We start from the raw sequence: 57,671 nt of genomic DNA, 5'->3' as shown, positions 1-57,671 counted from the left end.
ATAAGCAGGCATCTAAGCTGTTTCGGGAAGCGGGACTGCCGATTCCGAGCGATTTTGACGATACGCGCAAATTGATTATCGAGCTCCCCGAGGCGGGAATGGAATTTATTATGGCTAAGCCGGTTGATGTTCCGACTTATGTGGAGTACGGCGTAGCAGATATCGGAATCGTCGGCAAAGACGTTCTTATGGAAGAAAATAAAGATGTCTATGAGCTGCTCGATCTCGGTATTGCCAAATGCCGCATGTCGGTTATCGGACTGCCGGATTGGGAGCCGGTTATTAACCCGCGCGTCGCGACGAAATATCCGAGCGTAGCGTCGGCTTATTTCCGCGAGCTGGGCCAGCAAGTTGAAGTGATCAAGCTGAACGGCTCTATTGAGCTTGCACCGCTGATCGGCCTGGCTGACCGCATCGTCGATATGGTGGAGACGGGGCAAACGCTGCGCGAGAACGGTCTTGTGGAGATGGAAGAAATTTTCGGCATTACGAGCCGCTTGATCGCGAACCGGGTCAGCTACCGAATGAAAAACGATGCGATTCAAAGCTTGTGCGACAGACTGCAGGAAACGATAGCGTCGAAGGTATAGATAGCGTTAGCGTAAAGAAAGGGGAGAAACGGTATGCGTATAATGAGGCCGGAACAGTTTGGCTTGAAGCGCGAGGTGGAGTACGGCACGCCGGAGCAAAATGAAGCGGTCCGGAAAATCGTCGAAGGCGTCCGGACGGAAGGCGATGCGGCTTTGCTGCGTTATACAGAGCAGTTTGACCGCGTTGCTCTTGATGCGGCGTCGCTGCTTGTGACGCAAGAGGAAATTCAAGCGGCGTACGATAAGGTTGACGACGCTTTTCTAGCGGCGATTCGTGAAGCCGCGGTGAACATTCGGGTATTCCACGAGAAGCAGCTGCGCAACTCGTGGATGGATTTGCAGCCGGACGGGACGATGCTTGGGCAAATTTTGCGCCCGCTGAAGCGTGTCGGCGTCTATGTGCCCGGCGGCAAAGCGGCGTATCCATCGTCCGTGCTCATGAACGTCATTCCGGCTCAAGTAGCCGGCGTGCCGGAGATCGTTATGGTAACGCCGCCGGCTACTGGCGGCAAGGCGGGCATTGACCCGTATATTCTCGTTGCCGCCGCAGAAGCGGGCGTCAAGGAGATGTACCGGGTCGGAGGCGCTCAAGCGATAGCCGCATTGGCATACGGCACGGACACGATTGCGCCGGTCGATAAAATTTGCGGACCGGGCAACATTTATGTGGCGCTGGCGAAGCGCGCCGTATTCGGCGCCGTCGATATCGACAGCATCGCCGGCCCAAGCGAGATCGTAGTGCTTGCCGACGAAGCGGCAAACCCTTCCTATATTGCTGCCGACCTGCTGTCGCAGGCGGAGCACGATGAAATGTCGTCGGCGATTCTGGTAACGCCGTCGGAAGCGTTGGCGCAAGCTGTTGCCGCCGAAGTGGATCGCCAGCTGGCGACGCTGCCGCGCGAGCCTATCGCCCGCGCTTCCATCGACAACTACGGCGCGGTATTGCTCGTCGACTCTCTGGAAGAGGGCATTGACGTCATTAACCGGCTTGCACCGGAGCACTTGGAAGTGCTGACAGCCGATCCGATGAGCCTGCTCGGCCTGATTGAGAATGCTGGCGCGATTTTCCTCGGACCGTACAGCTCCGAGCCGGTGGGCGATTATTTTGCCGGCCCGAACCACATCATTCCGACGAACGGCACGGCTCGTTTCTCTTCGCCGGTTAATGTGGACGATTTCTTGAAAAAATCGAGTTTGATCTATTACAGCAAACAAGCGCTGCTCGCGAACGGTTCGAAAATTATGACGCTTGCGCGCCATGAAGGGCTCGAGGGGCATGCACGGGCGATTGAAGTCCGTCTGGAACAAGAAGGCAAGTAGAGGATCTGCGAATAATTGCGATAGAAAGAGGGATTGAAATGACAGAGCTTAACGGCGGGGCTTCGCGGAAAGCCGAGATCGCCCGTAAAACGAATGAGACTGACATTAAGCTGGCGTTTAACGTTGATGGAACCGGCGATGCAAAAATCGAGACGGATGTGCCATTTTTGAACCATATGCTCGATTTGTTCACCAAGCACGGCCAATTTGACCTGCATGTAGATGCGCGCGGCGACATTGAAATCGACGACCATCATACGGTTGAGGATATCGGCATTTGCCTCGGTCAAACGCTTCGCGAGGCGCTTGGCGACAAACGCGGCATCAAACGCTATGCGAGCGTATTCGTACCGATGGACGAGGCGCTTGCTCAAGTCGTGATCGACATTAGCAACCGGCCGCATTTCGAATACCGCGCGGAATATCCGTCGGCTCAAGTCGGCAGCTTCTCGACAGAGCTTGTGCATGAGTTTCTGTGGAAGCTTGCGCTGGAAGCGCGCATTACGCTTCATGTCATCGTTCACTATGGCAAAAACACGCACCATATGATCGAAGCGGTGTTTAAAGCGCTCGGCCGGGCGATTGACGAAGCGACAAGCATCGACCCACGCGTACAAGGAGTGCCTTCGACGAAGGGAGTTCTCTAATATGATCGCTATCATTGACTACGGGATGGGCAATCTGCACAGTGTAAGCAAGGCGGTAGAGCGCCTTGGTTATGAAGCGGTTATTACAGCCGATCCGGCTGTTATTGCAGCTGCGGAAGGCGCTATTTTGCCAGGCGTAGGCGCTTTTGGCGATGCGATGGACAATTTGCGGGAAACGGGACTGGATGCGGTGACGAAAGCTTACGCCGCTTCCGGCAAGCCGCTGCTCGGCATTTGCCTTGGCATGCAGCTGCTGTTCAGCCAGAGCGAGGAGCATGGCATTAATGAAGGGCTTGGGCTTCTTCCCGGCCAGGTTGTCCGTTTCCAAGGCGACTACAAGATTCCGCATATGGGCTGGAACAAGCTTTCGTTCAAACAAAGCGAAAGTCCGCTGTTCAAAGGGCTTGAAGAAGGCCATGTGTACTTCGTTCACTCTTTCCATGCGAAGCCGGAGCAAGCTTCCGATCTGCTGGCAACGACGGATTACTATCAACAGGTGACGGCGATTGTCGGTCGCGGCAACGTGTACGGCATGCAGTTTCATCCGGAAAAGAGCAGCGAGCTCGGCATGCAGCTGCTCGGCAACTTCCTGGCGCTGGCGGAGAAAGCGACACAGTAATGGCTGGTATCGCAACAGCGGCCGTACCCTGTATCGCTATGAACGCTTGAACGCTGTCGCTGCAACGCTAACGTAACGATTAACGAACCAGCTTCGCTAATTAGAGAAGGTAACTTCGCTCTTTGTTCGTCATTTGGCGGCGGGCAGCGAGATAGCGAAAGCTGCTTCGCAAATAGCGAAGCTGGTTTCCCTAATTGCGAAACTAATTTCGCTAATGCTCCTAAGTGGTGCGGAAACCGCTACATTAGCGAAAATTGATTCGTTAAACAGCGAACCTGGTTCGCTAAAGCGATAAAACGATGGTTTATGGTGAATTGCATAATGCAAACGGCGATCATAACGATTAACGTTCAACCATTAGCAACTCCGGCCGCTATGGCCGTTAATAGACTTTAATCAATCAAGAGAGGAGAGTGCAGCATGCTGGCAAAACGTATTATTCCGTGCTTGGACGTCAAAGACGGCCGCGTAGTGAAAGGCGTAAACTTCGTTAACCTGCGCGATGCCGGCGATCCGGTTGAGCTCGCAGCCACTTATGACCGAGAAGGCGCCGACGAGCTGGTATTTCTCGATATTTCGGCTTCGGTTGAAGGCCGCGCGACGATGATCGAGGTCGTCAAACGGACGGCTGGCGAAATTACGATACCGTTCACGGTCGGAGGCGGCATCTCTCATGTCGACGATATGAAAAGATTGCTGCGAGCAGGCGCCGATAAAATCGGCATCAATACCGCAGCAGTCCTCAACAAAGAGCTTGTGCGCGACGGCGCGCGCAAATTCGGCTCGCAGTGCATCGTGGTCGCGATCGACGCGAAATTCAATGAGGCATGGGGCGAATGGGAAGTATTCACGCACGGCGGCCGCAAGCCGACCGGCATTAAAGCGCTGGAGTGGGCCAGAACGGTCGAGCAGCTGGGGGCCGGCGAAATTTTGCTTACGAGCATGGACGCTGACGGCACGAAGGACGGTTTTGACCTGAAGCTGACGCAAGCGGTCTCGGACTCGCTGAGCATTCCGGTTATTGCTTCCGGCGGAGCGGGCCGCGTGGAGCATTTCGGCGACGTGTTCCAGCAGGCGCATGCGGATGCGGCGCTGGCGGCTACGATTTTCCACTACAAGGAAATGACGATTCGCGAGGTAAAAGACGACTTGCGGAAGAAAGGCGTGGAAATCCGATGACGGAGCAACAACAACTGGATGCGCAAAGCTTGTCCAAACAAATCAAATGGTCTGAGGACGGCCTTGTGCCGGCAATCGTCCAGGATGCGCAGAGCAAGGAAGTTCTGATGCTCGCCTATATGAACGAAGAATCGCTCAAGCTGTCTGTCGAGTCGGGCACGACGTGGTTCTGGAGCCGTTCGCGCAACGAGCTGTGGAATAAGGGCGCAACGAGCGGCCATACGCAGCAAATCCGTTCGATGTCCTATGACTGCGACGGGGACACGCTGCTGGTAAAGGTAAACCAAGCGGGACCGGCATGCCATACCGGCAGCTACAGCTGCTTTTTCAACCCGATTGACGTGCAAGGCGCTGTCGCATCGACAGCTTCCGAGGAAGCGGACCGCTTCTCCATTCTTGGCGATATCGAGGGTGTAATCGCACAGCGGTATGCGGAGCGTCCTGAGGGCGCATATACGACATACTTGTTCGAGAAAGGCCTCGACAAAATATTGAAAAAGGTTGGCGAGGAAGCGACCGAGGCGATCATTGCGGCGAAAAACGGCGACAATGACGAGCTCCGCTCCGAATCGAGCGACCTGATCTTCCATCTGCTTGTGCTGCTGCGCGAGCGGGGGCTTCCGCTGGACGATGTGATGAGCGAGCTGAAAGACAGACACGGCAAGCCGGCATCGAACAACGCAATGAGACGCGAGCAAGCGGGCGGCAAGTAAGCCGTCCTTGCGCTGGCCGGCCGACATGAGCTGCTTCACCTCTAATTCGGGTAACAGCAGTTCATTTTCGGTCGGCTTTCTGTTGTGCGCCGAGCGCTTCAAAATCAGCATCAATGGGACAATGCGGCATCAAGCAAGCGTCATAGGATGAAAGATGTCGTTTTTTATGAACAGGCGGGCAGAGAGAGTCGAAAATTGCCAAAGGCCGATTTTTGAATTATCGTAAAATCAATGTATAATGGTATTATAGAAAAGTCGAAACGGCTGACGCCTTATCGATTGGTGGCAGTTATTGGCGAGAGCTCGTACCCTGCACAGGTTGTCGGACTCATCGCATGGAATTTAATTTTATTGGTTTTAAAACGCTCAGGAGGGTATCATGTTAAGCGACAAGTTGCGTATTTTTTCGGGTTCGTCAAATCCGGTTTTGGCTCAAAAGATCGCGGAGGATTTGGGATTGACGCTCGGCGCTATCAAAATGTCCCGTTTCAAGAGCGGGGAAGTGTACGTTCACTACGAAGAAACGATTCGGAACTGCGACGTCTTTCTCGTTCAATCGTTCTCTCATCCGATCAACGAGCATTTTATCGAATTGCTCGTCATGATCGATGCTGCGAAACGGGCTTCTGCCAAGACGATCAATATTATTATGCCGTACTACGGGTACGCCCGTCAGGAACGGAAGGCTGCCCCGCGTGAGCCGATCTCGGCGAAAATGGTTGCCGACGTGCTGACGACGGTCGGCGCGAACCGGGTGCTTACGATCGATCTGCATGCACCGGCTATTCAAGGCTTCTTCAACATTCCGGTAGATCATATGACGGCGCTCGACCTGATCAGCGACTATTTGAAATCGAAGAACATTAAGAACCCGGTTGTCGTTTCTCCGGATGCGGGACGCGCTTCCACAGCGGAAAAGCTTGCGAACTACCTGGACACATCTTTTGCCATCATGATCAAAAAGCGTCCTGCGCACAATGAATCGTCCATTACGCATGTAATCGGCGATGTAGCGGGCCAAACGCCGATCATTATCGAAGACTTGATCGATACCGGCAACACGATCGTGAACGTAGTTGAAAGCTTGAAGGAACGCGGCGCGGAAGACGTTTACGTATGCGCAACTCATCCGTTGTTTTCCGGCAATGCCATTGAGCGTTTAGATCATCCAAATATTAAAGAAGTTGTCGTGACCGACTCCATTCTGATGCCGGACAATCATCCGGAACGCTTTACGGTTCTGTCGGTAGCGCCGCTGCTTGCGGAAGCGACAAGAATCATTATTGAAGGCGGTTCGATCAGTACGCTCTTCAAAAGCAATGGCGTATAACGTCTAATTTCATAGCAATCAGCGGAAAATCGCGGGCGGTTTGTATAACGTTCGCGATTTTCCCACATATTCTTTCGTGTTAGGAAAGTCGCTGCTATGGTATAATCGTAGAAACGACTGAGTGCGGTTTAAAACAGAAGATCGGGAGGTGCCTTGCGGGTGAAAGAGAAGAAACGAGCAGCCATAGATAAACGAACAAAAGTCATACCGGTACAATGGGACGCAACGTTCTTTTTCGAGAGGGCGGTCCGGTCACTGGATCGTTACCACTATGACAAGGCACTCAAGTATTTCCGCAGAGCTGTTGAATACGAGCCGGATAATCCGGTTAATCATTGCAACATGGCCGGTATTTTGTCTGAAATGGGCAATTATGACGAATCCAATCGCATATTGAATTGGATTCTCGAAGAACTTGATCCAACGATGACGGAATGCCATTTTTATATGGCTAACAATTTCGCCAACATGGAGCTGTACGAAGCTGCCGAAGACGCGCTCGTCCATTATTTGGAGGAGGATGCGGAGGGCCAGTTTCTTGATGAAGCGGAAGAAATGATGGAGTTGCTTCATTACGAGCTGGAGCGTCCGACGCGTCTGACGAACATTAAGTCCCGTGAAGGCATGCTGGAGCATGATCAAGCTCGCTTGCTGCTGGAGGAAGGGAAATTTGCCGAAGCGGTTCGCATTTTGGAGCAAATTATCGAAGCGCAGCCGGAGTTCTTGGCCGCCCGCAACAACTTGGCGCTTGCCTATTACTATATGGGCCTGTTCGACAAAGCGATGGACACGATTATCGAAGCGCTCGAGATCGAACCGGGAAATTTGCATGCGTTGTGCAACCTTGCGATTTTCTATCAGCATGCGAATGATAAGGACAGCTTGGCGCCTATCGTCGAGCTTCTTCGCAAAACGGTGCCGTTCCACCAGGAGCATGTGTTTAAACTGGCTACCACAATGGGTATCTTAGGAGAGCATGAGGCGGCTCACCGGCATTTTATCCGATTGCTGAAGGATACATCGCTGCCCCAGGATCCTTGCTTGTACCATTACGCAGCGGTTGCGGCGTGCAATATTGGTCGCTACAGCGAAGCGGAGCGGCTATGGAAGCAAGCGGCGAAGCTTGATCCGGATTCGGGTATTCCGCGCTATTACATGGAGCAGCTGGAGCTCGTCAAAGGCGGCGAGCATAACGCTTCGATCAGCTATCATTATCATTTGCCGTTTGAAGAGCAATTCAAGCTGTGGGAGAATTCCTCCGACGGCCTTCCTGACCATATGAAGCGGGACCCGCTTGTCCGTTCTTCGTTCTTCTGGGCGCTGCGGCACGGCGATCAGCATACGAAGCTGCAGGTTATCCAGGCGCTTGGCATGATTGCCGACAATGAGGTTAAAGATGTGCTTCGCTCGTTCCTCTTGGAAGAGCAAGAGGACGACTATTTGAAGCGCATCGCGATTTTTGTCCTTCGGACGATTGGCGTACAGGAGCCGCTTCGCGCAGTGCTGGAAGGCAAAGATACGGTTATTGAACCGAATCGCGTGCCGTCGAGACTGCCGGTCTGGGAAGACCGCTGGCAAGAAGTCGTCGAGACCGCTTTGATGCGCATGAATAAACATTACGATCTCGTACAGCAGCATGATTTGATGACGTTGTGGGTTGAGTTTCTATCCAGAGTGTACCCGGAAGTGCCGAAGCTTACGAAAGTAGAGAGCTGGGCGGCAGCGCTAGAATATTTGACAGCCAAAATGCATCGCCGTACGATTTCGTACCATGAAGTGTCGGTGCGTTACGGCACGTCGATTGCGACGATCAGCAAGAACGCCAAAAGGATCGACGAAGTGTGCGGCATCAAAGAAAAAATGAAGTCGCTCAGCTCCGTTTTCTCCCTTGCCGATTTAAATCCGGAATCGGAGTAGGAGCTGTTGGAATAACATAAGCGAGGTTTTCTCAAATAACCGAGCTAACCCTCTCCTCAACCATTACATGGTTGAGCGAGACAAACATAGAGGTGCCCGAGGTCGCGGAGCGGCCCTATCGTTCTGGAGAAGCGTTAGCGTTCGCTTTTGTCCTCGAATGGTCCCCTTAGGGGACATGTTCATGGCATTCGAGGACAATGGCGATCGGAAGAATGATAGGGATGCGCAGCGGCAATCGGAAGGCACCGTCACATTTTTCGAGGAGGCAAACCATGTACAAATCCATTATTATCGGAACCGGCCCTGCAGGCCTTACAGCCGCGATTTATTTGGCCCGTGCGAATATGAATCCGCTCGTTATCGAAGGTCCCGAGCCAGGCGGCCAGCTGACAACGACGACGGAAGTCGAGAACTTCCCAGGCTTTCCGGAAGGCATTATGGGACCTGATCTGATGGCGAACATGCGTAAGCAAGCGGAGCGTTTCGGCGCGGAGTTCGTTACCGGCTGGGTAAACAGCGTTGACATGTCCGAGCGTCCGTTCAAGCTTCAAGTTGAAGGCAAAGGCGAATATGTGGCCGAAACGCTCATTATCTCGACTGGCGCATCGGCGAAATATCTCGGCATTCCAGGCGAGAAGGACAATGTAGGCAAAGGCGTAAGCACATGCGCGACTTGTGACGGGTTCTTTTTCAGAGGGAAGAAGATCATCGTTGTCGGCGGCGGCGACTCCGCAATGGAAGAAGCAAGCTTCCTGACGAAGTTTGCTACGAACGTTGAGCTTGTTAACCGCCGCGAGGAGCTTCGCGCCTCCAAAATCATGCAAGACCGCGCTCGCGATAACGAGAAAATTAGCTGGAGCCTGAACCGTACGCCTGTTGAAGTTGTAGCGACAGGCATGGGCGTTACCGGCCTGAAGGTGCGCAACAATGAATCCGGCGACGAAGAGGTAATTCCAACGGACGGCATCTTTATCGCTATCGGCCATACGCCGAACACGAAGTTTTTGAACGGGCAAATCGATACCGACGAACACGGCTACATTAAAGTAAAGCCGGGCTCCTCGGAGACGAATGTACCGGGCGTCTTCGCTTGCGGCGACGTGCAGGACAGCAAGTATCGCCAAGCGATTACGGCTGCCGGCAGCGGCTGTATGGCAGCGCTCGACTGCGAGCGTTTCCTGGAGGGACACATTACTCAGGATTGGAGCCAGTCCAAGTAATTCCAAGGCGTAGTTTGAAACCCAATGATCGAAGCCCCTTTCCGCATCAGGACGGGGCTTTTTACTTGAAATGAGCGAGAGTGCCGTTATCTTGACCGAATTAGGGCGTTCGCTTATAGTTGGATACAGAGAAGATAACCTATTGACGAGGTGGCTAGCAATGTCTGAGAAGATTTACGTTGGCGTCGATATCGGCGGAACAGCAATTAAAGTCGGAATTTGTAATGAAGAAGGGGAGCTTCTTCATACGTATGAAGGTCCGACCGATACCGCTAAAGGAACCGATGCTATTCTGCAAAATATTGCGAACTACGCAAAGCATATTGTAGAGGAATCCCCATATAAGTGGGAACAAGTAGGCGGCGTAGGCGTGGGCATTGCCGGTTTCTTGGATATTCCGAATGGCATTGTGAAGTTTTCCGCTAACTTGAATATTGAAAACGTTAATCTTAAAGCGTACTTGGAAGAAGCGCTTAACGTGAAAGTGCTTGTCAACAATGACGCGAACGTTGCCGCTCTTGGCGAGGCATGGGCCGGCGCAGGCAAAGGCATTGATAACTGCGTGTGCTATACGCTTGGAACAGGCGTAGGCGGCGGTATCATTATCGGCGGCAAAATTGTCGAAGGCTTTGCCGGCATGGCTGGCGAGCTCGGACATATTTCGATCGTTCCGGATCTCGAAGCGATTCAATGCGGCTGCGGCAAAATGGGCTGCTTGGAAACTGTTTCCTCGGCTACGGGCATTATCCGTATGGCGAAAGACGCTGTTGAGCGCGGCGACCGGACAACATTGTCGCTCGTGGAGAATATTATGGCGAAAGACGTTGTTGACGCAGCGAAAGCAGGCGACGAAGTGGCGGCTCGTATTGTAAGCCGCGCTGCTTACTACCTCGGCAAATCAATGGCGGTTATGGCAGTTGTACTGAATCCAGAATGCTTTATTATTGGCGGCGGCGTGTCGAAAGCAGGCGAATTCCTGTTCGAGCAAATCCGCGAAGTATTCGAGAAATATACGCAAAATCAAGCGAAAGAAGGCGTGAAAATCGTAGCGGCAACACTGGGCAACAACGCTGGCGTAGTTGGCGCTGCCGGCTTAATTTTGCGCTCGTAGTTTTGCTGCCGGCTTATGCTTACGAAGCAAGTTTTGCTGCCAAATATAAGAATTTATAAGGTATACATTTATAAATAAGCTTATATTTCAACGCGAAACGAGACTCGCCGCATGACGGCGGCAGCCGTTTACGCTACGGCAAAACTTTTAAGGAGGACCCCTATGGAAACGGGAGCGATGTCGAAGCTTGTTATTATTACCGGGATGTCGGGCGCAGGGAAGACGATTGCCGTGCAAAGCCTGGAGGATCTCGGATTCTTCTGCGTCGATAATTTGCCTCCGGTGCTCATTCCGAAGTTTGCGGAGTTGATCGAGCAATCCAACGGTAAGATCGGGAAGGTTGCGCTCGTCATCGATTTGCGCGGACGGGAATTTTTCACGGCTTTATCGGAATCATTAACTTTTATTAGAGAGCACTCTACGATCAGTTGCGAAATTTTGTTTCTGGATGCGAAAGACGAAGTGCTTGTGCAGCGTTATAAGGAAAGCCGCCGCCGTCATCCGCTTAACCCGGAGGGCATGCCACTGGAAGGCATTCAGATGGAGCGCCGTATGCTGGAGGATCTGAAAGGCTCCGCTTCCCTCGTTATAGACACGAGCAGCATAAAGCCAGCCCAGCTGAAAGAGAGGATTGTTTCAAGGTTCAATCATATTGAGCAGAACAGCCTCACGGTCAATGTAACCTCCTTCGGCTTCAAATATGGCATACCGATCGATGCCGACTTGATTTATGACGTTCGCTTTTTGCCTAATCCGCATTATATCGAGCATTTGCGTCCGAATACCGGGCAAACTCCAGAAGTCTATGAGTATGTGATGAAATGGCCGGAGACGCAAACTTTTCTAACCAAGCTGATCGACATGCTGCAATTTCTTATTCCTCAGTATCATAAGGAAGGAAAAAGCCAGGTCGTAATCGGAATCGGCTGCACGGGCGGGAAGCACCGTTCGGTAGCGATTGCCGAATATTTGGGGCGTGTGCTCGGCAGCAGCGATACGGAGCGTGTCCGTGTCAGCCATCGTGATGCCGACAGAGATAAGCATTGACGAGGTGATTGGATGCAGAGCAGGCATAAAATAATGAGGCGCCCCAAAATCGTCGTAATCGGCGGCGGCACAGGCTTGTCGGTTATGCTTCGCGGGCTAAAGGAGAAGCCGCTGGATATTACGGCGATCGTAACGGTCGCCGACGACGGCGGCAGCTCCGGCATTCTCCGCAATGAGCTGCAAATGCCGCCGCCGGGCGATATTCGCAACGTTCTGATGGCGCTTGCAGACGCAGAGCCGCTGTTGACGGAAGTGCTGCAGTATCGTTTTAACAACGGTACCGGTTTGGCGGGCCATAGTTTGGGCAACTTAATGCTGGCGGCAATGAGCGATATTTCCGGCGATTTTGTAACAGGCGTACGCGAATTGAGCAAAGTGCTCGCCGTTCGCGGACAGGTGCTGCCCGCAGCGGGCCAAGCGATTGTGCTTAAGGCGGAAATGACCGACGGCTCTATTGTAGTAGGAGAGTCGCTTATTCCGAAATCAGGAAAGGTCATCAAGCGCGTGTTCATTGAACCGAGCGAGGTCGAGCCGCTGCCGGAAGCGGTAGAAGCAATCCAGCAGGCTGACGCGATTTTAATCGGTCCAGGCAGCTTGTATACGAGCATTATTCCAAACCTGCTTGTGCCGAAGCTGGCAGAGGCGATTTGCAAATCCGATGCGGTAAAACTGTTTGTCTGCAATGTCATGACGCAGCCCGGCGAGACGGACAATTATTCCGTGAGCGATCATTTGGAAGCGATTCATACCCATATTGGCCATCATTTATTTGATTACGTCATCGTAAACGACGGTGAAATTCCGCCGCAGGTTGAAGACAGATATGCGGAAATGGGCGCAAAAGCGGTCCATCTCGATTTGGATGAGGTGACGCGCAGAGGCTATCAGGTTATTGCTGACCGGCTTGTTCTTTTCCGAACTTTTCTAAGACATGATGCGGAACGACTAAGCCATCATATATATAAGCTAGTTGAAAATTGGATGCTCAGAAAGAGGTGAATAGTGATGTCATTTGCGGCGCAAACAAAAAAAGAACTTACATTGGTTGAGGCAGACGCTTGCTGCGAGCTTGCGGAGCTGTCTGCGCTTATCCGGATGAACGGTTCTGTCAGCTTATCCAGCCGCAAAGTCGTACTGGACATCTCCACGGAGAATGCGGCTATCGCGAGACGGATATACTCGCTCGTGAAGAAGCATTTCGATGTGCACACTGAGCTTCTAGTCCGGAAAAAAATGCGTCTCAAGAAAAATAATGTGTATATTGTCCGGATTCCGGCCAAAGTACAAGAAATTTTGAGCGAGCTGCGCATCGTTTCCGAAGGATTCGTTTTTAATCTGGGCATTAATAAAGACATTATACGCAAGCCTTGCTGCAAGAGGTCGTATTTGCGCGGTGCATTTCTGGCCGGCGGATCGGTTAATAACCCGGAGGGCTCCTCATATCATTTGGAAATTTCCTCGATGTACGAGGAGCATTGCGGCGCATTGGTGGAGCTGGCGAATAAGTTCGATTTGAACGCGCGTTGCATTGAGCGTAAGAAAGGCTTTATTTTTTACATCAAAGAGGGCGAGAAAATTATCGAACTGCTCAACATTGTCGGCGCGCATCAAGCGTTGTTTAAGTTTGAGGACGTCCGGATTATGCGCGACATGCGCAATTCGGTCAACCGGATTGTGAACTGCGAAACGGCGAACTTGAACAAGACGATCGGAGCTGCGGTACGGCAGATCGACAACATCAAGCTGCTGCAAAAGGAAGTCGGTTTGCACAACTTGCCGGATAAGCTGAAGGAAGTGGCGGAAATCCGGCTGCAGCATCCCGATATGAACCTGAAAGAGGTAGGCGAGCTGCTTAAAGGCAATGTCAGCAAATCGGGCGTTAACCACCGGCTGCGCAAAATTGATGAAATGGCTGAAAAAATACGTAATGCCTAGCCTTTTATCCTAGTGCAACCTTTGGTATAATGCTATAATAATGTACAAAAAGATTCAGTTCGCACTATTTATAATGACTTTGATATAGGGGGTATGGTTTCCATGACAAGGCTTCCGGTTGTCGTTCGTCTGAAAACGGGTCTTCATGCTAGACCAGCAGCACTTTTCGTTCAAGAAGCGAATAAATTTTCCTCTGAAGTATTTGTTGAAAAAGACGACAAAAAAGTGAATGCCAAATCGATTATGGGAATTATGAGCTTGGCGATTAGTTCCGGTACCGAAGTATTCATTAGCGCAGAAGGTTCGGACGCCGAGCAGGCTGTAAACGCTTTAGTTGCGCTCGTCAGCAAAGAAGAGCTGGAGAACCAGTAATTTTATCGATATTACGGTTATCGCCAGATTGAACCTAAAGGAACTGTTGAATGAAATCCGCTTGGGATTTGTTCGGCAGTTTTTTTTGTTTTGGTTGGTTTTGGGAGGGTCTTATTGTTAAGCAGGGATGTTAGTCGAAATGAAAAAACCGGCTGCACCGCCTCATTAGAGGACGGACGCAGCCGGTTTTATTGTTCTTTATTGAATTTTCTCGATGACTTTATCGACGAGGCCGTACTCTCTCGCTTCTTCCGCGCTCATGAAATAATCGCGGTCCGTATCGCGTTCGATGCGCTCAAGCGGTTGGCCGGAGCGATCGGCGAGAATGCCGTTCAGCTTATCGCGCATTTTGAGAATGCGGCGAGCGCGAATTTCAATGTCGCTTGCTTGGCCTTCAGCGCCGCCAAGCGGCTGGTGAATCATAACCTCGCTGTTCGGCAACGCGTAACGTTTGCCTTTTGCGCCGGCTGTGAGCAAGAAAGCGCCCATGGAAGCCGCCATACCTACGCAGATCGTAGATACGTCCGGTTTAATATATTGCATCGTATCGTAGATAGCCATACCTGCAGTAATCGAACCGCCAGGGCTGTTAATGTAGAGTGAAATGTCTTTCTCGGGATCGTCAGCCGCCAGAAACAGCATTTGCGCGATAATCGAGTTGGCCACGACATCATTGACGCCAGTGCCGAGGAAAATGATGCGATCCTTCAGAAGCCGCGAATAAATGTCATAAGCGCGCTCTCCGCGATTGTTCTGCTCAATAACCATAGGAACGAAATTCATGTCCAACGTAAGTCCCTCCTCGAAAATTACATGTATGATGGTGCCGTAATCCAATAATAGCCGAATGGCAAACAAAAGTCAAAGATAGTCAAAGTGATTGTTGAGGTCTTCTGAAAGTGGTGAAGTGGCAGTCGTTGTGCGTGCAAAGAACTCCGGGTGCGTTAGGGAGAGTAGAAGAAGGTTAATTAGTCGTTGTAAGGGCTTCTCGTTCCGTTAGGAGGTTGCCAGTGGACGGAAAGTGGCGGGCAGAGGGTGTGTAACGGATTCTGAGCCCGTTATAAGGCGGACAAGTTATGTTAGGTTATCGTAAAACACAAAAAAACCGCCCAACAGGGCGGCTTGTCATTTATAAAGTGGCGCGCCCGCTAGGAATCGAACCTAGATCTCAGGCTCCGGAGGCCTACGTCATATCCATTGGACCACGGGCGCAAATAAATAAATGGAACAGCAAAAATTAGTATATGCTATCCGAATGTAGAAATCAAGCAGTGGGAGAAAATTAAATTTGTGAAAATCGTGTCAGAAACCGTTTTCACGGGCAAATGTTCGCTTGCTAACTGTCACAATATTGTCTACAATAGGGGTGTGGGACTTAAATTGATTATATGGGACGTTTTGAGTCCAACAAGCAATAAGTTCCAATAAGCAGTAAGCCGATGGAGTGAAGAATAGAGGATGCGCCAGATTATTGAACTGCAGCAGCAGCTTCTCCCGGATTTGCTCGATGTGATGCGAACGAGGTACTCCATTCTGAATCAGGTCATGCTTTCCGATCTGATCGGCCGGCGAACGTTAGCTTCATCCTTATCTATGACGGAGAGAGTGCTGCGCGCCGAAACCGATTTTTTGAAATCGCAAGGCTTGCTGGAAATTCATTCGACGGGCATGCGGATAAGCGAAGCGGGGAAAAGGCTGTTAGAGCAGCTGGAGCCGTTCTACACGACGCTGTTTGGCTTATCTGAGCTGGAAGAGAAAATTCGCACCGCATTCGGATTAACGCAGGTCGTTATCGTGGCCGGGGATTCGGAGCAATCGGCTCAAACGAAAAAAGAGCTTGGCCGGGCAGCATGTCAGGTGCTTCGCAAAGCGATGGAGCCCAATGATGTGGTAGCTGTAACCGGCGGAACGACAATTGCGCAGGTAGCCAACCATCTAACGAGCGCAACGCCGCTGAAGAACAACTGGTTCGTGCCGGCGAGGGGCGGTCTCGGAGAGAGTCTTGATTACCAGGCGAACACGATCGCATCCAATATGGCTAAACGGACAGGAGCCAATTACAGGCTGTTGCACGTACCGGATCATTTGGGCGACGAGGCGTACGCATCGATGATGCAGGAGCCGAACATTCGCGAGATCGTCGAAGTCATTCGAAAAGCGCGAATTGTGGTGCACGGCATCGGAGACGCTAAAGTGATGGCCCGCAGAAGAAAGCTCAAACCGGAGCTGCTTGAGGCAATGACGGCTGACGGAGCGCTTGCCGAAGCATTTGGATATTATTTCGACCGGGACGGACGGGTCGTTCATCAAATGCAGACGGTAGGATTACGACTCGATGATATTGTGAAGACTGAAGTTGTTATCGGCGTCGCCGGCGGGAAGAGCAAGGGCGAAGCGATCGCGGCGGTCATGCGATTTGGGCATGATGACGTGCTGGTCGTTGATGAAGCGGCGGCAATGGAAATCGTCAGCATTATCGATCAAAAACAATAAAAGCAAATTTGTGTCTTAACGGTTTGCGGCGGTCGAATGGGATAGCTGCAAGACGTTTTGAAAATAGATTTTTATGTAATCAAAACTTAGGAGGAATTAACAATGGTTAAAGTTGGTATTAACGGATTTGGCCGTATCGGTCGTAACGTATTTCGCGCGTCCCTGAGCAACCCAGAAGTAGAAGTAGTAGCAGTAAACGATTTGACTGACACGAATACTCTGGCTCACCTGCTTAAATACGACACTACGCACGGTACGCTTGACGCAACTGTAGAAGCTAAAGAAGGCGCGATCATCGTTAACGGCCGCGAAATCAAAGTATTTGCAGAGCGCAACCCTGAGAACCTTCCTTGGGCTTCCGTAGGCGCTGAAATCGTTGTTGAATCCACTGGTATTTTCACAGCTAAAGAAAAAGCTGAGCTTCACTTGAAAGGCGGCGCTAAAAAAGTTATCATCTCCGCGCCTGCAACTAACGAAGACATCACAATCGTAATCGGCGTTAACGAAGACAAATACGACGCTGCTTCCCACACTGTAATCTCCAACGCTTCGTGTACGACTAACTGCTTGGCTCCATTCGCAAAAGTATTGAACGACAAATTCGGCATTGTTAAAGGCATGATGACGACTGTTCACTCCTACACGAATGACCAATCCGTACTGGACGTTCCACATAAAGACCTGCGCCGCGCTCGCGCTGCTGCAGAAAACATCATTCCTTCGTCGACTGGCGCTGCAAAAGCAGTATCCCTTGTTCTGCCAGAACTGAAAGGCAAACTGAACGGCATGGCTATGCGCGTTCCTACGCCTAACGTTTCCGTAACTGACCTGGTTGCTGAACTGAAAGTTAACGTTACAGTTGAAGAAGTTAACGCTGCATTCAAAGCGGCTTCCGAAGGCCCTCTGAAAGGCATCTTGAACTACAACGAGCTTCCGCTTGTATCGAGCGACTACAACGGCGACCCAGCTTCCTCCACAATCGACGCTTTGTCGACTATGGTTGTTGAAGGCAACATGGTTAAAGTTGTTTCCTGGTACGACAACGAGTGGGGCTACTCGAACCGCGTAGTTGACCTCGCTGCTTACATCGCTAGCAAAGGTCTGTAAGACTTAGTTCCCCTAATTAATTGCATGGAACGCTCGCATCCCGGATCGCTTTGATCCGGGATGCGCTTAGTCTGCAGCGCTCCCGGTAACGCGAGGGGCGAAGCGTATGGCGTTCCTTCTCCATGAAGGAACGCCGTTTTTATGTAATCAGTACTTAACATAGGCTAGTGCCGAATAAGCAACCAATCAGGAGGGTTACGATATGAATAAGAAAAGTGTTCGTGACGTAGAAGTATCCGGCAAACGCGTATTTGTGCGCGTCGATTTCAACGTGCCGCTGGAAGATGGTAAAATTACCGATGACAAACGGATTCGCGAAACGCTTCCGACAATCAATTTCCTGATTGAAAAAGGCGCTAAAGTTATTTTGGCGAGCCACCTGGGCCGTCCAAAAGGCGAAGTGGTTGAAGAGCTTCGTTTGACTCCTGCTGCTGTTCGTCTTTCCGAGCTGCTGGGCAAACCGGTTGTAAAAGCAAACGAATCGACTGGCGAAGCGGTAAAAGCGCAAATCGCCGCTCTGAACAACGGCGACGTGCTGTTGCTTGAAAACGTTCGTTTCCATGCTGGCGAAGAGAGCAACGATCCGGCATTGGCGCAAGCTTTTGCTGAACTGGCTGACCTGTACGTAAACGACGCATTCGGCGCTGCTCACCGTGCGCATGCTTCGACTGAAGGCATCGCTCATCATTTGCCAGCCGTATCCGGCCTTCTGATGGAGAGAGAGCTGGATGTACTGGGCAAAGCACTGAACAACCCTGAGCGCCCGTTCACGGCGATCGTAGGCGGTTCTAAAGTGAAGGACAAAATCGACGTTATCAACAAAATGATCGAAATCGCTGACAACATCATCATCGGCGGCGGTCTTTCCTATACGTTCTTCAAAGCGCAAGGCCATGAAATCGGCCAATCGCTCGTTGACAACTCGAAGCTGGATCTGGCTCTTGAGTTCATCGAGAAAGCAAAAGCGCAAGGCAAAAACTTCTTGATTCCTGTCGACATCGTTGTTGCTGACGACTTCAGCAAAAACGCGAACACGAAAATCGTAGACGTTGACGGCATTCCTGCTGATTGGGAAGGCATCGACATCGGTCCTAAAACGCGTGAAATTTACGCTGACGTCATCAAAAACTCCAAATTGGTTGTTTGGAACGGACCAATGGGCGTATTCGAAATCGAGCCGTTCTCGCACGGTACTCAAGCGGTAGCGAAAGCTTGCGCTGAAACTTCCGGTTACACGGTAATCGGCGGCGGCGACTCCGCTGCAGCTGCTGAGAAATTCGGCCTGGCCGACAAAATGAACTTCATCTCCACTGGCGGCGGCGCATCGCTCGAATTCATGGAAGGCAAAGCGCTCCCAGGCGTCGTTGCCCTGAACGATAAATAAGTAACCCCAACCAAGCGAATGCAGTTTGGTTGAAAAATATTTTTAGAGCATCGGTGAGTAACGGAGGGAAAGGTTGAGCTGGAGGAGCGTTAGCGTTCGCCTTTGTTTGAGGATTTCAACCGCGATGCGGGTGTGTAATGTAGAAATCCGAAAACAACAGCGACCGGAAGTCCAACCTTTTTCGAAGTTACGAACCACGCGCTCTATCATCATTTTTTCAAGGAGGCAAACAAATGAGCAGAACACCAATCATCGCAGGCAACTGGAAAATGTTCAAAACCGTATCTGAAGCGGTCTCTTTCTTCTCCGAAGTGAAAGGCGCAGCAGAGGTTAACGGCGTAGAGAGCGTTATCTGCGCTCCATACACAACGCTTCCGGCACTGGTTGAAGCGGCAAAAGGCACGTCGATCGCAATCGGCGCACAAAACCTTCACTTCGAAGATAACGGCGCATTCACAGGCGAAATCAGCGGCGTAATGCTGAAAGATCTCGGCGTGAAATACGTAATCATCGGCCATTCCGAGCGTCGCGCTTACTTCGCAGAGACGGACGAAATCGTAAACAAAAAGACGCATGCTGCATTCAAACACGGCTTGACGCCAATCGTTTGCGTAGGCGAGCACCTCGAAGAGCGCGAAGCGAACCAAACGAAAGATGTTGTTAAAGTGCAAACGGAAGCAGCTTTCCAAGGCCTTTCCGCAGCTCAAGCAGCTGAAGTCGTTATCGCTTACGAGCCAATCTGGGCGATCGGCACTGGCAAATCTTCGACTTCCGAAGATGCGCAAGACGTTATCGGCTACATCCGCGGCGTTGTTGCAGGCCTTTACGACCAAGCAACTGCTGATGCAGTACGCATCCAATACGGCGGCAGCGTGAAGCCAAACAACGTGGCTGAGTACATGGGTCAAGCAGACATCGACGGCGCTCTTGTCGGCGGCGCGAGCCTTGAGCCAGCATCGTACATCGCTCTCGCCCGGGGGGCCAAGTAAGATGGCAGCTCCGAAACCTGTAGCTCTTATTATTCTGGACGGCTTCGGCCTTCGCGATGATGTGACAGGCAATGCGGTTGCGCAAGCGAAAAAGCCGAACTACGACCGCTACTGGTCGACTTACCCGCATACGACATTGACGGCATCCGGCGAAGCCGTTGGCTTGCCTGAAGGTCAAATGGGCAACTCCGAGGTTGGCCACTTGAACATCGGCGCTGGACGCATCGTATACCAAGACCTGACTCGGATCAGCAAATCGATCCGTGACGGTGAGTTTTTCGATAACGAAACGCTGATTGGCGCAGTCCGCCATGCGAAAGCGAACAATAAAAAGCTTCACCTGTACGGCCTGCTGTCCGACGGCGGCGTACACAGCCACATTGCACACTTGTTTGCGCTGCTTGAACTCGCTAAGAAAGAAGAGCTGAATGAAGTATTCATCCACGCTTTCCTTGACGGCCGCGACGTAGCGCCAGACAGCGCGAAAGGCTACCTGGAGCAGCTGCAAGCGAAAATCGAAGAAGTAGGCGTAGGCCAAATCGCAACCGTTCAAGGACGTTACTATGCGATGGACCGCGACAAGCGCTGGGAGCGTACGGAGAAATCCTACCGCGCCATGGTATACGGCGATGGCCCGACTTACACCGATCCGATTAAAGCGGTAGTTGAATCCTATGAAAAATCGGTTTATGATGAATTCGTTATGCCAACCGTTATCGTCGGCGAAGACGGCAAACCGGTTGGTCTTGTCGAGTCCGAGGACGCAGTCGTATTTTTCAACTTCCGTCCGGACCGCGCGATTCAGCTTGGACAAGTATTTACGAACGAAGATTTCCGCGGCTTCGATCGCGGCGAACACGTTCCGAAAAACTTGCATTTTGTCTGCTTGACGCTGTTCAGTGAAACGGTTGGCGGCTTTGTCGCCTATTCACCAAAGAACCTCGACAACACGCTGGGCGAAGTGCTCGTGCAGAACGGGAAGAAGCAGCTGCGCATCGCGGAAACGGAAAAGTATCCGCATGTTACGTTCTTCTTTAGCGGCGGCCGCGATGTTGAGCTTGAGGGCGAGACGCGGATTCTCATTCCTTCGCCGAAAGTCGCGACTTACGACTTGCAGCCGGAAATGAGCGCCTACGAAGTAGCGGAAGCTGCTGTGAAGGAAATTGAAGCGGAGCGCCAAGACGCGATTATCCTGAACTTTGCCAACCCGGATATGGTTGGTCACTCCGGCATGCTGGAGCCGACAATCAAAGCGGTTGAAGCGACGGACGAGTGTCTCGGCAAAGTTGTAGAAGCGGTGCTTGCTAAAGGCGGCGTAGCGATTATTACGGCCGACCACGGCAACGCGGATATGGTATTCGACGAGAATGGCCGCCCGCATACTGCCCATACGACGAATCCGGTTCCTTGCATCGTTACCAGCGCAGGCGTAGAGCTTCGCGAGGACGGTATTTTGGCCGATTTGGCGCCTACAGTACTTGATCTGCTGCAGCTTGCCAAACCGAAAGAAATGACCGGCTCGTCGCTCATTCAAAAGTAATTCAAGCTTAACCATTTCAAATTAAAAAAGGAGTGTTTCATTCATGTCTATCATCGTTGACGTATACGCACGCGAAGTGCTCGATTCCCGCGGGAATCCGACTGTTGAAGTAGAAGTATCCCTGGAGTCCGGCGGCCAAGGCCGCGCAATCGTTCCATCCGGCGCATCCACTGGCGCTTACGAGGCTGTTGAGCTTCGTGACGGCGACAAAAGCCGTTACCTGGGCAAAGGCGTTGTAAAAGCAGTTGAGAACGTAAACTCCATCATCGCTCCTGAAATCATCGGTCTGGACGCTCTTGATCAAGTGGCTATCGACCGCAAAATGATCGAGCTTGACGGTACGCCTAACAAAGCAAAACTGGGCGCTAACGCAATTCTGGCTGTTTCGATGGCAGTAGCGCGCGCAGCAGCTGACGCGCTGAACGTTTCCCTGTACACATACCTGGGCGGATTCAACGCTAAAACATTGCCGGTTCCAATGATGAACATTATCAACGGCGGCGAGCATGCCGACAACAACATTGACGTGCAAGAGTTCATGGTTCTGCCTGTTGGCGCTCCTACATTCAAAGAAGCACTTCGCATCGGCGCTGAAATCTTCCACAACCTGAAATCGGTTCTGAAAGACAAAGGCCTGAACACGGCAGTAGGCGACGAAGGCGGCTTCGCGCCAAACCTGGGTTCCAACGAAGAAGCAATCACAACAATCATCTCCGCTATCGAGCTTGCTGGCTACAAACCAGGCGTTGACGTATTCCTCGGTATGGACGTAGCTTCCACTGAGTTCTACAAAGACGGCAAATACCACCTCGAAGGCGAAGGCAAATCGTTTACTTCCGCTGAATTCGTTGACCTGCTCGCTTCGTGGGTTGAGAAATATCCAATCATCACAATCGAAGACGGCTGCTCCGAAGACGACTGGGAAGGTTGGAAATTGCTCACTGACAAACTGGGCGGCAAAGTACAGCTCGTTGGCGACGACTTGTTCGTAACGAACACTGAGCGCCTCTCCGACGGTATCGAAAAAGGCGTAGGCAACTCGATCCTGGTTAAAGTTAACCAAATCGGTTCCCTGACTGAAACATTCGACGCTATCGAAATGGCTAAACGCGCTGGTTACACAGCTGTTATCTCTCACCGTTCCGGCGAGAGCGAAGACAGCACAATTGCTGACATCGCAGTTGCTACAAACGCTGGCCAAATCAAAACAGGCGCGCCTTCCCGTACGGACCGCGTAGCGAAATACAACCAATTGCTCCGCATCGAGGACCAACTTGGTTCGACAGCTCAATACGCTGGCAAATCCGCATTCTACAACCTGAAAAACTTCAAATAAGTTTTGAAGGCTATAACGAAAGAGCATCCCGGTCAGGGATGCTCTTTTTTTTGATATAGGTTGTTGTGCCGCTTCTCCAGAGAGCGACAAATTTGCGCTCCCGCATTGCAGGAATGCTCACATTGTGCGCCTATAGCGGGCAGAATAGATGCACAATTGCAGCAATTTATCTGCCACAACACGTTATCTATATCGAACTCGGAATCGAGCGAACGGTAAAATGTGGCGGAACAGGGCGGCAAAGCAAAACTATTGTATTCATGGATAGGCTATGATACAATCGGTTTATGTGTTTTTAACGGAGCTCCTGTGCTGGAGGTGGATGAAATGGAAATCTTTTTGAAAATATTGCTTGTACTTTTTGCAGTAGGCTTGATTTCGGTCGTATTGCTTCAAAAGGGCAAAAGCGCTGGCTTATCCGGTGCAATCTCCGGCGGTGCTGAGCATCTGTTCGGTAAAACGAAAGCGCGCGGCCTGGACTTGTTCCTGCAGCGTTTGACAGTTGGACTTGCGGTTGGATTTTTCGTGTTGTCCCTGATCGTTGCTTACGTTGTTAAAGTGTAATAGGGTGGATCGAGAAAGCGGAGGGTGAATGCCTTCCGCTTTTTTTTGTTCGTTTTTTCCGGAATGCGCGGATGCTGGATAAACATTTCGTGTATACTAAATGGTATATGATAATCTATCAACCGGCTGCATGGATGCAAGTTGCGATCATGCGCGTTCAATTAGACATTAACTAAATGAAACAGCCGGCAATTTATGAGGTGACAGAGACAATTATGATGCAAGAGCAGGAACTGCTTGATTTTATGCGGGAGACGGCTTATAAGCCGATGACTTATCAAGAGTTGGAGCAGCATTTCGGCATTGAGGATGCCAACGATTTCAAACAGTTTTTGAAGCTGCTGAACCAGCTTGAAGAGGACGGCAAAGTCATCCGTACGCGCAATGAGCGGTACGGCGTTCCCGAGCGGATGAACCTGCTGAGAGGGAAAGTGCAGGCGCATGCCAAAGGCTTTGCGTTTCTGCTGCCCGACGATAAGGATCACCCGGACGTGTACATACATGCCAACGACCAGAAAAGCGCGATGAACGGCGATATCGTGCTGGTGCGCATTACTTCGCAGAGCGAAGGCGGCGGCCGTCTGGAGGGCGAGGTCGTACGCATTGTGCAGCGGGCGGTTACGCAAGTGGTCGGAACGTTCGAGAATCACGAAGCGTTTGGATTTGTCATTCCGGATGACAAACGAATTAATCGCGATCTTTTTATCGCGCGCGAGGATTTCCAAGGGGCGGTTACGGGACAAAAGGTCGTTGCGCGAATTGTGACGTATCCTGAAGGACGAGCGGCGGCGACCGGAGAAATTATCGAAATTTTGGGGCATAAAAACGACCCCGGCATCGATATTTTGTCGATTATACGCAAGCATCAGCTTCCCGAGGGCTTTTCGGACGAAGTGATGGCGGAAGCGGAAGCGGCTCCGGATTCGATCACGGAAGAAGAAATTATTCAGCAGGGACGCCGCGATTTGCGGGGCGAGGTTATCGTCACGATCGACGGCGAGGACGCGAAGGACTTGGACGATGCGGTCCATGTGAAGCGATTGGAAAACGGAAACTACCTGCTGGGCGTTCACATTGCCGATGTCGGCTATTATGTGACGGAGAAATCGGAACTCGACCAAGAGGCGTTCCGCCGCGGCTGCAGTGTTTATCTGGTAGACCGTGTAATCCCGATGCTGCCGCATCGGCTGTCGAACGGCATTTGCTCGCTTAATCCGCAGGTGGATCGACTCACCTTATCTTGCGAGATGGAGTTTGATGCAAAGACGCTCAAACGGGTTCGCCATGATGTTTTTACAAGTGTGATTAAAACAAAAGAGCGGATGACGTATACGAATGTTCGCAAGCTGCTGACGGCAACGGAGGAAGAGCCGGAAACCGAGCTCAAGGAGCGCTATGCCGACCTGCTTGATATGTTCAAGCTGATGGAAGAGCTTGCGATGAAGCTGCGTAAGAAACGGATGAAGCGCGGCGCGATCGACTTTGATTTTCAAGAGTCGAAAGTCATTGTGGACGATCAGGGCAAACCGGTCGACATCATTAAGCGAGAACGTTCGGTAGCTGAACAGATTATCGAGGAGTTCATGTTATCGGCGAACGAAACGGTAGCGGAGCATTTTCACTGGCTGCGGGTGCCGTTCCTGTACCGGATTCATGAGGACCCGGATCAGGAGAAGCTGCTTCATTTTATGCAGTTTGCGTCGAATTTTGGCTACGTTGTGAAGGGCGGCAAGGGCAATTCCGTTCATCCGCGCGCGTTGCAGACGCTGCTCGAGGAAATTCGCGGGACGAAAGAAGAGACGGTTATTTCGACCGTGATGCTTCGCTCGATGAAGCAGGCGAAATACGATGCCGAGTGCCTCGGGCATTTCGGGCTTGCGGCCGAGTTTTACTCGCATTTCACGTCGCCGATTCGCCGCTATCCCGATCTGGTCATTCACCGCGTTATTCGCGAGGTGCTGGAGAACGGCGGAGCGCTTACCGAGAAGCGCCAAGAGGCGCTGGCTGCTCGCATGCCGGATTACGCGCAGCATTCTTCGGAGCGCGAGCGCGTAGCCGTAGATGCGGAGCGGGATACCGACAAGCTGAAAAAATGCGAATTCATGCTCGATAAAGTCGGCGAGGAATTCGACGGCATTATTAGCAGTGTTACAAGTTTCGGCATGTTTGTCGAATTGGACAATACGGTGGAAGGCCTTATTCGGCTGAGCGATCTGACCGATGACTACTACCACTTCCATGAGCTTCATATGGTGCTCATCGGCGAGCGCACCTCGAAGGTGTACCGTATCGGCGACGAGGTGAAAATCCGCCTCGCGCGCGTCAATATGGATGAGTATACGATGGACTTCGAGATGGTCGACATGAAGCCGCGCAGCGGTTTTAAAGGCGTCGCCGATGCCGGTTTTGGCGTCGGGCGCAACGCGAAGAAGAAGCGCAGCGGCTTTGGCCGCGAAGGCGATGATCGCGGCGGCAAAGGCGGTAAAGGCGGCGGCAGAGGCGCCGGCGCAGCGGGCGATGGCCGCAAGAAGGAAGGCCGCAACGAGGCGCGCGGCGGCGGCAAAGGCGGCCGCGGCGGCGAGCGCGGCCATGCTGTTGGAAGCGGCGCCGCGCAAGGCGGGCGCGGCGATGGGTTGTTCCGCCCTGGCGAAGGCAAGGGCGGCAGAGGCAAGCGCAACGCAGGCGGCGGCGGTGAAGCCGGCGCTGCTGCGTCGCCGTGGCAAGAGCAGGCAGCGCCGCTCGAGCCGGGCCGTCAGGTGCGCGGCGGCAAAAGCGTGCCGCGCAAGGATATGTGGGGGCTGCCCATCCGCGAGGGCAGCCGCAGCTGGGGCGGCGACACGGGCGAGGATCCGCGCCCGGAGAGACGCGAAGGCCGCGGCGGCAGAGGCGGCGGTAACGGCGGCCGCTCTGGAGGAGCAAGAGCTGGAGCAGTTGGAGCTGGCGGCGAGAAATCGTCCGGCTCGGAACATTTTAACAAAAAAAATAATAAATCTTCTGCCGGCGGCGTGAATAATTCCGGCGAAGAGGGAAAAAATAAAAAGAGAAAGAAGAACGGAGGCGGCGGCGGTAACGCCACAGCGGCTTTCGTACGCAAAAAACGCAAATAAATACCGAGTGCACACACTCCTATTCAAGAACGCGGCGCTGATCAGACGGGACAGATCGATGCGCCGCGTCAGGGATAAGCTGGAAAATAATATTTGAGCTTGTCACTTGCTTTTTGAATTTGGGTATAGTACACTCAAAGCAATTGATGATATGAACCTGAATTCACATATTGAAAAGGGTGTCATTTAAGTCATGAAACCTTTTCCAATGTGTGAATTTTTTGTTTGTAATATAACGAAACAGGCGCATATTAATTTATTTTTGGAGGTAATTCCACATGCAACAAGGTACAGTTAAATGGTTTAACGCTGAGAAAGGTTTTGGCTTTATCGAAGTTGAAGGCGGCAACGATGTATTCGTACACTTCTCCGCAATCACTGGCGAAGGCTTCAAAACTCTTGAAGAAGGCCAACGCGTTGAGTTCAACGTTGTTCAAGGCAACCGCGGACCACAAGCAGAAAACGTAGTTAAGCTGTAATAGCTTAATACTTTTCGAGAATCCGCTCAGGCCTCTGGTCTGGGCGGTTTTTTTATATCCATATGATAGGATAGGTAGACAAACAAGAAGACATTGCGAACACTAGTTGTAATTTGTTACAATGAGTTTCTAACCATGAAAGATATTCGGATTGAACATGCGAGCGGGCAAGTCTCGTACGACGCAGCTTTGGAGAGGTGAGATCAATGGCAGGCAAGAAAAATGACGGCAAGCAATTAGCCCAAAATAAGAAGGCTTCCCATGATTACTTCATCGAAGATACGTACGAAGCTGGAATCGTGCTGATGGGCACGGAAATCAAATCGCTGCGCATGGGCAAAGCCAATATTAGCGACGCGTTTGCGACGATCCGGAACGGCGAGATGTTCATTCATAACATGCACATCAGTCCTTTTGAGCAAGGCAATCGCCACAACCCGACCGATCCGACGCGTGCAAGGAAGCTGCTGCTTCATAAGCAGCAAATTCACAAGCTGCTAGGGCAATCCAAGCAGGAAGGCTACTCCATCGTGCCATTGAAGATTTATGTACGCAATGGATACGCCAAGCTGCTCATCGGCCTTGGCAAAGGCAAGAAGCAGTACGACAAGCGTGATACGGCGGCTAAACGCGACGCACAACGCGACATACAGCGTGCGCTGCGAGAGAAGCAGAAGGTGGCTCGCTAGCTCGCAGATCGTGTTACAGGCTGTCTGGCTGCAGTTCCAGCTTTCGCCCTCGTTGCCAGTAAGATGTTTGGCACAGACGGCGGCAGTCGTGGTATACTAATGTTGTACCGCAAAGGAAGTTATTTTTTACGAACGAATGATTAATGTCGAGCTTCTCGTCATAGCATTACGATTCGTGCTCGATTGATCTTGGATCATCTCTTTGATCCTTAATCCGAGCGTACCTGATTGAAGCTAATCGGCTTTGTTATAAGGCCGTTTATGCCCTATTGGGGGCGTTTATGGATTCGACGGGGATAGTACGAGCGCGGGTTGCGGGTAGCAGGGAGTCGTCTGCTTCATCAACGCTAAAGCCTATTAAATGGCAACCAAAAACAAACTTACGCTTTCGCAGCTTAATAACCTGTGAGCGTGCTCCTACCTAGCATCGCCCATGTGACTAGACTAGGGGCTAACAAATAGTGGGATACGCCGCTTCGGTCTCCGCCTGGGGTCGACGGAAGAAGATAATCAGGCTGACCCAACGCAAAGCCGGTTACGGGGCGTTGCTCGGGTGACATCAAAACTGTGACTACACCCGTAGAAGCCTGTGTGGCGTTGTCTTCGGACAGGGGTTCAAATCCCCTCGCCTCCACCATGTGAAACCACAACCGCACGAGGTTGTGGTTTTTGCTTTTCCTCAAGAGCCGAAACAGGCACCTTCAGAATTAGCTCCACATACTCTTTGTAAACAATCACCTTTTCTACATAGCTACTGATGAATTTCTTGATCTCGGGAATATTACGATCAGCGACACGATCTTTGAAAGATGCGAGCAATTGGCGAAGCGCATCCTCTGTGACGATCGTTTGTTGCTTCTTCGATGACTGTTCGAGGATGTGCTGCTCTAACTTCATCTTCTGCGCTTCAAGATCCTCCAGCTTGCTAAGTAGGGCGGCGTTAGACACTCCGCTGGCGACTGCGTTCACGATGTTGTTGATCTGTTTCTTCGTCTCGCGCAAGTTCTTATCGAGTCTCACTGTCTCCGCCTGAAAAGCCGTATTCTTTTTTGCTTGGTATTCGGATAACTGCCTTGCAAGTGTCGGAATGGCGCTGTCGTTGAAAATCTTCTCCTGAAGCTGCGTGATCACGTAATTCTCAACGTACTCTCGACGAAGCTCAGGATTGCAGCAATCCTTGTTTTGGTCGCGATTTCCACAGCGGTAGGTGACGTATTTTAACTTATTTCGCCCACTGTATTTGGTGTTTCCTATCATGGAATATTCAAACCCTACGTTCTTTAGACATTCACCGCAAACGATAAGGCCGCTCAACAAGTACGATTCCTTGGCTTTTTGCCGTCCGGCCTTTTGTTTATTTGCATCCATTTTGGCCTGGACTTGCTGAAACAGCTCTTTGCTCACTATCGCAGGCATGCCGCCCTCTACACGGATGACGTCTTCTAACTCTTTCTTTCTATGGCTGTTTCGTTTTCCTTCCGCATCCTTGCTGCTTGTTAAGTTGAAAATATATGTACCAGTATACTTCTCATTGCGGAGGATGTCGTGTAAGTTGTTCTTGCCGATCGGACGACCATAACGGGAACGGTAACCCTTTTCTTGAAGTGTGGTAACGATCTGATTGTAGCCGCACCCTGCTAGGAACATAGAAAAGATCGTTTCCACTATTCCACGTTCCTTCTCATTAATGATGTACTTTTTCGTGACAGGATCGACAGAGTAGCCAATGGGAGGTAGCCCACCAGTGTGCTTGCACTGATGTGCAGTTTCTTTCATTCCCTTCATCACTTCACGTGCGAGGTTTTTGGAGTAATATTCGGCCATGCCTTCAAGCAAAGATTCCAGAATGACGCTTTCAGGCGATCCATCGAGGTTTTCTGTCACGCTGAGAAGCTTAATGCCGTTGACTTTCAGCTTCCGCTTGTATTTGGTGCTATCATACTTATCCCGGCTGAAGCGGTCCAGTTTGTGAACCACAACAATTTCGAACAAATTTTTGCCACTATCTTCAATCATCTGCTGAAATTCAGGACGCTTATCAGAGGTTGCTGTTTTGGCGCGATCCGCGTAAACTTTGACAAGTTCGTAACCATTTTGCTTGCAGTAAATCTCAATTGCACGAATTTGTGCGTCCAGCGATTCATCCCGCTGGTTGTCTGATGAGTAGCGAACATAGGCAGCAACTCGTACTAGGGTTAGGAGTTGTGTAGCTGTCATCTGAAGTTTCCCCTTTCAATTTACGGAAGTCGTTAATGTTGGAAAAGGTATGGCTCCTCATGAGAGAGGAGCCGTTGAAATAAAATTGGATCATTGGTTGTTTTGTTTCTTTGAAATTGCATCTAAAAGTTCAACGGCAGGTTGATAGTACGATTCGTGAGTTTCTTGGATCTGATTGGTTTTTCCCCATTTGTATGTATCTGGGGTAATGACTGATTGTTTGAGCTTATCGCGCGAAATGCTGGTGTGAAAGCGTGCGATCTGCACGTTCTTTCCCCCTATTCGTGTACGTTCGCTCTAAGTTGTAGATCCAAGGTGGGAACATTAGTAGTGTTGTTACATAAGACCGCGTTCCTTCATGCTGACGAAATTGCCGTCGCCGAGAACGAGATGATCGAGCAGCTCGATGCCGAGTAAGGTGCCGCTGTCGCGCAGCCTTTCGGTTAGCTCGACATCTTCAGGGCTCGGATCGGGCTGTCCCGAAGGATGGTTATGACAGGCGATGATGGAAGCGGCATTGGCCAGAATCGCCAGCTTGAATGTCTCCCTTGGATGGACAAGAGAGGCGTTTAGAGTGCCGATGCTTACAGTGTGCAAAGCGGTCGGTTCGTTCTTCGTGTTGAGGCACAGAATGCAGAACTGCTCACGATCCAAGTCGCCAATGAATTTACGAAAGAGATCTGCGGCGTCTTTTGGGCTTCGAATGACTCTATTCGGAAAGAAGATCGTTAAAGATTCTTTGACCATCCGCAGGCTCAGCACTTGAACACGCTTAGCGGCCAACCCTTTTTCATCATTTTTCCTTGCAGTACCCACGATGGCTTCACTCATTCGTTTCGTCCCCGTCCGCATGGTCGGCAAACCAAGCTTCGATCTCTTTTACTTGCGTACCGACGACGGAGAAGAGGAACGTGAAACCTTCGTTGTCTTCCATCAGGCAAGCTTTGAATAGTTGAACGTCATCCAGAATGATCCGTTCCGCGTACTCCAATGCCCTTCCGTCGAATTGAAAGTCTGGGAACGATTCCATCGGCTGAAGAAAGATCAGCTCGTGGCCGTGTTCGGACAGGCTGAACGGCTTGTCTGTCCCGTTCTGCCCGAGCAACTCACGAAGTTGGTCGAAAAAATCCCCGAGAAACCGAGCGGCGGAACCTGAAAGCAGGTGGCCTGCCTTCGTTACATCTTGGCGTGAATCCATGAAAACCATCTTTACTTCGCCTCCAATTAATTTCCGTATCTTAAGAATATTAACTGTTTGAAAAGCGAACAGAGACGGTTTTCATGGCATCATCTTCTTTGACCCTTTCGCTTTTTAGGCTCCTTTTGTGGCGTTTCCTTGCTCTCTTTGCTGGCTGGCCTTTTTGGGCGTTCCAGGCCTCTTTTACGGCCTGGGTCAGGTGCGTTTGCTGCCGCCCCCTTTTTTCTCCTCCGCCTTACGCCTAGCTCCCCCGCAAGCATCTGCCTGAAATCCTTGCCCTGCGTGCTATTGTCGGGATCGCCCCCGTTTCCCCCGGTTTTGGCGGGGGAGAGAGAATCTTTTTTATCGTCAGGGGGGGGGATCTATTTATTTTTTTCTTTTTTTTTTACGGGGGAAAGGGGGGCGCTTTCGCTGCATCCCTTATCCCGCTTGGGCTTCAGGAGCCCCCACACGGTTCGTGTGTGGGGCCTTCGCCCCCGATTCAGGGGGCGTATCCTAAGTCATCGAGTTCAAGTGGGTCGTCGTAGTTTTCTGGTCTGTGGCGGGGGTCATCCTCTCTTCTTGGAGGCCGATTGTCCACGTGCCACCTATTCAGTTTCACTTCAGGTTGCGGCTCAGGTTCGGGAGCATCTCGCTTCTGCAAAATCTCCGCTCGCACCCAAAGCTTCCGGGAGCGTTCGCCGCGCACATCCTTTTTGACGAGGAGATGTCGACGGTCCCTGCCGTTTTCCTTGGAAGTTTCCGTTTTGATAATCCCCTCGTCGGCCAGCTGCTTCCAGAGCGTTTGGCTGGTGATGGGGAACTGCGTCCCCTCTGCGGAGAGGAAACGGCTGACGTTGTTGTACAGAACTTCGGGTAGGAAGTAGAAGAAGTCATTATCATGCCAGCCAACAAGAGTTCCTTTTCTCGGAACATCATCGTGGTGCTTCGGTTTTATCTCTTCTGTACATATGGATTGACTGGCCAGAAGCTCAGCCACGATGTTGATGAAGCGCGTCGTAGGCTTAACTTCCGTGACCTGTTGACCCTGATGGTTTGCCGTACTAAGGAAAATGTTCCATGCCTCGTCGAGTAGTTGCTGCTTGCGTTCGGATTCGATCGCCCTGATGCTGACGGCGTACTCCAAGCCGAAACTCAGTCCGAGGTAGAGCCAAGAGGCGGCTTCCGTCAGCCTTCCGTGCACGTTCAGCCTGCTCGCCTCGTTCCGTCGCTCGAAGAAAATCTGCGTGAGGCGTGTATCTTCGCGCTCGTCCATGGCAGCCCCGATCCATTCCAGGTAGCCTGTCATCGCTTCGCTTAAAGCGCTGGCTTGTTGTTGGGCGACAGTCAGCTTTTCGAGATCGATGTCACCTGGTTGAATGCCGACAGGAAAAAGGCGAGCGACGCTGGAGCTGCCGCTTAGAACGTCCTCTGCAGTTACAATCGCCATGCCACGTGGAGGGTAGTCCTGTCGAAGACTTGTATCCTGTTTCATTCTTCCGCGTCCAACCCGATCACCGTAGCCTCTGAGGATCTGCTGGGCTATCTGCATCATAGTTTTTGCTTCCCTAGGACTGTCCGTCGGATGGTAGTCGTCGATGAGCAGAAGCGAGTCTTTTGCGTCAAAGCCGCATTTCTCGACCGTATTTGCCGTGTCTTTGAAGCTGGCGGGGGGATGCTCCAGCAAATCTCCAAAGTGACACGTCATCAGCTTGGCATATGTCGTTTTGCGTGATCCCGTGTAGCCGTGGAACCAAACCAAGAATTTAGGCTCCAGCCGCACTAAACGCAGCCACTCGCACAGCGGGGCGAGGAAAACCATTGCCCACAGAACCAGCGTTATCCGATGCGGAGCGATGTCTAGCAGCCGGAGGCTTGCCTCCATCGCTTTCTTGGCGTTTGCCGCTTTAGCGGACAGAACGAAGTTTTTGAGTTTCTCATTCGGCTCCACCTTAATGTTCGGGACACCCAATGCCCCGCCAGCGTGCAAGTACGCCCAACTTCCGTCGATTTCTACCCAGCCAAGGTGAGCGTAGATTCGTTCCAGAACTGCCTCGCTTGCCGTTGACTGGATGGCGTGACGGACGGTGTCCCTGGATTTGTTCCCAGGCTGAATGTTCGGTTCCGGGCCCCACATTGATAGCCATTTCATGCTCTCGAAGTCATTGGCAGGAACGAGTATGGGGGAAAGCCGCTTCTTGTTGTACAAGACACAGCCCTCCAGTTCGTAGAACCGCTGCCGTTCCGCGCCGTCGTCCTTCATGGTATCTTTGTTGATCCAGGCAAAAAAATTAGCCTGAGGAATGAACGATTGCTCGCCGTCTTTATCTTTTAGCGCCAGACACAGATTGCTCCCATTTACGGAGTATCGCTCTGGGAGCAGGTCTGTCTTTGCTTTGATCGTGGCAGAGAAGGTGCTGACCACCTTTTTCGGTCTACCGAGTGACACAAACAGGGCAGGAGAATTGGTGATCTCACCCTTGTCGTTTGTTCGGACGGTGCCGAAACATTTGGTGATTTGATACTCTCCGCATCCGAAAGTCCTACAGCAAGTCGGGCCGTAGGTTTTGTTATCTCCTTCCGCAGCCATTTGAGTGATCCTTTGCTCGCTATGTGGGTTGTGCTTGCCGCTGATCTGAGAGAAGGCGAGTGCCGCTGCTGGATGACCCGCGCGGACGAGCATGGAAGTCACCTTATGCCACGAGTCTTCGTCGCAGCCGAAGCTCTTCTGCTCCTGAACGAAGTCGTACATTATTTCGCATTTCTTCATCAGTTCATTCAGTACCAAATCTCCCGACGGTACACGCTGCCAGGAGCTCATTTGCATTTCTTCGTATTTACGTTGCGGTACAGAAGGTTGCTCGCAAGGTTCATCTTCATTGCCGATTTGCTTCACGGCTGTAGGCTTCGGCGTCAAGAGATTCAGAATGGCTTGGGGAGCGGCAGTCAACGGAATGTCGCCGGGAGCTCTGCCGGGAAGCCATTCGTACTTGCCCCCATTGCGGTGCAAGGAAGGAGGAAGCACGGTCATTTGTCCATCCGCAAGAATTGCCAGCTCCTCATGCCCCCCATTGGGATTTCGATCGGTGTACTTTTGGTAAGCTGTACCCTTCGGAATCCCAAATAGGTACCGCGTGCCGCCTCCTGGAGTCGAAAACGTCCAAGTCAGCGGAGGTTCGCCCCCGAACAGCCCTAGCACTTTCGATGCGCCGTAATCGCCGTCTGCATCGATTCCTACAATCCCTGCTTTGGAACCAGTCAGCATCCCGACATTGCTTTCGGGCCTTTTCTGGAACCATCTGCTGACGGTTTCGAGGTCGGCAGTCGCCTTTTCCGACCATTGGGTAATCCGTGGCGCTTTGCCTGGATTATTGCAACTCTCCTTATGCAGTTCGGAAGCTCCTATGTGATCGGGATTACAAACTGGGATTAGTAAGAGATTTGCGCCTGCGTAGGCGAGTGCCGCTTCCTGCGTCGTCATTGCATTTAGATCATTTGAGGAGAGTTGAAAGAATTCTTCGTCTTTCGCCATGTCTGTCACCGCTTTCTGTCATGTTGGCAGGCGGGAGTTGGCCCCGCCTGCTGTTAATGCTTAATGATCTTCGTTGTATTCGAAGCTATCTAATTCCAGTTCATCAAGTTCGTAATCGGGTTGTTCATGCTCGGTAGTAGCCTCGGATTCATGTTCCGCTTTCTCGGCCTGAGAATCGTTTCCAATCTCGTCGTGCTCGTTGGTCTTTAAGGTTACTAGAGCTGCAAGCGTGCCTTTTAGGTTCAGGTACTTTACGAGCTGGTAAGATACGGATGTTCCGCCCGTGAAATCTAGCTTGTAATTTTCTGTGATTTCATGGACCAGTTCTTTGGAGTAAATGGCGAAGTTTTTACGACTGGTTCTCAGATGGAAATGATTATCGTCAAGGCCAAGGTTCTTACAGATCACTATTCCATCGCCGTTAAAGGCAATCTGCACAGTAGAAGGGGAACCTATCTTCTCGATCACTTCCTGCGCAATGACAACTCTCTTGCCGTGGCGTTCCGTGTTTACAACAGTGAGTTTATTCGATGGCGAAGCCCCTCTGCTTACCTGCCTACTTGCAGACGGCCTTAACTCCAACTGCTGAATTTCGATTTCTTCTTTGATTGAAACAGAATTACTAATCATACCGATTCACTCCCCAAATTAGGATTTGGTTCTGTTAGCAATTGCTAAACTGGTGGTGTAACCGACGCGAGACTAGGGATATGGAACGGAAAAAACAAAAAAGCGCCAAGCAAGAACACAGTAACGAAAAAGTTACCGTACTCTTACTTGGCGCTCCTCATTTTAAATGAGTATGCTTTTACGTGCTTTTTAAATCCCGCAGGATTTTTTCATCGCTCGGCCATTTGTTCTTTAGTTGTATTATGGATACTAGCATACTTTATTCTTAAAAAGCAAGAAAATCAGAAAAAATATTTTATGTTCCAGTTATGTGCCGCACGCCGAGCGTCTCAGCGTTATACCAATATATAATATACATTTATTTACTTTTTTATTTACGAGTTATTCAAAATGTTTTTGCCCCAAGTGACTTTAGAAAAAAAGAAAAGCCTACCGGAAGAATCCGATAGGCCTGCCGACTATTAGTAGTCGGCCAAACCGAGGTAGTGCAGGGAGATGACGTTCGCATAGCCGAAAGCAGAATACTTCATTTCGGATCCGAATAAGAACCGCGAAGTATTTTTATTGGCCACGGACAGATTGGCGTACGCCGTCTGAGCCTTGTGGAAGCTTTGCAGGCGGGTCTTGCCACTTTCGATCGCCTCGTAGTATTTGTAGACGAAGTAGAACGGATTGTCCATTTCCAAGTGCTCCTTGCCTACCGCGACGTAGTCGAACCAGGTGTCGCCGGTGTCGTCTCCTTCGGGCGCTAGAACTTGAAGCCACAGGTAATTTTTTACCCCTCTGTCGTAGGTCGGAATGGTGTGGGCGATGGGGTTAATCATTTTGCCCTTCGCCATTCCGTCGTGGACGATGCTGTTCGCGTCCAGTCCCTTGGCGGAGCTCATGCCCCAGAGGAATGCCGTGTAGTAGTTGGAACTCAGGCTGGCCGCGCTTTTGCGGTCGAAGAAATAATCCTTTCCACTCTTTTTCAGAGCGGCTCCCTCGGTGCCGCCGTCGCTGCCGATCACGAGATCCATCACCCCGGACTTGTTCTCCTTCGCCAGATTCGCGGCGAGATCATTGTAGTAGACGCGGAGGTCCGTGTTGCTGAAGAGACCGAATTCTTTTTCCTCTTTCATTCGCTTCATGAGATGAGCGATGTCATTCTGAGCAAGTCCGTCTTGAATTTCGTAGGGGGCCGAGAGTGCGACAGTGGGAACGGATTTACCTTCGACCTGCTTTCGGTACGCCTCGTAGTTGCCGATATACTTGGATAGTTCCCCTTTGGTCAGCGGAAGGCGAGAGACCGGCCATTCCGGAACGATGCTGACTGGCTGATTCTCCTGAATGATTCCATAGACATTGACGTCCGTCAGGTGCCTGCTTTCGCTCTCGAAGTTGGAGTAGAACAGGTCGGAAACGAACTTTTCGGGCTTTCCGCTCTTGTCGTACTCAACACCGTTCCATTCAAAGTTACCTTCCGAAACTTTCATCTTATGGATGTAGGAGAAGGAAGGGACGTCGCTCGCTAGGCCGAAGATTTGGATTCCGGCGATCTTGCCGCCGAGCTTCTTCTGCTCGGCTTTAAGCGCGTCATAGAGCATCGGTGCTGTCGAGTATTGGCTTGTATCAAAAATGAAGTTATTAGTGCTCTTGAAATTGGCGGAAAACTTTCTGATCGCGGCGAGGTCCGTCGCGTTCACTTTGCTACTGTTGTAAACAAAGAAGTAATTGTCAAGTTTGACGACTTCAGCGCCAGTAGTGATAATGACTTGTTGCTTATTATTATCCCACTTAACATCAGCTCCAAGACTCTCAGCCACGAAGCGGGCAGGAACGAAAGTATGGCCTTTGATCTGCGTGGAAGGCGCATCCAGAGCTACGGTCTTTCCATTTACGGTCGCTTGCTTCTGATTCAGGACGAGCGATACAGAAATATTAACCTTATTACCTGTAACGGTCTGAGTCTTCTCGTTCCAACCGACCGTAGAACCGAGTCCTTCGAAGATGGGGCGAAGCGGAACCATAACGCGTCCGTTGATCATTTGAGGCGGTACGTCGAAGCTGACGAAGCGTCCGTCGATTGATACGGTGATTTCCTTACCACTGGCGGCGTTGGCAAGTCCGCTGAAGGGGATAAGAGCTACGACGAGCATAATTAGGATTATAGATTTGAATCTAAAACTTTTCATTCGACGATACCTCCGGTATTTTCCTCATGTCTTTACTTTTTATTATCGGCTCAAGAATATTTCCAGTTTACACCAATTATTTATTGCTTTATAAACGAGTTGTTGCTGTACACATATTCGTCAAAAAGACCTTGAGATCCGAAAGGCATCAAAATTTTATTATCTTCGAGTATGAGATCGGACTGTCCTTCCCCATACCAAATGAGATCGAGTGGCGACGCTTCAATCTCGGTGAAAACGTAATTGTAGCTGAAGACCCATGTGTAGGTTTCTAGCATACCGTCGCTAGCGGCGATCACAACTTCAGGGACAGAATCATTTTCGAAATCGTACTCCTTAATGTAAAGACTGAATCCTTCCTTTAGATCGCCATAGTCGTCGAAAGGGCTTCCACCACCCGCATTGGTGTTCAATTGAAGGTGCCACCCTTGTTCAAGGGAAACGCTCATCGCCAAAACTTTCACTCCGTTAGGAGTGTCAAGTCCAACCACAAGGTCTACTTTTTCACCGTCAAGCTCTAGCGGCATGGTGATGTCAGGCTGTGGAAAACTCCATTTGTCGAAGCTTGCCAGATTGATTTCGCTGGACGTTGGCTCCGTGACCTGGTTGTATGTTGTGGTTGGGTTCTCCGAAGGTGTCGTCGTTTCTTGGACTGCGGGCGATTGTTCTTGTTTCGGCTCTGTTGTTTGGACGCTTTGCTTCGGAGCGTTGGCGTTATTGTATCTGTCAGCCATGTCGGCCAAGAATACATACCAGTCGGATGTATGTAAAATATCTCCGTCTGAAGAAGTTTCGACGGCTTCAAAATGGTCTTCTCCAAATACTTGAAAGATAGTTTGAATGGATACCTTTACTCCTTGATCGGACAATGTTGCTTGATACATGACGAACTTGTCCAGACTGTTACCCTCTTCCTGCACTTCTTTCCATACAATGTTGCTGAAATACGTTTCATTCTCCAGCACCTGGCTCATTTTCAGGTTTGTGCCGGTTACTGTTCCTTCTTTAACCCATTCAACATACTGATTATCAAAGCTGCCTCTTGACTGAAGGGCTACGAAAAGAATGATGATCGCAATAATTGCCGCACTGGCGAATAGGAAGATCGTTTTTAGCTTGCTGCTTTTCTTTGTCGGAACAATCGGCTGTGGGGCTGTGGACCATGTTTCATTATCTTGTTCGGCAGCGGTCTCCATGTATTGATTTGCAACTTGCGATACTTTATGGACGAAGCTGTTGGCTGATGTTTTAGAGCCGGTCGGAATGCGAATCTTGTTGTCGTGGTGATCCGTTATGCTGATGCAAGTATTGAACGTCCGCCAGATAAAGAATGCCGTTAGCAGGAGAAACCACAATTTCATACTGATGAGCGTTACAACAGCAAAAAGAATGGAGAACACCAAATCAAACCAGTTGATTTTGGAACTGACTGCGAGGTTTTTGATATTAGACATTGTCACTTCTGTTGTTTTTGAACTTCCTGGAAAAGCGCCGAGAATGTAATTTTTCGTGTTAATGAGCAGCTTTTGTTCTGAAAGTGTGACGTCAGTTTTGACTTTCAGGTAGGTGAGATAGCTGAAACCGCCATTCCATTCGAATGTAAACGGTTGTTGGCTGATGTTTTCATTTTGGGTTTGTGTTGAATTGTGCATCGTACACCTCTTTTGTTGGAATAGTAGAGCGAATGAATCATGATTATGTTGGAAACACAGTCGAAAATTGTAGATTCATGCTTCATTATATTTGAATGAGATATTAACGTAAAGTAACATTTATAGTGTGTTAATGTGCGCGTTTCACTCAGGTAAGCTTGTTTTGAGGTGATGCGTGCGTGTCTGATCTCGTAAAAAAGGTAGGAGAACGAGTCCGGCAACTCCGGAAGGAAAAGAATCTCACGCAAGAAGAATTGGCGGAGCGTTCAAGTTTACATACTAATTACGTAGGGCAGGTAGAGCGTGGGGAGAAAAACCTGACGCTTGAAACCCTTGAGAAGATCGTAGCGGGTCTGGACGTTTCGTTAGAGGAATTATTTCGTTTTCTCGGGCCGATGGAACGAAGGGATGCATTTGGTGAGATTGTCCACTTGCTTTCTGAACGATCCCAAGAGGATCACGCAATGATCTTAAGAGTGTTGGAAACAGTGCTCAATTGGGAGCAGAATAAGATTAAGCGTTAATGTCAATTGAGAGGCTTGCGGTCCATGTATCGGGCAGCAAGCCTCTTTTCTATCTTAACGAACATGAGTTCACGTTCAAGTTTGACTTGAACTTCATGCATGGCGCTCATGATGTCAAGTACGGTTTGGAGATGCACAGGGCTTTCCTTTTTGTAGAGAGACTGCAGAACCGAATCAATGGTTGCGTTACACGTTTCAATGCGGTCAATCAAAATATCTTCTTTTTCAACTAAGGACTCGTAGTTGTCGCAGGTTATCGGTATTATTTCTCACCCCCTTTCATTAGAATTAGTTATAACAAGTTATGACTTTTTAATGTATTTCGGGTTGAGCGTTACGATTAGATCGGCATGCTTGGCGTAGAATTTCATGTCCCGCGTTGACTGATTGGCCTGATCGGTAAAGTCATCCCGTAGCACAGCACCCTCTAATTGAAAATAGTCACGTCCCTTTTGGCTTCCGAAAAGCGATATCATGGCATAGTTGTAGCTTGCGGAATTGCAGATACCAGCTGTACCGAGAGGGATATATTCGGCGATCCTTCCTATAGTCAGTGCCTCATCGGGTTGGCTATGTTGTTCCAGTGATAGAAGCAGACAGGCAAACAAAACATCTGCATTGGAGCGAAGCATGATTTTCTTTAAGTCAAATTGCTTGGAGGAAGCCTTCTCCCAGGAAAACTCTCGTATGGATGGTTCTTTAGTTTGATAATCCAATGTAACATTTTTGTAGGCGTGGCGATTGCCATACATTTTTAGAAATCGATCCAATTTTAAGCGGGATTCGTTTCCATGAGGTAGCTTAGGGAAAGTGGACCGGAAGAATGAAGTGTAGTCTTGAAGATCGAGAAAGGAGAGAGTGGATACACGTTCCTTATGGGCATGGTCAATAGCTTTCAGCAAACTAAACATGGCGTCAATCCGATGACGATCAGCAATTTCATATTGATCTGGCCGCTGAAGATGAAGCAAGAAGGCAACCGCTCCGAACCCGTGATGCCAGTCGCTCAGCTTTTGCTCCCAGAAGTGGAAGGACTGTTCGGCAGCATGAGCCGGATGCTCGACGTACTCAGGCCAGAATTTCAGGATCACTGAAATGATTTTACGGTGGGCAAGAGCGAGGTCTTTGCGTTGCCAGCTACCGAAATGCCAATTCAATGCTTTCTTTAGCGTATCCGATGGTACGGTCTTTGGATCACAGAAAATACGTTTCCATTCATTCAATGGTTCAATAGGGTATCTCGCATAAGGGAAATGATTCAGATGTGCCTCTAATTTGTTTTGCACGACAGCGACAATGCTTCGTTTTTCTTTCTCATTAAGGGTAAGGCTCAAGGGGATCGCTCCTTTCGCTTTTATTTGGTTTGAAAAGAGAGTGGGTTTTTATGCTGGGCCAAAGTTAAAGTCTCGGATTGCTCTGAATACATTGCCGTCACTGTCAAGGAGGCAGATGCAATAGACCTCGTTCATTTCTGCATTAGCGATAAGGAAGGCTTGTAAATCGACTTCGGGCAGATCGTATCCGTAAGTAAAGAGCAGTTGATCATGTTTAATATTGAAGTGTTCAAAGCTTCCATCTCCACCGAGATGTTCCTCTGATATTTCATCACCTGCAGTAAGTAGAGTGGCTTCACCTCCTTTAGAAATGTCAAAGCTATCTTTAGGATACAGCTTATTAACAACTGAAGTGAGTAAAAGTTCGCAAGCGAATGGTTCTTTCAAATTGATTATCATCTGGGCCTCCAGTTTATTTTTTGTAAATTATAAAAGAATTAAAGAATAGCACTTTATTTTTCTTGGTTTTTTATTATGTAACCTTAATAGTCAGTAGAAGAGACTTTTCATTTGATATATGCTCGAACAATTTATTCATTTGCAAAATCCACTATAGGAAAAAATTATGATATCGGATAAAATGAATAGTAGTCAAAAGGACCTACAAAACGGAAAGTTGGAGGTAAGGTGGAATGGCAAAAATGAGTTATAAAAGTGGTCTTCCAGTAGCAATCGGAAATAAGATATACAAAACAAGTCAAACAAGAGGTGCTGATAAAGATACAATTTTTCAGAATAGGGTTTTAAGAAATAGCACTGTTCTCATTCCTTTTCGTACCTGGAATAAGGGAGCAATTTTGCTGGAAGAAGGTTTTGAGAATGGATTTATTGTTCTAGCTTATCCTGAGGAGTACTTTGAGGAGATAGCTAATGATACTTCCCAAAACTTGACCCTGGGAGAAAATTTGTTAGTCTTCTATGAGACAAGAAAAGATTGGTTAACGTATCCTCCTCAAAAGTTTGGATGGGACTATGCAAAATCGCGGACGTCACCGTTATTAGGCCAATATTGTGCGCGAGTTCCAGATACTACGAGTGAGACTGATCAGGATATTAGGATAGGGTTTACAAATGCCGCTAGTGGGGGGCAAGGTGCAGGAATACGGGTATATGAGTATGCATCAAAAACGACCTTAGAACTGACTAGATATCAGTTAGCATATCTTGCTTGGAGGACAGTTGGCATGTACGACCTTGCTATCAGCGAGGGTATTGCAACCCCTGAAATTTATAAAGCACATGTAGACGAATTTTGTGCTAATAATAATCTCATTGATGTTCAAAGGTTAGAGCAAAGTCGTCTTATTAAAGACGACATTACTGTTTGCCCCCTTTGCTTAAAGCCTATTTCTGCGATAGAACTAGGGTCCAGACTAGAACAAGCAGAAGGTAGATTTGTACCGGATCTTACGGTCACAGGAGCAAACTTATTTCATGTAAACGAATTAAGAACAGGTCTGTATAACCATAGTATCTATAATCTGGGCTGGGGGCATCATCATTGTAATACAGTTGCTCGAGACTACGGTATATCACCTACAATTGAGTGGATGGGACAAGTTCTTACATGGAATGGATATAGCATCACTAAGGAATAAATCTGGAAAATAAAACAAAGAGGGCCTATCCGTAGGGAGGCCCTCTCTCCTTTATTTATTCGTTAGAGAGTAAATCACTATCAAAACTGATTTGTAGTTTTCTAAGATCTAAAATGACTTCCATATACTCAGTTAAATACTGAAATGCCTTTTCACCGAGATCAACCATTTGGTCGGTCTCAAAAGGGGAGCCTATACTGGAGATAGGGATAATAAAGTCTCTTAATCTAGACGCTAGGCCGGGAAGTGTAGACTGTACAACTGCATTTTTTTGTATCTGGATTTTACCAAGAGTACCTGAAAGGACAAGAAATAACCAACCTGAAAGCCCCTTAGAATCTTTAAAGGAAGATACCATATTCTTAATGCGAATTAGTTCAATGTGATTTTTGAATACAACCTGTGACTTTTCAAATAGCAATGCAACTTGGCCGATCTTTCCTTCCATTGAAAAAAGTATATCGCCGTCTAGAATTGGTTGACTAAATTTTTTATAAGTTTCTTGATTCGCGTAATGATCTGTAAAAGGATCTACTCCATTATTAATCAAACTGGAGGTTCGTAAGAATGGAATTCCATCCTTTTCATACTCAGAAACATTAGTCCCTTTACCTCTAGATACATCAGCAAAATCCGAAATTTTTAAGCAAGAAAAATCTAGCTCTAATTCTTTTAAAATTGACTGTTTTTTTGGTAGATAACGATTAGGAAACCAATATTCATCCAATTGAGATGTTTCAGTTGAGAACACTTCATATGATCTTGAGAACGACATCTCTAAAAGTTTATTTTTAAAGAGAAGGTTATCTGTTTCAATAAGCAAGTCTTTTATCTTATAGAAAAGGTCATAATACTTTTCTAAAGTTGAAGTGAGTTGGTCATAATATTTATTTTGTAGTTCCATTGGTAATAAAGGAACCTGTATTTCTTCTAGAGCGGCGTGAGAAAGTTCAAGTCTAGTGGAGCCCATTGCATTGCTGTTTAGTTGAGATTTACCTAAAGCGCTATTTAGAAAAAGACAAACTGTACTTGGTAAAACAGGGGCCTCTTCTTTTATTCTAATAGCAGTCACGTGCTGGCTTAATGTGATGCTAGAGAAGTGACTTGTTGTTAAAACTGCTTTACCAAGAGAAGCTGTACGTGAAATTAAGATATCTGAGGGAGTACATTTGTATCTCTTCCAGAGTCGCGAAGCGTCAACTTCGCTGATAAAGGCAACATCTCCTTCTGAAAAATTAGCAATAAGTTGACGGATATTATCAACCCTTAAATATGGGACACCGACTTCCGTATACTCGGGTATATATTGTCCACTTACTCTACTAGCTACTTCACCTAAAGAGACAAAATTCAACCCAGTCTTTGCTTCTTCTATATTTATTTTAGAATTATGTTTTGGCGCAGTCCAAATCGCTGACAGTTCAGAGGATAGAATTTCAAAAATCTGAAGCATTATCGACACTCCACTTCTTAAACTCGTATGCTATTTTGGGGAAGTCATCATCCTCTGAGCCGTCATCTTTGAAAATTGCTTTCCCTCTACGGTCGTGTCCACATCTCTCAGCGATTGCCATAAAAATTCTTTTTTGGTCAAAGTCATCATGTTTCTTTCTTAAAAATAACATTGATGTTTTAGTAGATGTACTTGGTAAAAATGTTTCAAGAGGGAGATCAACAATAGCAACTAAATCTGCAATTTGAGAAACAAAGTGTCTTACATACCCTTCACGTTGATTACCAAGAATCCCATCGGGTAAAACTATCCCCATTCGTCCACCTGGTTTCAGCAAACGCAGACATTGCTCAATAAATAAAATCTGAGGGGGGCGATCTTCTACTCTCTTATCAGTCTTCTTCCATGTTCCTTTTTTCTTTTCATCTTTCCAGATCGCCCCTAACTCATACTGTGAAACAATCTCTGAGCCAACCGATATTTTCGAGCCAAATGGAGGGTTGGTCATGATAACATCAATTGATTCTGGTTGGATGTTATTACTTAGAATCGCTGGCCAAGAGACTGGGTTCAATGAATTGGCATTAAAAGCCCAAGAGGAATCATTATCGCAAAGAAGACTGATCTGAATAGCGGCAACTCGTGCAAGAAAATTATCTTTGTCTATACCGAGTACTTTTACACTTTTTTTGTGTTTTAAAGCTTCAGTAAGAAATCCACCTGTACCACATGCAGGGTCTAGTACGATTTCTCCCTCTTTAGGATCTAGAATAGAACAAGCTAATTCAACCACGTTCCTAGGTGTGAAAAATTGTCCTTCCTCCCCTCGTAACGATGGTCCGATAAAAGCTTCAAAAGCTTCACCTATTGCATCTCGTTTTGCAAGAGTCAATTCATAAGGTTGCAGAATCATTATAATCTGGTACAGTAGTTCGGGATCCAGGGTAATGTTTTCGGTACCAGAATATAATGAATTGATCGGAGGGAGACTCGTTACTTCTTTAAAAAGTGCGTCTACTCTTTCCTTTAACTGAATCGCACTCTCATTTGGTAAAATTTGAAAAACAACCATTTCATTAGATGTTGTTTTCTTTTCGTCGTACATTTTGCAGATCAATAAATCAATTAATTGTATAGCCAACGTTTGATCTAAGTTCATGCCTGTTGCCTGGCCTGCTAGAAGGTTGCGAATTTTTTGGAATTGTAAAGTCAAACTTGAAGGTGGTATTAAAGAATCTCTTGTCATGCCGGACGTAGAAAGGTTTATAGCCAAGTGAGAAACTCCTTTGTATTAAAATGTCGAAATTTCTTGCATAAGTAACTATACCAAATGCTGGCGAAAACTTCAAATGTATTTTATTTACTTTGTGAAGCATACTATTATTCAATTAGGATAAGCACTCTGTCAGAAAAGAAACACTTGCTGCGTACTACAATCAGAGTCTTTGATCATTGTTTGATGACGTTTTCTGTAATAGGATTTTTAAATAAACAAAAGTGGGAAACGGGCATTTATATCGCATATAAATGAAGCTCTTGAACTCGGGACGAGAACAAAAGGGAGATTTGTTGAAAATGACGAGCGAATTATATTCGGAGGGGCAAACAGTATCGAAAAGATCTAGGCCGCCTCCCCAAACATCTGAATCATCACCCTGCGGCGAATTGTGGTTTTGCATAGCCACGGTTCGCCTCCACCATGTAAATCCACTACCGCATGAGGTAGTGGGTTTTTGCTGTTTAGAGATGGTCGATTTTCTAACATTAGACAAGATGGCAGGAATCTATCTTATTATTGATTGCGATGATACTATTCTACTAATAGTTCGATAGTGAAGGAGTCACCTCTTTCAGTCATAGTCAGTCCATGGTCTCTTAATAATGTGGATTTTCTTTAATTAAGAAGTATTTCAGAGAACTGTTGATTTGTAATATGCTGGCAACTTATAATAGAAGAACTACTTGATAATGTTTATGTGAGAGGTGAGGTGAAAGTCTATGACTCTAGAACAATTTCGTAGATATGTTGAGCTGTTCTCCCAATTTTACAAAGATGGTAAGGTTGGTGCTAAGTGGGGGAGAGAACAGGTATACTTTCGACCCACGATTGATTTAGACGAAGAATTACCTAAAATAGACTCTACATTTTCAGAGGAAGAATTTGTTGATGTAGCCTTTATTATTCTTAAAGTTGTCCGTGATTTATCTAATGGTGTTTCATCTAAAAACATTGATGAAGCGAAGATCCAAATTATTTCAGAAATATTCTTGAATCAAAATGAAGATGTTTTGGAGCATGCTAGGATTCGATCAACTAGTGTTATAAATACATTTGAAGAAATAGATTATGAAATTGCTACTAAACGTAGTAAGGAAGACCCTAATTATATAATAGGTACAAGTGTAATCTTAAGTCTTGTTTATAACGACTCTATAAAGCCTGATTCGAATCATAGATTTGCTCTAGAGCTCTCAACTAAAGAACTTAAGGAAATTGTAAAGGTGTTAGAAGAGGCTGTAGACACTATCAAAAAAATTGATAGATAGAAGAGGGTAATAAAAATGGAAGCAGTATATCTAAATGATAGAATTAATAGGCTAATATGCAACTCGAACGACATGGTATCAGGAAGATGGTTTACTGATAAAGGCCAATTTAAAAGACCATGTGACTCAAAACCTAATGAATATGAGCTTTTCGTAAGAAATGTTCAAAATGGGGGACTAAAACAACTTAGATTTGAATATAATGGATACCACCAAGAATGGAAACAGGTGGGAAGCATTATGAATCCTAGTGAATATTTTGAAAAAGTAGCGTATAACCATCCTTCTGTAAGTATGAATAAGCAAGTTATTGGTGGTATGCCTGCTGTTGCTGGTTCTCGAATCTCTGTTTCGCTTATTGTTTCTTGCCTTAGGGATGGGATGCGCATTTCTGAGATTAGTGAAGATTATGGTATTGAAGAGGAAAAAATAAGGTCTTCAATTAATTTTGTGATTGATATACTCGATATACCGTTTCATGAGGACTGATGATGAGATTATTTTTAGATGAGAACATAACTCTAAGAGCAGCAGAATTATTCGAGCAAGATGGTCATGATGTAATAAGTGTCCAATCATTGGGGCTAAAAGGAATTACAGATGAGAGAGTTTTTGAAATAGCACGCAATCAGAATAGAGTACTCATAACTCACAATGGAAAACATTTTATTATTCAAATTCCTCCTCGAATAGAAGGGGTTACTCATGGAGGACTCCTCTGGTTGAAATTTCAATTAAATAGGATGAATGCAGAACAAGTATGCGGGGATTTAAATAACTTTTTCAGAACAGTAACTAGCGTTGCAAATTCTATATGGGTGTATAATAAACAATCTGCAATTATAAGGTATTATCCCTGACTAGTTCTTTGTTCCATGCTTAAATAGACATAAGAATTTGCAAATATCCGAATCAGCACACTCCGGCGGATTGTGTTTTACATACCCACGATTCGCCTCCACCATGTAAACCCACTACCGCATGAGGTAGTGGGTTTTTGCTATGCTGGTTCAGATGATATGATGAATTATTACATAATGGCGCGTTGATGCACCTTACAGAAGGTGTTTGTAAATACTTGGCGAATTAAAAACAACACAACCAAGAGAGCCATCGATGTACCAATATCTCAGGTTAGGCGGTGTTGTCTTGGATTATTTATTTGGATCGCTCTTTGAAGAAGATTATTTGGTGCGCACGTTAGGAGCACTCGCTAATTCCCCAGATATTGCTTTAACTGAGTTGGTAGCGAATGCTTGGGATGCTGGCGCTTCGGATGTTAGCATTACGATCCCAAGTGAATTTTCAAATGAAATAATTGTAGCAGATAATGGAACAGGTCTGATGCCAGAGGACTTCAGAAAACGATGGATGACACTTGGATATAACCGCTTAAAATACCAGGGTGATATTGTACAGTTTCCTCAAGGTAATGGCACCGGGTACCGGCGAGCATTCGGTAGAAATGGAGTCGGCAGACATGGTATGCTTTGTTTTTCAAATCAGTATATTGTAGAAACCTTTCATGAGAGTGGAATTGGTTCGAGGTTTATTGTTGCAGTAATGAGCGGTCCGCAGCCATTTACACTTATACATGAAGAACGTATTAAGGGACCGGGGCATGGCACGATATTACGAGCGAAAGTGGAAAGGAATCTTCCTGACCCGAAAGTGGTTCGTGAGTTGCTTTCAGCAAGATTCATGCAGGACCCGAGATTTCAAGTAACTGTAAATGGTTCCTCAATTGAATTGATGCAGCATCAAGGGCTTATTGATTCCAGAAAGATAATTGTAAGTGACAATGTATCACTTGAACTTGTGATTATTGATTCTTCGAAAACAGCGAAGACGGCACGACAACACGGAGTAGCTTTTTGGGTTGGTAATCGGCTTGTCGGCGAACCGAGTTGGACACTTGGTGATTATTCAGTGGACGGTAGAACGAGCTTCGCTAAGCGCCATACTATCGTTGTCAAAACGAATGATCTATTCGATGAGGTTATGCCCGATTGGTCAGCATTTAAGAGGGGACCAATCATTGACAGTGTTTATCGAATTGTGGCTTCCAATATAGAGGCATTATATAAGCAATCCATGAAAGAAAGAATTCAAGAGACGCAGCATGCGGTGTTATTTCAGCATCGAACGGAGTTAATCCAATTACATGCACTGGGTAGAGTTGAGGTTTCCCAGTTCGTTGAGCAGCTAACGGAAGAGCAGCCGACAATCAACCAAGAGTACCTATCAGCGGCGGTTCAAGCTGTTATTCAGCTTGAGAAATCGAGGAGCGGCGCCAGTTTACTTCACAAGCTCTCTATGCTAACCGAGGAGGATGTTGACGGATTAAATCGCCTTCTTGATGACTGGAGTGTAAAAGATGCATTAGTCGTTCTTGATGAAATCGATAAAAGGCTGCTTGTTATTGAAGCTTTGAGCAGGTTTTCGAAAGAGCCTACTACAGATGAACTGAAGACCTTACATCCTTTAGTTCTACAAGCACGTTGGTTATTTGGACCTGAATTTGATTCTCCGCACTATACGTCCAATGTTTCGCTTACATCTGCAATGAGTAAGTTGTTCCAGAAGAAAGTGAACAAGGATGCTTTTTATAATGCGCGTAATCGCCCTGATATTATTATCGTGGAGAACGCTACAATGTCCGCCGTTTGTTCAGAAGAGTTTGACGATGAAAGTCCGCTGTTGAAGATGAAGAGGATACTTATTATTGAACTAAAGCGTGGCGGCTTTGCGATTGGTCGTAGTGAGATGGATCAAGCGGGACATTATGTGGAGGATCTTCTTAATTCGGGACATCTAAGCGGTACGCCATTTATTAACGCTTTTGTTGTAGGTCATGAAATTGATTCAAAAGTAACCCGAATCCGTAAAGTCGGTGATAATCCTGAGAGAGGTCGTATCGAGGCAACTACCTTTGGTCAACTGGTAAGTACCGCAAATCAACGGTTACTGAGGCTCAAGGAACAATTGGATGATCGATATAAAGGTTATACTGATACGACGATTGTTCAGAAAGTACTAAGTGAACCATATATGGGGGATTTACTCGAAGATACAGAATCAGCTTAACTGCGATTAAAACCAGTGCTATTTAGAAATAAAATGATCAATATATTAGCGACTTACCTTCAAACATCATTAGGATCAAGCTCCGGCGAATTGTGGTTTTGCACACCCACGCTTCGCCTGCATTATGAGAACCCAGTCAGCATGAGGACTGGGTTTTGTGTTTATCTGATATTTGCGTGAAGTCATGATATAATGAAGTATCCGATCGACGAGGAATAGAGAGGAAACGATAAATGAACGTTTTTGAAGACTGGAACCAAAAATTAAAAAGAGACTTTAACGCAACGAGCAACGTAGCTGTATTAACCGTCACGGAGGCTGGTAAGTTAATCGGTCTCTCCAAAGACCAGATGAAAGTATTCGTGGATAAAAATAATTTAACTAAAGTTCCGATCATGAGAAATGTTCATAGATACCTATTGCTTAAGAGTGAAATCGACCAAATTGTTGAGAATAGGTAGAAGCCAGCGTGGCAAATCCCCTCGCCTCCACCATGTAAAACCACATCCGCATGAGGATGTGGTTTTTGCTTTTTTCAATGGCTTCTATCCGCCAACAGCTTGATAGGTTTCGCTTTAATAAGTAGTTTATAGGCTAGGAAGCCAACTACTCCGCCGATCGTATTGGCGATGATGTCATTTATATCGGTACTTCTGCCGTTGCCAAGCAAAATCCGAATAACTAACTGCAGAGCCTCAAAGGAAAGACTCATACATAGAGAAAACTTTGCTGCACTTAAGGTGCTGTTGAATTTATTGCTCAATAACGGCAGGTACATTCCAAGCGGTGTGAGCATCATAATGTTATAGATAAAAGTCTTTATATCTATAGTCAAGACGGGGATAAAGTTAATGCTCTTATACCACGGCGTCTGGTTGGCAAATTGTCCGATATTTACTTCAATCGGGAAGAAGACCAGATGAAGAACTGCCAGGGTATAGAATGTAAACGTGAGCATCAACATAAACCGTGTCACGGAATAGGTCTTGCTAGCGAAGGTCTTAGTACTGAAGTAAACGAATAGAACAAGAAACAAAGGGACTAAAACATACCACGATTGTATCGTAAATTGAATAGACACCGATAAACCTCTCCTTCTGTTGGTTGGTCTGCAAATGTAACGATAAAAAAATCGGACTGCGAAGAAGAGATTCACAGTCCGTTATCTCTATATTAGTTGGCAAAAGGAAGCTCGATCTTCGTTTCCAATTCCTTTAAATATTGGTCTTCCTCTACATCCTCTTCAAAACTGTCCTTGACGACGAAGGGCTTTGCAATAAAATACTTGCTCGTTCCTAATTGGGAAGCGTAGCGGTAGTCGAAGACTAGGCTGTTTCCTTCAATAACGCCTTCTCCGTTCAGTGGAGTCAGACGACGTCCTTGATCGTCAAATATGGCTACTCTGATTTTGAGCAAGCGCTTCTCCTCTTTAGAAGTCAACGTCGCAGCATCTGTAAGGGCGATGGAAGTCGTCAGTCGTGTCGTAATCGGCGTTACCCAAACCTTGGAGACAGAGAAGGCAAGGTCGTCGCTAACGGTGACGGCCCCCGGACTTAGCTCAACCGTTTGATCGGTTGTTTTCTTAAACGGAATGTCCACGGTAAACTCATGGTCAATCCCGTCGAGAGTGATTGTAACAGTGGAATCGAAGGAATTGGGTGCGGCTTGAGGGTCAATTACGGCTTCAAAGACCAATGTATTCGGATGGGCTTCTCCTGCACTCCCGTAGAAGACTTTTCCATTCTGCTGCTTGCCATCTATAGAGAGACTTATATTCGATACGGCTTGACTCAGTCTGATATTCTTTTTCCCATTGTTATAGGTTCCGTTCTCCAGGTTTGGTGCCGTCACGTTCAGCAGAAAAGCGGCCCTGTGTCCGTCATAAAGTGTTTCGGTCACTTCAAGATTTACGTCCTCATAGGAAACTGTACGGTTGACGGTTGAAGTAAGACCAAGTTCGCCGGCTATGCGAAGTCCCGTGTCGCCTTGTATCGTGGTGAAGATACTGCCGATAACAGGGATGTTCTTTAGTGAACTAGCCATAGCAGGAGAAACAAAAGGGGAAATGAACAAACCTGCTGCTAGGATTCCAGCTGCTGTCGTAGTTAGAGCCAGTCGGCGAGACCGTGAAGATTTCCTTCTGCCGGTGCGTTGCGCCTGCTGGGACAGGAGTGCATAGGTTTCATCCAGACGGGATCGGACGAGCGGGGACATCTCCATATTTAAATCCTTCTTAAAGTTAAACTCTTCCATAAGTCATCTTCCCTTCATACATACTGGGTAAAGTTCGTTGTAGGGCGTCACGCGCCCTGGAAAGACGCATCTTCACGGCGCTTTCCGAAATATCTAGGACCCGGGCTACCTGACGAAGCGGAAGGTCTTCAAAATAATGAAGAATGACCGCAAGGCGCTGCGGTTCATCCAGCCGGTTTACAGCCTCTCTAAGATCAACCTTCTCGTAGTCGCCGGAGTAAGAGGTAGCCTGCGGGACCTCCGCATAGGCAATTGAACCTGATTGTTGCGATATAATGTTATGACACTCGTTGATCAAAATCCGGAATATCCAGGTTTTGAAATACTTTGGCTCCCGTAAAGAAGAGACAGATCTGAAAGCCTTGAGAATGGTTTCCTGCAGGGCATCTGCCACGTCTTCATCTTTGGTCAGGATGGACTTGGCCATAAAATGCAGAGAGTTCTCTAACCGTTTGATCAAATTAATAAAAGCATCAGCATCGCCTGCCGCAGCTTTTGCTGCGAGTTCTGTAAAGTCCACTTGGTAAACTCCTTTCTGTTGTTATTATCTTTATACTAGTTAGACCGCTCAGGCTAACAAACGGTCACTATTTTTTTAATGGGGGTCTTAACCTGTATTATACTGCAGTAGGTGAATCGTGAATTTAGATTCTTACGGTTCGCCTCCATCATGTAAATCCACTACCGCATGAGGACTGGATTTTGTGATGATCTGATATTGCTTTCTAAATGAATTGAAAAGGTGATTTTCAAAGAGTTGAAATTTTATTTAATAGTTGACACAAATCCAAATCCCGAATAGATTTATCTCATTATCCATTTATAGGGAGTGAGTAGGGTTGGCTATCATTTCTGTTCGTGACCTGAATAAGGAGTTTCACATCACCCGTAAGAATCATGGATTTATGGGAGTCGTTCGCGGATTATTTTCTCCCCAGTATGAGGTTAAGCAAGCAGTCTCAGGTATCTCCTTTGATGTGGAGCAAGGCGAAATGATCGGATTTATCGGGCCCAATGGTGCAGGGAAATCGACGACAATCAAAATGTTGACAGGGATCCTGGTGCCTACATCAGGGGAGATTACTGTAAACGGCCGCATTCCTAGCAAGCATCGTGAAGAGAATGCTTTCTCTATAGGCGTCGTATTTGGACAGAGGACGCAGCTTTGGTGGGATTTGCCGCTCATAGAATCCATTGATTTATTGAAGGATGTTTATCGGATTCCGCAAGATGTGTACAAACGAAATGTTTCTTTTTTGACGGAATTATTAGATGTCGGACATTTTATGCACACTCCGGTTCGCCAGCTAAGTCTAGGTCAGCGTATGCGGGGCGATCTTCTCGCGGCACTGCTTCATGACCCCTCTATTTTATTCCTCGATGAACCCACTATAGGCTTGGATGCTATTGCTAAAGAGAGCATCCGAGGATTGCTTGCCTCCATTAATCGGGAACGGAAGGTTTCCGTTATGCTGACAACGCACGACATGGCGGATATTGAAAAAACATGCAAACGAATGATCATTATCGACAAAGGCCAGCTCGTATACGATGGTGGAATAGACGAAATTAAGCGCAGGTACGGCAAATCGCGCAAGTTGATTGTTGATTTTAAAGAAGAACCGCAGCTAACAGGCCTCACCAGTGCATATGTATTATGGCGCGAGGGATTACGCGTCGCTATTGGGTTTGACAAAGATACCATTTCGGCTTCCGAGCTGATCTCTCAGGTATCCAAACGTAATGAGCTTGCTGATTTGACCATTGAAGAGCCTGAAATCGAAGCGATCATCTCCGAAATCTATGAAAACGGAATAGAGCAGCGGCGATCAGATTTGCGGGAGAAGGTGGTACTTTGAACGCCTATGTGCACTTTGCTAAAAAGTCGTTTCGGCGAAAAGCCGTTTACCGTTTGGAATATTTTCTTGGACTTTTTAATGCTGTATTGATGCTATTCATCGGAGTGGCGATTTGGTCCGCGCTTTACCATAACGATGAAATGATTGATGGAGTAAGTAAGAGTCAGATGATTACCTATGCCGTTCTAGGGATGATTATGCGGACAATGCTGTCAATGAATGAATTTCTGATCGATGGCAAAATACGTTCCGGCGAAATCGCTTCGGACCTGTTAAAGCCTTTGTATTTCCCGCGTTATATTTTTTCGATTGTGCTTGGCGAGGTGGGGTTTAATCTATGGACCAAAGTGCTTCCTGTTGTTGTGCTTTCGTTTCTTGTATTTCACCTAGACCTGCCTTCATCTGTTTTGGATGCCTCTTTGTTTGTCCTTAGCCTCATACTAGCGTATCTAACCTTGTATTATTTAAATTTTCTATTCTGGATGCTGTCATTCTGGATTCATCACACATGGAGCATGGTTACGATTAAGAATGCAATTCTGCTGCTGCTATCAGGCGCCACGATCCCGCTTTGGTTTCTGCCTGGTCCAATCCAGTCGATTCTGGGCGTGTTGCCTTTTCAAAATATTTATTTCACACCTCTAAGTATTTATCTTGGGCAAACTTCTGCTGGGGAAGCCATATTCATTTTCGTTCAGGAAATCGTTTGGATCTTCGGCATGTATCTAATAGGGCGCATCTTATGGAAAAGGGCACAAAAGAGACTGATCATTCATGGGGGATAATGGCATGAAGACTCGTAAGCACACGTTGCTAAGTTATCTTAGGTTGTATGGGAAGTTTCTGAAAATGACAATCGCGGCGCGCCTGCAGTATAAAGTTGATACATTACTGTTGTCCCTGGCCGTTTTTGTCCGTGAGAGCGTAACGGTTGTGACCTTATGGTTTATGCTGAACAAAGTATCCACGATTAACGGCTGGGATATGGGACAATTATTATTCATGTACAGCTTTGTTTTTCTGACCTACAGCTTATGCATCCTCATTTTCACGGGAGTCAGAGACTTCGAAAGTATTGCGAATCAGGGTGAATTCGATACCTATTTAACGAAACCGCTAAGGCCCCTGTTTCAAGTCATTGCACGGCGTTCCGATGTGATGGCGACAATAGGTCACGGTGGTCTAGGCGTCGTGCTTATTGTGTATGCTGCTAGTCGCTCTGGAATCACCTTTGATTGGGCTCATATCGGAATCCTTATAACTATGATTGTCGGTGGCGTACTGATACAGGGTGGGATATTGCTATTCGTAGCTTCGCTCACCTTTTGGACAACCAAATCCTCTGAAATACAAAATCTGTTGTTTTATCAGATGAGAGGCTTTATTGCTTATCCGATATCGATTTACCCGACGCTTATCCGATATTTATTGACCTATATCCTTCCATTCGCCTTTGTCAGCTTTTATCCGGCGCAATATTTCTACTCCGTTCAAATGAGTGCTGTCGGATTGTTAACACCCCTAGTTGGTATTCTCGTATTCGGCTTCGCACTGGCCATATGGAAAATTGGAATAAGACGATATGCAAGCACCGGACACTAAAAGGGGGGATATTCCTGTATCAACAAGAGAAGAAAGTAACGTGGCTGGAGCTGTTCTACGACTTAATCTTTGTAGCGGCCGTTGCCACAACAACACACGTTCTGCTGCATGTGAAGGATGGAATCGTCCCTGCCCATGATTTGGTCAAATTTGTACTCATGTTCGTCCCCGTCTGGTGGGCATGGGTCGGCCAAACACTATTTATCAACCGGTTTGGACAGGACCTATTGCATCATCGCTTGCTACTCGTTACGGAGATGGCCTTCGTGCTCATTATGACAGCGAGCTTGTCCGTGGATTTCGACGCTTACTACTACTCTTTCGCACTCGGCTATCTAGGGCTGAGGGTACTTACAGCTCTCCAATATCTAATAGCTCGAGCTCGAGAGAGAGAGCCGAATCGCCGTGCGGTGGCCCATTATCTGGGGACACGATTTTGGCTCGGAATTTCTTTTTCAGCCAGTTCACTGTTGTTCGACCCGCCAGTGCGCTATATCCTGCTGTACACTGGCATCGTTATAGACATGATCATCCCGATTCTAGGTCGCCGACTGCTAAAGCGGATGCCAGCGCACACCTCACACTTGCTTGAGCGGTTTGGCTTATTCACTATCATTTTATTCGGCGAATCAATCGTCAGCACTCTGACGGTGCTGAAGCCCAATACGGGTGACTGGTACTCAATTGGTTATTCATTTGCAGCCTTCGTCCTAATTCTAACAATGTGGTGGCCGTACTTCGAACGCACTGAGCATCGCGCAGATAAGACAATCTCCTCTGCTGGCCAAGCCGTCATCTACGGTCACCTCGCTCTGCTGCTGTCGCTCAGCATGACAGCTGCATCAATTAAGCTTTTCTACTTGTACGAGATCAATTATCTTTTCGGTTTGACGTTCCTGTTCAGTTCTGCGCTGATGTATCTTGCCTCGATGGAGCTTGTGTTCAGCCGCTATCTCGCTAGAACACGTATAGGGGTTGCATGTTGGCAGCCGTGGTTATCCGCATCCCTGCTCATAGTCGCGTATGTGATTTTGTTCGTATGGCAAGTGCCGGCTATTGTGCTTTTGCTGGTGCTAAGCGGAGTGCTGGCGGTGGGGGGCTTTGGTGGACGGAGAACAAGCGCTTTGGAAATACAATTCGTTGAATAGCGGAGGAACTAAATTGACACAATTGGAAGCATGTCGAAAATGCAGCGGTGCGCTAAATCAGTACGGCTCAAAGTTAATTTGTCAAAACCCTCATTGCGACTTTGTGGAAATCACATTCAGCAGCGGGTGGTTTGAGGAATTAGGGAATGACTCTTCTATATGGAATAAGTCGATTCTTGACCAGGCTCCATATCTGATTGCTTATGAGTACGATAAACTGCATAAACTGTTCTTATCTGGTTCGACATATGGTGTTCAATTGCAGATTAAGGATATGTTTGAAGTCCTTTTGAAGTTCCCTGTGCTTTATATTATTTCTGAAATACTAGAATCAAAGAAAAAGAAGTACGAGTATAGTGACATACTAGCATTCATGTTGAGCAAGCCATTAAGTCTGGGGGATTGGCAGCAAGCAGCAGGGGCAATATTGAAGAAGGAGAATCAACGACATGATCCTATCATGTGTATCCTTAGAGACATCTGGAAAATATATAACGCAAAACAGATTGTAAGTTGGAGAAATGATCGGATTGGTCATGGTGCACTAAGACTAGATAGTAATTTTGAATTTCAAAAGGAAATCGGACAGATGATCCGTCTGATTACGGAACATTTAAACAATTGCGAGAGGCATTATACCGAGATAAAATTGATGGTTAAACATAAGGGGAAGTATAACCCGCTGATAGGACTAACAAAAGGGTCAGATGTCGGTATTGGGATGCCTTACGGGATTTTAAATAACCAATATATACGTTTAGACCCTTATATACAAGTTATAGAAGGTGGTTTATATGTATTCGATTCCTACTATAATCAGAAATTAACGGCAACTTTAATCAACTATCCAGCAGGCGAAAAGATTAAGCAGAATCCGACTCGTATCCTTGATATATATAAAAGTCTACAGAAAAATCTGACCGTCCAGCATGTTGATGGATCCGCAGAAAGTAACATTTATCTTCGTTCTCAAGTGGATGCCGTTCAGAAAATCATTGATTCTTCTGATCTGGAGTCTTTTAATGAGTTGATTGAACAAGTAGAAAACATGCTAAGTGCACATGATCGAGGTATCCTGCTGCTTCAGATGGAAAACGGCATGGGTAAGACCACCTTTTCAAAAATGATCGATCCCTTTGGTTATGCTCGGCATAATATTAAGGGGACAGTTTGTAGGGCTTATTATATTAATGATA

At 47.8% G+C, this 57,671-nt stretch carries 53 protein-coding genes, 1 tRNA gene and 1 other RNA gene (2 of these 55 only partly in view); 37 read left to right on the top strand and 18 right to left on the bottom strand.

What is annotated here, in order from left to right; genetic code table 11:
* The 4 genes in view from hisG to hisH are tightly spaced (at most 38 nt apart) and all read left to right on the top strand, a layout consistent with a single transcriptional unit that may run on beyond the window.
* On the top strand, positions 1 to 590 hold the 3' portion of the coding sequence (gene hisG, locus GOM71_RS03290) for an ATP phosphoribosyltransferase (protein WP_156278353.1). Its footprint begins 19 nt before the window's first position; 590 of the gene's 609 nt are visible here — the last part of the coding sequence; the start codon falls outside the window, past its left edge; its stop codon occupies positions 588 to 590.
* Between the two features lie 33 nt (positions 591 to 623).
* Positions 624 to 1,910, top strand: coding sequence for a histidinol dehydrogenase (hisD, locus tag GOM71_RS03285; RefSeq protein ID WP_156278323.1), 1,287 nt, complete (start codon positions 624 to 626; stop codon positions 1,908 to 1,910).
* A 38-nt stretch (positions 1,911 to 1,948) separates the two neighbouring features.
* Complete coding sequence (hisB, locus tag GOM71_RS03280; protein ID WP_156278322.1) at positions 1,949 to 2,557, top strand: imidazoleglycerol-phosphate dehydratase HisB; 609 nt, start codon at positions 1,949 to 1,951, stop codon at positions 2,555 to 2,557.
* A gap of 1 nt (position 2,558) precedes the next feature.
* A complete protein-coding gene (hisH, locus tag GOM71_RS03275) occupies positions 2,559 to 3,176 on the top strand; it encodes an imidazole glycerol phosphate synthase subunit HisH (RefSeq protein ID WP_156278321.1) in 618 nt (205 codons plus the stop codon).
* A gap of 129 nt (positions 3,177 to 3,305) precedes the next feature.
* Here the strand turns inward: hisH and GOM71_RS23705 are convergent, their stop codons facing one another.
* Entirely contained in the window at positions 3,306 to 3,530 is a 225-nt protein-coding gene (locus GOM71_RS23705) for a hypothetical protein (RefSeq protein ID WP_173275143.1), read from the bottom strand.
* A 66-nt stretch (positions 3,531 to 3,596) separates the two neighbouring features.
* On the opposite strand from GOM71_RS23705, the gene hisF reads away from it, so the two are divergent.
* From hisF to GOM71_RS03225, 10 genes are all read left to right on the top strand, one after another.
* A complete protein-coding gene (gene hisF, locus GOM71_RS03270; protein WP_156278320.1) occupies positions 3,597 to 4,355 on the top strand; it encodes an imidazole glycerol phosphate synthase subunit HisF in 759 nt (252 codons plus the stop codon).
* Entirely contained in the window at positions 4,352 to 5,068 is a 717-nt protein-coding gene (gene hisIE, locus GOM71_RS03265; RefSeq protein ID WP_156278319.1) for a bifunctional phosphoribosyl-AMP cyclohydrolase/phosphoribosyl-ATP diphosphatase HisIE, read from the top strand. Before hisF ends, hisIE begins: the two co-directional genes overlap by 4 nt.
* Positions 5,069 to 5,447: 379 nt before the next feature.
* Positions 5,448 to 6,398 carry a ribose-phosphate diphosphokinase gene (locus GOM71_RS03260; RefSeq protein ID WP_156278318.1) on the top strand — a complete coding sequence of 317 codons (951 nt, stop codon included), beginning with the start codon at positions 5,448 to 5,450 and terminating at the stop codon, positions 6,396 to 6,398.
* A 159-nt stretch (positions 6,399 to 6,557) separates the two neighbouring features.
* Complete coding sequence (locus GOM71_RS03255) at positions 6,558 to 8,315, top strand: tetratricopeptide repeat protein (protein WP_367649446.1); 1,758 nt, start codon at positions 6,558 to 6,560, stop codon at positions 8,313 to 8,315.
* A 272-nt stretch (positions 8,316 to 8,587) separates the two neighbouring features.
* Positions 8,588 to 9,535, top strand: coding sequence for a thioredoxin-disulfide reductase (trxB, locus tag GOM71_RS03250; protein WP_156278316.1), 948 nt, complete (start codon positions 8,588 to 8,590; stop codon positions 9,533 to 9,535).
* Between the two features lie 160 nt (positions 9,536 to 9,695).
* The gene (locus GOM71_RS03245; protein WP_156278315.1) at positions 9,696 to 10,646 is read left to right on the top strand and encodes an ROK family glucokinase; all 951 of its coding nucleotides are present in this window, start codon (positions 9,696 to 9,698) and stop codon (positions 10,644 to 10,646) included.
* A 162-nt stretch (positions 10,647 to 10,808) separates the two neighbouring features.
* Positions 10,809 to 11,693: an RNase adapter RapZ gene (rapZ, locus tag GOM71_RS03240; RefSeq protein WP_156278314.1), complete on the top strand. Its 885-nt coding sequence runs from the start codon at positions 10,809 to 10,811 to the stop codon at positions 11,691 to 11,693.
* 33 nt (positions 11,694 to 11,726) lie between these two features.
* On the top strand, positions 11,727 to 12,692 hold the full coding sequence (locus GOM71_RS03235) for a gluconeogenesis factor YvcK family protein (protein WP_301539599.1): 966 nt from the start codon (positions 11,727 to 11,729) through the stop codon (positions 12,690 to 12,692).
* 6 nt (positions 12,693 to 12,698) lie between these two features.
* Complete coding sequence (gene whiA / locus GOM71_RS03230; protein WP_156278312.1) at positions 12,699 to 13,628, top strand: DNA-binding protein WhiA; 930 nt, start codon at positions 12,699 to 12,701, stop codon at positions 13,626 to 13,628.
* Between the two features lie 102 nt (positions 13,629 to 13,730).
* Entirely contained in the window at positions 13,731 to 14,000 is a 270-nt protein-coding gene (locus GOM71_RS03225; RefSeq protein WP_042168817.1) for an HPr family phosphocarrier protein, read from the top strand.
* A gap of 198 nt (positions 14,001 to 14,198) precedes the next feature.
* Here GOM71_RS03225 and clpP read toward each other — a convergent pair whose 3' ends face one another.
* The gene (gene clpP / locus GOM71_RS03220) at positions 14,199 to 14,783 is read right to left on the bottom strand and encodes an ATP-dependent Clp endopeptidase proteolytic subunit ClpP (RefSeq protein ID WP_173275154.1); all 585 of its coding nucleotides are present in this window, start codon (positions 14,781 to 14,783) and stop codon (positions 14,199 to 14,201) included.
* A gap of 354 nt (positions 14,784 to 15,137) precedes the next feature.
* Positions 15,138 to 15,212 (bottom strand) — tRNA-Arg (locus GOM71_RS03215).
* Positions 15,213 to 15,458: 246 nt separating this feature from the next.
* Here GOM71_RS03215 and GOM71_RS03210 point away from each other — a divergent pair.
* The 11 genes from GOM71_RS03210 (at position 15,459) to ssrA (ending at position 28,325) form a co-directional block, all read left to right on the top strand.
* The gene (locus GOM71_RS03210) at positions 15,459 to 16,493 is read left to right on the top strand and encodes a sugar-binding transcriptional regulator (RefSeq protein ID WP_156278310.1); all 1,035 of its coding nucleotides are present in this window, start codon (positions 15,459 to 15,461) and stop codon (positions 16,491 to 16,493) included.
* Positions 16,494 to 16,595: 102 nt separating this feature from the next.
* Positions 16,596 to 17,600 carry a type I glyceraldehyde-3-phosphate dehydrogenase gene (gene gap / locus GOM71_RS03205; RefSeq protein WP_156278309.1) on the top strand — a complete coding sequence of 335 codons (1,005 nt, stop codon included), beginning with the start codon at positions 16,596 to 16,598 and terminating at the stop codon, positions 17,598 to 17,600.
* A 202-nt stretch (positions 17,601 to 17,802) separates the two neighbouring features.
* Positions 17,803 to 18,984: a phosphoglycerate kinase gene (locus GOM71_RS03200; protein ID WP_156278308.1), complete on the top strand. Its 1,182-nt coding sequence runs from the start codon at positions 17,803 to 17,805 to the stop codon at positions 18,982 to 18,984.
* Between the two features lie 233 nt (positions 18,985 to 19,217).
* A complete protein-coding gene (tpiA, locus tag GOM71_RS03195; protein ID WP_156278307.1) occupies positions 19,218 to 19,973 on the top strand; it encodes a triose-phosphate isomerase in 756 nt (251 codons plus the stop codon).
* Position 19,974: 1 nt separating this feature from the next.
* Positions 19,975 to 21,513: a 2,3-bisphosphoglycerate-independent phosphoglycerate mutase gene (gene gpmI, locus GOM71_RS03190; protein WP_156278306.1), complete on the top strand. Its 1,539-nt coding sequence runs from the start codon at positions 19,975 to 19,977 to the stop codon at positions 21,511 to 21,513.
* Between the two features lie 43 nt (positions 21,514 to 21,556).
* On the top strand, positions 21,557 to 22,849 hold the full coding sequence (gene eno / locus GOM71_RS03185; RefSeq protein WP_156278305.1) for a phosphopyruvate hydratase: 1,293 nt from the start codon (positions 21,557 to 21,559) through the stop codon (positions 22,847 to 22,849).
* A gap of 327 nt (positions 22,850 to 23,176) precedes the next feature.
* Positions 23,177 to 23,413, top strand: a complete 237-nt coding sequence (gene secG / locus GOM71_RS03180) for a preprotein translocase subunit SecG (protein ID WP_156278304.1) — start codon at positions 23,177 to 23,179, stop codon at positions 23,411 to 23,413.
* 215 nt (positions 23,414 to 23,628) lie between these two features.
* Positions 23,629 to 26,520 carry a ribonuclease R gene (gene rnr, locus GOM71_RS03175; protein ID WP_173275151.1) on the top strand — a complete coding sequence of 964 codons (2,892 nt, stop codon included), beginning with the start codon at positions 23,629 to 23,631 and terminating at the stop codon, positions 26,518 to 26,520.
* A 278-nt stretch (positions 26,521 to 26,798) separates the two neighbouring features.
* Positions 26,799 to 26,999, top strand: a complete 201-nt coding sequence (locus GOM71_RS03170) for a cold-shock protein (protein ID WP_028609190.1) — start codon at positions 26,799 to 26,801, stop codon at positions 26,997 to 26,999.
* Between the two features lie 206 nt (positions 27,000 to 27,205).
* Positions 27,206 to 27,688: an SsrA-binding protein SmpB gene (smpB, locus tag GOM71_RS03165; protein WP_156278303.1), complete on the top strand. Its 483-nt coding sequence runs from the start codon at positions 27,206 to 27,208 to the stop codon at positions 27,686 to 27,688.
* A gap of 271 nt (positions 27,689 to 27,959) precedes the next feature.
* Positions 27,960 to 28,325, top strand: a transfer-messenger RNA (tmRNA) gene (gene ssrA / locus GOM71_RS03160).
* Here ssrA and GOM71_RS03155 read toward each other — a convergent pair.
* The 8 genes from GOM71_RS03155 to GOM71_RS03120 all read right to left on the bottom strand — a co-directional run bounded on the left by GOM71_RS03155 (position 28,304) and on the right by GOM71_RS03120 (position 39,070).
* Positions 28,304 to 29,905, bottom strand: coding sequence for a recombinase family protein (locus tag GOM71_RS03155; RefSeq protein WP_156278302.1), 1,602 nt, complete (start codon positions 29,903 to 29,905; stop codon positions 28,304 to 28,306). The genes ssrA and GOM71_RS03155 overlap by 22 nt on opposite strands.
* Positions 29,906 to 29,995: 90 nt before the next feature.
* A complete protein-coding gene (locus tag GOM71_RS03150; protein WP_156278301.1) occupies positions 29,996 to 30,172 on the bottom strand; it encodes a hypothetical protein in 177 nt (58 codons plus the stop codon).
* 69 nt (positions 30,173 to 30,241) lie between these two features.
* Positions 30,242 to 30,736 carry a RadC family protein gene (gene radC / locus GOM71_RS03145; RefSeq protein ID WP_156278300.1) on the bottom strand — a complete coding sequence of 165 codons (495 nt, stop codon included), beginning with the start codon at positions 30,734 to 30,736 and terminating at the stop codon, positions 30,242 to 30,244.
* Positions 30,729 to 31,112, bottom strand: a complete 384-nt coding sequence (locus GOM71_RS03140) for a hypothetical protein (RefSeq protein WP_156278299.1) — start codon at positions 31,110 to 31,112, stop codon at positions 30,729 to 30,731. The genes radC and GOM71_RS03140 overlap by 8 nt, the downstream gene beginning before the upstream one ends.
* Positions 31,113 to 31,584: 472 nt before the next feature.
* Positions 31,585 to 34,614, bottom strand: a complete 3,030-nt coding sequence (locus tag GOM71_RS03135; RefSeq protein ID WP_156278298.1) for a bifunctional DNA primase/polymerase — start codon at positions 34,612 to 34,614, stop codon at positions 31,585 to 31,587.
* A 60-nt stretch (positions 34,615 to 34,674) separates the two neighbouring features.
* Positions 34,675 to 35,244: a hypothetical protein gene (locus tag GOM71_RS03130; protein WP_156278297.1), complete on the bottom strand. Its 570-nt coding sequence runs from the start codon at positions 35,242 to 35,244 to the stop codon at positions 34,675 to 34,677.
* 461 nt (positions 35,245 to 35,705) lie between these two features.
* Positions 35,706 to 37,418: a stalk domain-containing protein gene (locus tag GOM71_RS03125; protein WP_156278296.1), complete on the bottom strand. Its 1,713-nt coding sequence runs from the start codon at positions 37,416 to 37,418 to the stop codon at positions 35,706 to 35,708.
* A gap of 80 nt (positions 37,419 to 37,498) precedes the next feature.
* Entirely contained in the window at positions 37,499 to 39,070 is a 1,572-nt protein-coding gene (locus tag GOM71_RS03120; protein WP_156278295.1) for a hypothetical protein, read from the bottom strand.
* Positions 39,071 to 39,249: 179 nt separating this feature from the next.
* Between GOM71_RS03120 and GOM71_RS03115 the strand changes: the two genes are divergently transcribed.
* Positions 39,250 to 39,594 (top strand): helix-turn-helix domain-containing protein, encoded by a 345-nt coding sequence (locus tag GOM71_RS03115; RefSeq protein WP_367649445.1) that lies wholly within the window; start codon positions 39,250 to 39,252, stop codon positions 39,592 to 39,594.
* A 302-nt stretch (positions 39,595 to 39,896) separates the two neighbouring features.
* On the opposite strand, the gene GOM71_RS03110 is transcribed toward GOM71_RS03115, so the two are convergent.
* Entirely contained in the window at positions 39,897 to 40,928 is a 1,032-nt protein-coding gene (locus GOM71_RS03110) for a hypothetical protein (protein WP_156278294.1), read from the bottom strand.
* 48 nt (positions 40,929 to 40,976) lie between these two features.
* A complete protein-coding gene (locus GOM71_RS03105; RefSeq protein ID WP_156278293.1) occupies positions 40,977 to 41,327 on the bottom strand; it encodes a hypothetical protein in 351 nt (116 codons plus the stop codon).
* 233 nt (positions 41,328 to 41,560) lie between these two features.
* On the opposite strand from GOM71_RS03105, the gene GOM71_RS03100 reads away from it, so the two are divergent.
* A complete protein-coding gene (locus GOM71_RS03100; protein WP_216651700.1) occupies positions 41,561 to 42,526 on the top strand; it encodes a BstXI family restriction endonuclease in 966 nt (321 codons plus the stop codon).
* Positions 42,527 to 42,581: 55 nt separating this feature from the next.
* On the opposite strand, the gene GOM71_RS03095 is transcribed toward GOM71_RS03100, so the two are convergent.
* Positions 42,582 to 43,979 carry a restriction endonuclease subunit S gene (locus GOM71_RS03095; protein WP_156278292.1) on the bottom strand — a complete coding sequence of 466 codons (1,398 nt, stop codon included), beginning with the start codon at positions 43,977 to 43,979 and terminating at the stop codon, positions 42,582 to 42,584.
* Positions 43,963 to 45,252: an HsdM family class I SAM-dependent methyltransferase gene (locus tag GOM71_RS03090; RefSeq protein ID WP_156278291.1), complete on the bottom strand. Its 1,290-nt coding sequence runs from the start codon at positions 45,250 to 45,252 to the stop codon at positions 43,963 to 43,965. Before GOM71_RS03090 ends, GOM71_RS03095 begins: the two co-directional genes overlap by 17 nt.
* A 725-nt stretch (positions 45,253 to 45,977) precedes the next feature.
* Between GOM71_RS03090 and GOM71_RS03085 the strand changes: the two genes are divergently transcribed.
* The 5 genes from GOM71_RS03085 (at position 45,978) to GOM71_RS03065 (ending at position 50,074) form a co-directional block, all read left to right on the top strand.
* Complete coding sequence (locus tag GOM71_RS03085) at positions 45,978 to 46,526, top strand: hypothetical protein (RefSeq protein ID WP_156278290.1); 549 nt, start codon at positions 45,978 to 45,980, stop codon at positions 46,524 to 46,526.
* 15 nt (positions 46,527 to 46,541) lie between these two features.
* Positions 46,542 to 47,015, top strand: a complete 474-nt coding sequence (locus GOM71_RS03080; protein ID WP_156278289.1) for a DUF433 domain-containing protein — start codon at positions 46,542 to 46,544, stop codon at positions 47,013 to 47,015.
* Positions 47,016 to 47,017: 2 nt separating this feature from the next.
* The gene (locus tag GOM71_RS03075) at positions 47,018 to 47,386 is read left to right on the top strand and encodes a DUF5615 family PIN-like protein (RefSeq protein WP_156278288.1); all 369 of its coding nucleotides are present in this window, start codon (positions 47,018 to 47,020) and stop codon (positions 47,384 to 47,386) included.
* A gap of 289 nt (positions 47,387 to 47,675) precedes the next feature.
* Positions 47,676 to 49,613: an ATP-binding protein gene (locus GOM71_RS03070; protein WP_173275137.1), complete on the top strand. Its 1,938-nt coding sequence runs from the start codon at positions 47,676 to 47,678 to the stop codon at positions 49,611 to 49,613.
* Positions 49,614 to 49,846: 233 nt separating this feature from the next.
* Positions 49,847 to 50,074 (top strand): DNA-binding protein, encoded by a 228-nt coding sequence (locus tag GOM71_RS03065; protein WP_156278286.1) that lies wholly within the window; start codon positions 49,847 to 49,849, stop codon positions 50,072 to 50,074.
* A gap of 74 nt (positions 50,075 to 50,148) precedes the next feature.
* Here the strand turns inward: GOM71_RS03065 and GOM71_RS03060 are convergent, their stop codons facing one another.
* The 3 genes from GOM71_RS03060 to GOM71_RS03050 form a co-directional block, all read right to left on the bottom strand.
* On the bottom strand, positions 50,149 to 50,694 hold the full coding sequence (locus GOM71_RS03060; protein WP_156278285.1) for a VanZ family protein: 546 nt from the start codon (positions 50,692 to 50,694) through the stop codon (positions 50,149 to 50,151).
* A gap of 92 nt (positions 50,695 to 50,786) precedes the next feature.
* On the bottom strand, positions 50,787 to 51,866 hold the full coding sequence (locus tag GOM71_RS03055; protein ID WP_156278284.1) for a DUF4179 domain-containing protein: 1,080 nt from the start codon (positions 51,864 to 51,866) through the stop codon (positions 50,787 to 50,789).
* Positions 51,853 to 52,386: a sigma-70 family RNA polymerase sigma factor gene (locus GOM71_RS03050; protein ID WP_367649444.1), complete on the bottom strand. Its 534-nt coding sequence runs from the start codon at positions 52,384 to 52,386 to the stop codon at positions 51,853 to 51,855. The genes GOM71_RS03055 and GOM71_RS03050 overlap by 14 nt, the downstream gene beginning before the upstream one ends.
* 319 nt (positions 52,387 to 52,705) lie before the next feature.
* Between GOM71_RS03050 and GOM71_RS03045 the strand changes: the two genes are divergently transcribed.
* From GOM71_RS03045 to GOM71_RS24820, 5 genes are all read left to right on the top strand, one after another.
* On the top strand, positions 52,706 to 53,725 hold the full coding sequence (locus GOM71_RS03045) for an ABC transporter ATP-binding protein (protein ID WP_156278283.1): 1,020 nt from the start codon (positions 52,706 to 52,708) through the stop codon (positions 53,723 to 53,725).
* Positions 53,722 to 54,510: an ABC transporter permease gene (locus tag GOM71_RS03040; protein ID WP_156278282.1), complete on the top strand. Its 789-nt coding sequence runs from the start codon at positions 53,722 to 53,724 to the stop codon at positions 54,508 to 54,510. Before GOM71_RS03045 ends, GOM71_RS03040 begins: the two co-directional genes overlap by 4 nt.
* 64 nt (positions 54,511 to 54,574) lie before the next feature.
* Positions 54,575 to 55,327 carry an ABC transporter permease gene (locus GOM71_RS03035; RefSeq protein ID WP_173275134.1) on the top strand — a complete coding sequence of 251 codons (753 nt, stop codon included), beginning with the start codon at positions 54,575 to 54,577 and terminating at the stop codon, positions 55,325 to 55,327.
* Positions 55,285 to 56,475 carry a low temperature requirement protein A gene (locus GOM71_RS03030; protein ID WP_156278280.1) on the top strand — a complete coding sequence of 397 codons (1,191 nt, stop codon included), beginning with the start codon at positions 55,285 to 55,287 and terminating at the stop codon, positions 56,473 to 56,475. Before GOM71_RS03035 ends, GOM71_RS03030 begins: the two co-directional genes overlap by 43 nt.
* On the top strand, positions 56,432 to 57,671 hold the 5' portion of the coding sequence (locus GOM71_RS24820; protein WP_156278279.1) for a tetratricopeptide repeat protein. 2,147 nt of this gene lie beyond the right edge of the window; only the first 1,240 of its 3,387 coding nucleotides appear in the window; the start codon lies at positions 56,432 to 56,434; its stop codon lies off the right edge, out of view. Before GOM71_RS03030 ends, GOM71_RS24820 begins: the two co-directional genes overlap by 44 nt.

It is taken from the genome of Paenibacillus sp. NEAU-GSW1, from assembly GCF_009737085.1.
In the GTDB taxonomy this organism is placed as follows: domain Bacteria; phylum Bacillota; class Bacilli; order Paenibacillales; family Paenibacillaceae; genus Pristimantibacillus.
The sequence above is the reverse complement of the archived record's forward strand: the minus strand, read 5'-3'. Positions and strand labels throughout refer to the sequence as shown.

What these genes read in the sequence shown, in the direction of transcription:
- hisD (WP_156278323.1), top strand. Translation starts at nt 624, where the DNA reads ATGCGTATAATGAGGCCGGAACAGTTTGGCTTGAAGCGCGAGGTGGAG.
- hisB (WP_156278322.1), top strand. Translation starts at nt 1,949, where the DNA reads ATGACAGAGCTTAACGGCGGGGCTTCGCGGAAAGCCGAGATCGCCCGT.
- hisH (WP_156278321.1), top strand. Translation starts at nt 2,559, where the DNA reads ATGATCGCTATCATTGACTACGGGATGGGCAATCTGCACAGTGTAAGC.
- hisF (WP_156278320.1), top strand. Translation starts at nt 3,597, where the DNA reads ATGCTGGCAAAACGTATTATTCCGTGCTTGGACGTCAAAGACGGCCGC.
- hisIE (WP_156278319.1), top strand. Translation starts at nt 4,352, where the DNA reads ATGACGGAGCAACAACAACTGGATGCGCAAAGCTTGTCCAAACAAATC.
- GOM71_RS03260 (WP_156278318.1), top strand. Translation starts at nt 5,448, where the DNA reads ATGTTAAGCGACAAGTTGCGTATTTTTTCGGGTTCGTCAAATCCGGTT.
- trxB (WP_156278316.1), top strand. Translation starts at nt 8,588, where the DNA reads ATGTACAAATCCATTATTATCGGAACCGGCCCTGCAGGCCTTACAGCC.
- GOM71_RS03245 (WP_156278315.1), top strand. Translation starts at nt 9,696, where the DNA reads ATGTCTGAGAAGATTTACGTTGGCGTCGATATCGGCGGAACAGCAATT.
- rapZ (WP_156278314.1), top strand. Translation starts at nt 10,809, where the DNA reads ATGGAAACGGGAGCGATGTCGAAGCTTGTTATTATTACCGGGATGTCG.
- GOM71_RS03235 (WP_301539599.1), top strand. Translation starts at nt 11,727, where the DNA reads ATGAGGCGCCCCAAAATCGTCGTAATCGGCGGCGGCACAGGCTTGTCG.
- whiA (WP_156278312.1), top strand. Translation starts at nt 12,699, where the DNA reads ATGTCATTTGCGGCGCAAACAAAAAAAGAACTTACATTGGTTGAGGCA.
- GOM71_RS03225 (WP_042168817.1), top strand. Translation starts at nt 13,731, where the DNA reads ATGACAAGGCTTCCGGTTGTCGTTCGTCTGAAAACGGGTCTTCATGCT.
- clpP (WP_173275154.1), bottom strand. Translation starts at nt 14,783, where the DNA reads ATGAATTTCGTTCCTATGGTTATTGAGCAGAACAATCGCGGAGAGCGC.
- GOM71_RS03210 (WP_156278310.1), top strand. Translation starts at nt 15,459, where the DNA reads ATGCGCCAGATTATTGAACTGCAGCAGCAGCTTCTCCCGGATTTGCTC.
- gap (WP_156278309.1), top strand. Translation starts at nt 16,596, where the DNA reads ATGGTTAAAGTTGGTATTAACGGATTTGGCCGTATCGGTCGTAACGTA.
- GOM71_RS03200 (WP_156278308.1), top strand. Translation starts at nt 17,803, where the DNA reads ATGAATAAGAAAAGTGTTCGTGACGTAGAAGTATCCGGCAAACGCGTA.
- tpiA (WP_156278307.1), top strand. Translation starts at nt 19,218, where the DNA reads ATGAGCAGAACACCAATCATCGCAGGCAACTGGAAAATGTTCAAAACC.
- gpmI (WP_156278306.1), top strand. Translation starts at nt 19,975, where the DNA reads ATGGCAGCTCCGAAACCTGTAGCTCTTATTATTCTGGACGGCTTCGGC.
- eno (WP_156278305.1), top strand. Translation starts at nt 21,557, where the DNA reads ATGTCTATCATCGTTGACGTATACGCACGCGAAGTGCTCGATTCCCGC.
- secG (WP_156278304.1), top strand. Translation starts at nt 23,177, where the DNA reads ATGGAAATCTTTTTGAAAATATTGCTTGTACTTTTTGCAGTAGGCTTG.
- rnr (WP_173275151.1), top strand. Translation starts at nt 23,629, where the DNA reads ATGATGCAAGAGCAGGAACTGCTTGATTTTATGCGGGAGACGGCTTAT.
- GOM71_RS03170 (WP_028609190.1), top strand. Translation starts at nt 26,799, where the DNA reads ATGCAACAAGGTACAGTTAAATGGTTTAACGCTGAGAAAGGTTTTGGC.
- smpB (WP_156278303.1), top strand. Translation starts at nt 27,206, where the DNA reads ATGGCAGGCAAGAAAAATGACGGCAAGCAATTAGCCCAAAATAAGAAG.
- GOM71_RS03155 (WP_156278302.1), bottom strand. Translation starts at nt 29,905, where the DNA reads ATGACAGCTACACAACTCCTAACCCTAGTACGAGTTGCTGCCTATGTT.
- radC (WP_156278300.1), bottom strand. Translation starts at nt 30,736, where the DNA reads ATGAGTGAAGCCATCGTGGGTACTGCAAGGAAAAATGATGAAAAAGGG.
- GOM71_RS03140 (WP_156278299.1), bottom strand. Translation starts at nt 31,112, where the DNA reads ATGGTTTTCATGGATTCACGCCAAGATGTAACGAAGGCAGGCCACCTG.
- GOM71_RS03135 (WP_156278298.1), bottom strand. Translation starts at nt 34,614, where the DNA reads ATGGCGAAAGACGAAGAATTCTTTCAACTCTCCTCAAATGATCTAAAT.
- GOM71_RS03130 (WP_156278297.1), bottom strand. Translation starts at nt 35,244, where the DNA reads ATGATTAGTAATTCTGTTTCAATCAAAGAAGAAATCGAAATTCAGCAG.
- GOM71_RS03125 (WP_156278296.1), bottom strand. Translation starts at nt 37,418, where the DNA reads ATGAAAAGTTTTAGATTCAAATCTATAATCCTAATTATGCTCGTCGTA.
- GOM71_RS03120 (WP_156278295.1), bottom strand. Translation starts at nt 39,070, where the DNA reads ATGCACAATTCAACACAAACCCAAAATGAAAACATCAGCCAACAACCG.
- GOM71_RS03105 (WP_156278293.1), bottom strand. Translation starts at nt 41,327, where the DNA reads ATGATAATCAATTTGAAAGAACCATTCGCTTGCGAACTTTTACTCACT.
- GOM71_RS03100 (WP_216651700.1), top strand. Translation starts at nt 41,561, where the DNA reads ATGGCAAAAATGAGTTATAAAAGTGGTCTTCCAGTAGCAATCGGAAAT.
- GOM71_RS03095 (WP_156278292.1), bottom strand. Translation starts at nt 43,979, where the DNA reads ATGCTTCAGATTTTTGAAATTCTATCCTCTGAACTGTCAGCGATTTGG.
- GOM71_RS03085 (WP_156278290.1), top strand. Translation starts at nt 45,978, where the DNA reads ATGACTCTAGAACAATTTCGTAGATATGTTGAGCTGTTCTCCCAATTT.
- GOM71_RS03080 (WP_156278289.1), top strand. Translation starts at nt 46,542, where the DNA reads ATGGAAGCAGTATATCTAAATGATAGAATTAATAGGCTAATATGCAAC.
- GOM71_RS03075 (WP_156278288.1), top strand. Translation starts at nt 47,018, where the DNA reads ATGAGATTATTTTTAGATGAGAACATAACTCTAAGAGCAGCAGAATTA.
- GOM71_RS03065 (WP_156278286.1), top strand. Translation starts at nt 49,847, where the DNA reads ATGAACGTTTTTGAAGACTGGAACCAAAAATTAAAAAGAGACTTTAAC.
- GOM71_RS03055 (WP_156278284.1), bottom strand. Translation starts at nt 51,866, where the DNA reads ATGGAAGAGTTTAACTTTAAGAAGGATTTAAATATGGAGATGTCCCCG.
- GOM71_RS03035 (WP_173275134.1), top strand. Translation starts at nt 54,575, where the DNA reads ATGACAATCGCGGCGCGCCTGCAGTATAAAGTTGATACATTACTGTTG.
- GOM71_RS03030 (WP_156278280.1), top strand. Translation starts at nt 55,285, where the DNA reads ATGGAAAATTGGAATAAGACGATATGCAAGCACCGGACACTAAAAGGG.